We start from the raw sequence: 48217 nt of genomic DNA, 5'->3' as shown, positions 1-48217 counted from the left end.
TCCCCCGCGGCCGGGCCCGTGCGGCCGCCCTCGCCGCCGCGCGGGCCCGTGGAGGTCGAGTCCGAGCCCGAGAAGGAGAACCCCACGACCAGTGCGGCCGCCGACACGGCCCCCAGGGCCCCGACAGCGACAGCCAACCGCCGTGCCCGCGACGGCCCCTGCCGCCGACGGGAGCGGCGCCCGGGGCCGGGCCGGGCGTGGTCCGGCATGACCGGGAGTTCGCGAGTGTCGCCCGGGGAGGGGGTGGGGGGCATGCCCGGTGTGGGGGCTGTGCCGGGCGCAGCGGCCGCGCCAGACGTGGGGCCCATGCCGGGCACAGGGGCCGCGCCAGGCGCGGGAGAGGCCCCGGGCATGGGGGTTGTGCCGGGCATGGGGCCCGCTCCGGGCGAGGGATTCGCGCCGGGTACGGAGCCCACACCGGGGACCGAGCCCGCGCTGGGCACAGAGGCCGTGTCAGACGTGGGGTAGGCGCCGGGCATAGGAGCTGTGCCGGGCATCGGGCCCGCTCCGGGCGAGGGATTCGCACCGGGTACGGAGCCCACACCGGGGACCGAGCCCGCGCTGGGCACAGAGGCCGTGTCAGACGTGGGGTAGGCGCCGGGCATAGGAGCTGTGCCGGGTATCGGGCCCGCTCCGGGCATGGAATACGCGCCGGGCACGGGGGCCGAACCCGTGCCGGGCGTGGCATACGCGCCGGGTACGGGGGCCGAACCCGTGCCGGGCGGGGAATACGCGCCGGGGGCCGAGCCCGTGCCGGGTGCGGAGGCCGGGCCGGACGTGGGGTAGGCGCCGGGCAGGGGGCCCGTGCCGGGGGCGTGTCCCGGGCTGGGCGGGGCGTCCGCAGCGCGCTCGGCGCCGGCGCCGTACTCGCCACCCGCGCCGTACCCGGCGTCACGGGCGTTCTCGGCGTCACCGGCGCCGCCCCCGGCGCCATAGGGCTCCTGCCAGCCGTGGGCCGCCGCCGGGTCGGCGTACGCGTCGTACGCCGGGGGTGGGGCTGCCTGAGGCAGGTACACGTTCGGCGGTTCCTGCGGCTCGTCGCTCGTCGCCCCGTCGGCGTAGTCGGATGGCTTGGACATGGCGGCGCATTCTAGGTACTGAAGGGGCTGGTGGGACAGCGCACGGCGATATCCACCCAAACTGCCGCGTCTCACGTGGCGGAAAACACGACCCGCGAGGCATTACCGGGCCGTAAGCTCCCAGACATGCAGGTGATCCAGTCGACCAAGCTCGCCAACGTCTGTTACGAGATCCGGGGCCCGGTGCTCGAGGAGGCGATGCGGCTGGAGGCGGCCGGCCATCGGATCCTCAAGCTGAACACCGGCAACCCGGCCGCGTTCGGCTTCGAGTGTCCCCCCGAGATCCTGGAGGACGTCCTCCGGAACGTGTCCTCGGCGCATGGGTACGGCGACGCGAAGGGACTGCTGGCCGCGCGTCGGGCGGTCGTCATGCACAACCAGACCCTCGGCATCGAGACGGACGTCGAGCACGTCTTCATCGGCAACGGTGTCTCCGAGTTGATCGTGATGGCGATGCAGGGCCTGCTGGACGACGGGGACGAGGTGCTCGTGCCCGCCCCGGACTACCCGCTGTGGACCGCCGCCGTGTCCCTGTCCGGCGGCACCGCCGTGCACTACCGCTGCGACGAGCAGTCCGACTGGATGCCGGACCTCGCCGACGTCGAGCGCAAGGTCACCGACCGCACCAAGGCGCTCGTGATCATCAACCCGAACAACCCGACGGGCGCCGTCTACGACGAGGCGATGATCAAGGGCCTGACCGACATCGCCCGCCGCCACAACCTCCTCGTCTGCTCCGACGAGATCTACGACAAGATCCTCTACGACGAGGCCACGCACACCCCCACCGCCTCCGTCGCCCCCGACCTGCTGACCCTCACCTTCAACGGCATGTCGAAGGCGTACCGGGTGGCCGGCTACCGGGTGGGCTGGATGTCGATCTCCGGGCCGCGCGCGCACGCCGACTCCTACATCGAGGGTCTGACGATCCTGGCGAACATGCGGCTGTGCGCCAACATGCCGGGGCAGCACGGCGTCGTCGCCGCCCTCAGTGGACGGCAGACGATCAACGACCTGGTCCTGCCGGGCGGCAGGCTGCGCGAGCAGCGGGACGTCGCCTACGAGTTGCTGACCCAGATCCCGGGCGTGACCTGCGTGAAGCCGAAGGGCGCGCTGTACCTCTTCCCGCGCCTCGACCCGAAGGTCTTCAAGATCAAGGACGACCGGCGGATGGTCCTGGACCTGCTCCGGCGCGAGAAGATCATGGTCGTCCAGGGCACCGGCTTCAACTGGCCGGAGCCGGACCACTTCCGGGTCGTGACCCTGCCGACGGTCGGCGACCTGAGGGACGCGGTGGGCCGGATCGGGCACTTCCTGGACGGCTACAGCCAGACCTGACCACAAGACCGCACCGACTCGCTCACGCTACGTGTGCAGGCAGTCCGGTTTTGTGAACAACTCAACTTTAGACGAAATCTAAGCTAGGATGGCTTCCTGTAAGAACACAGGAGGCCCTCCCATGTACGAGCCGATCCGCGCCAAGTCGGTCCACAGCACGGTGGACGGCCCCGACCCCGACTTTCCCCACCGTTCCCGTGAGGAAGAGCTGGACATCCAGCTCGCGGGCCACCTCGCCGCCCTGCTCGCCGTCACGGACGAGCTGCGCGCGGCAGCGCCGTCGGCCGACATGGACGCCGCGGCGGAGCGGCTCGCGGAGCAGGTGGCGCGCCTGAGGGGCGGACGGACACCAGTTCGCGTGCTCGGCGGGCGGCGCGAGCGCGGTGCGGCGGCGCTGCACCGGCGGGCGCATGCCCTGGCGGGGCGTGCGCTGGTGGTGGCCGCGTCCCGTGCCGACACGGCGGCCGCGATCCTGGCCGCCGAGCAGATGGACGCGCACTCGGCGGCCCTGGAGCCGCGCGAGCTCGCGTCCCACTGAGCCCTCTTCGGGCTCCCTTCGACGGCCCCGGTCCGCGCGCACCCGCAGCGACGCGCGGACCGGGCGCCACAATCCACCGCGCACCGCCCTCCCCGACCAGTGCTCCACCTCGTGGGCTTCAGGAACCGTGGTACAGCCGTTGCAGGTCGACGAGGACCACCTCACCCCGGCTCTCGGCCGCCCGCAGCTCCGCGTCGAATCCGGCGCCGCTGTAGCAGGCCGGTCTGGCATGACGGGTGTCGACGCCCCTCGCCTCCAGCAACTCCAGGATGCGGCGCAGGCGTTGCAGGTGCCCGAGGTTCATGACCTTGTGCCACTTGGCCTCCCCCACGGACAGCAGGATGCCCTGGTCCTGGCCGATCGCCCCGTGCACCACGACGTCGGCCTCGAGAGCGGTCCGGTTGACCGGGTCGGCCACGGTCCCGGACGCGACCTGGATCGGCATGCCCCCGAACGTCGCGGGGTCCGCGTGCCACTCGACCCACTCACGGCACAGGCGCTCGAAGTGCGGACCTACGACCTTGCTGAGGAACGTCGCCCTGCTGTGCTCCCACATCCTGGCTGCTCCTCGACGGCGACTGAGCAGAGCCGTCTCGGGGCGGACGACGGCATGGTGGAAGGTGATCAGCGGCTCTGCGACGTGGTAGGTCGTGCGGTTGGCGCGGAAGGCGTCGGGCTCGACGGTGAGCAGGCCGCAGTTCTTCAGGACGGACAGCGGCAGTGAGATGTCCGTCGCCTTGCGGCCCACCGCACTCGCGATGCCGCCACTGGTGCGGTCGCCGCCCGCCACCGCGGCCAGGACCGAGTGGTACAGCGACCGGTTGCGCAGGTCCGGCTCGGCGGCCAGGAGGTAAGGAGCCTCGCCGTGGATGGGACGGGCCGGGTTGAGTACGGTCCGGCAGACCCAGGCGGGGAACGTGGGCGAACATCCACCGAGTCATCCCGGAGTGGTACTGATGCCCAGGACAGCGAAAGCGCGGTGGCTCATCGGCGTGGGCGTCGCCCTCTGCGTGGTCGTGGGCGCCGGGCTGGCGTTGCTGGACGCGCTGGCCGTGCGGTGGGGTGTGGAGCAGGAGGCCGCTCGTAAGACCGTGTGGTGCGAGCTGTACACCGAAACCGGCACCGACACCGACATCCCGAAAACGCCCGAGCGCCCCGGTCGACGTAGGCCGTCGGCCGGAGCGCTCGGTCATTCATCGGCACGTTCGTGAGCCCGCCTGGGGGCCGCGCCGAAGCGGGCGGAAGGGGCCGGTCGTCGCTGGTTTCCGTCGAGGCGGACGGAGGACGCGGTGACCGGCCCCGAACCCCGCACGCCGTTGTACGGGCCCCGCCGGTGTGTCCCGCGGCCGGCCGTGACGATGTTGCTGGTCAGGGCACTGTCGGTTCCGGCCGGCCGCGGAGTTCGGGGGTGGGCTCAGCCCAGGCGCCGCACCAGCGCGTGGTACTCGTCCCACAGCTCCTTCGGCGTGTGGTCGCCGAAGGTGTTGAGGTGGTCGGGGACCAGGGCGGCCTCCTCGCGCCAGACCTCCTTGTCGACCGTGAGCAGGAACTCCAGGTCGCCGTCGGACAGTTCCAGGCCGTTGGTGTCAAGGGCGTCCTTCGTCGGCAGGACGCCGATCGGGGTCTCGACGCCCTCGGCCGTGCCGTCCAGGCGTCCCACGATCCACTTCAGGACGCGGGAGTTCTCGCCGAAGCCGGGCCAGACGAACTTGCCGGCGTCGTCCTTGCGGAACCAGTTGACGTAGTAGATCTTCGGCAGCTTGGACTGGTCCTTGTCCTTGGCCACGTCGATCCAGTGGGCCATGTAGTCGCCCATGTTGTAGCCGCAGAACGGCAGCATCGCGAACGGGTCGCGGCGCAGCTCGCCGACCTTGCCCTCGGCGGCGGCGGTCTTCTCGGAGGCCACGTTGGCGCCGAGGAAGACGCCGTGGTTCCAGTCGAAGGACTCCGTCACCAGCGGTACGGCGGTGGCGCGGCGGCCACCGAAGAGGATCGCCGAGATCGGCACGCCCTTGGGGTCCTCCCACTCCGGCGCGATGATCGGGCACTGCGAGGCCGGCACGGTGAAGCGGGCGTTGGGGTGCGCGGCCGGGACGCCCGACTCGGGCGTCCAGTCGTTGCCCTTCCAGTCCGTCAGGTGGGCCGGAGTCTCCTCCGTCATGCCCTCCCACCAGATGTCGTTGTCGTCGGTGAGGGCGACGTTGGTGAAGACGGAGTTGCCCCACAGCGTCTTCATCGCGTTGGCGTTGGTGTGCTCGCCGGTGCCGGGGGCGACACCGAAGAAACCGGCCTCGGGGTTGATGGCGTAGAGCCGGCCGTCCTCGCCGAAGCGCATCCAGGCGATGTCGTCGCCGATGGTCTCGACCGTCCAGCCGGGCACGGTCGGCTCCAGCATGGCGAGGTTGGTCTTGCCGCAGGCGCTCGGGAAGGCCGCCGCGACGTACTTGGCCTCGCCGCGCGGCGGGGTCAGCTTGAGGACCAGCATGTGCTCGGCCAGCCAGCCCTCGTCACGCGCCATCACGGAGGCGATGCGCAGGGCGTAGCACTTCTTGCCGAGCAGGGCGTTGCCGCCGTAGCCGGAGCCGTAGGACCAGATCTCGCGGTCTTCAGGGAAGTGCGAGATGTACTTGGTCTGGTTGCAGGGCCAGGGGACGTCCTCCTGGCCGGGCTCCAGCGGGGCGCCCAGGGTGTGCACGGCCTTGACGAAGAACCCGTCGGAGCCGAGCTCGTCCAGGACGGGCTGTCCCATGCGGGTCATGGTGCGCATGGAGACGGCGACGTACGCGGAGTCGGTGATCTCCACGCCGAGCGCGGACAGCGGCGAACCGAGCGGGCCCATGCAGAACGGCACCACGTACATGGTCCGGCCGCGCATCGAGCCGCGGAACAGCCCGCCCTGACCCCCGGTCCCCTGGAAGATCTCCCGCATCTCGGCAGGGGCCTTCCAGTGGTTGGTCGGGCCGGCGTCCTGCTCCTTCTCGGAGCAGATGAACGTCCGGTCCTCGACGCGCGCGACGTCGGTGGGGTCGGAGGCGGCGTAGTAGGAGTGGGGGCGCTTGATCGGGTCGAGTTTCCGGAAGGTGCCCTTCTCGACGAGCTCCCCGCACAGTCGCTCGTACTCGGCCTCGGATCCGTCACACCAGACCACGTTGTCCGGCTGGGTCAGTTCGGCGATCTCGTTCACCCACGAAATCAGCCCCTGATGGGTGGTGGGGACGGTGGGAGCCGCGATGTCGCGCGCCACGATTGCTCCTAAATGAGGGATTTTTGGTGATGTGGAGGCCCCGTGGGGGCTGCGACCCGGATGCTTCACGGTTTAACTTGGCGCTCATCCGGTGCCGACCGCACTCATTTGATCATCCGACGAGTCCGCCCATCTGTCCAGAGGAGCGCACAGGTGAGCAACGTGAGGATCGCCACGGTTTCTCGCGCACGCTTTACGTGCACGTTGGGTTCACCAGACCGTCCGTTTGCGTAACCACCGGCCGGTCATGGTGAGAGGATGGCCACTCTTGGTCGGTCAATCCGCGCGACGGATGGGCCACTTACGGTTCCGTAGCTACCATTCGGCCATGACTGCGTTCGTCCCTGACGCGCCCACCGACAAGGACACGCCGGCCGACGGCCGCGGTCCGGTGGCGCTCTCCCTGCCGCATCCGGTGAAGCCCAAGCTGCGCGGCTGGCTGCACCTCGGCATGTTCCCGGCCGTCCTCGTCGCGGGTCTGGTGCTGACCGCCCTCGCCGACTCGACCAGAGGACGCATCGCCTGCAGCATCTACGCACTGACGGCGTGCCTGCTGTTCGGCGTGAGCGCGCTGTACCACCGGGGCAACTGGAGTCCGCGCATGGACGGCATCCTGCGCCGTCTGGACCACGCCAACATCTTCCTGATCATCGCGGGCACGTACACGCCGCTGACCATGCTGCTGCTGCCGGGCACCAAGGGCCAGTGGCTGCTGTGGGGCATCTGGGCCGCGGCGGCGGCCGGTATCGCGTTCCGCGTCTTCTGGGTCGGCGCCCCGCGCTGGCTGTACACGCCGTGCTACCTCGCGATGGGCTGGGCGGCCGTCTTCTATCTGCCGGACTTCATGCGGACCGGCGGCATCGCCGTCCTGGTCCTGGTCATCATCGGCGGCGTGCTCTACAGCGCGGGCGGCGTGGTCTACGGGATCAAGCGGCCCAACCCGTCACCGCGCTGGTTCGGCTTCCACGAGGTGTTCCACTCATTCACCTTGGCGGCCTTCATCACGCACTACGTGGGGATCTCGCTGGTGGCGTACCAGCACGGGTAACCCCCGCCCGCTCGACCTCTCCGGCCACGGCTCTCCAGCCGTGGCCGTTTTCGTTGCGCCGGGAGTGTCTACCGATTGACAGTAGCTACCTTTTGAGAGCTACTCTCATTTCATGGCTACTGTCACTAACGGGGTCGGGTACGACCCACGCCGCTGGTGGGCCCTCGGGGCCCTGGTCGCGAGCATGCTGACGCTCGGTTTCGACATGACGATCCTCAACGTCGCGCTGCCGACCATGGCGGAGGACCTGGGCGCGACGACCGGCGAGCAGCAGTGGATGGCGGACGCCTATGTCGTCGTCTTCGCCGCGCTGATGCTCCCGGCCGGGCTGCTGGGCGACCGGTTCGGGCGGCGGCTGATGCTGATCACCGGCCTCGGGATCTTCCTGGCCGGCTCGGTCGTGGGCGCCCTGGCCGGGGACGTGACCTGGGTCGTCGCCGCCCGTGCCGTGATGGGCGTCGGCGGCGCCCTGGTCATGCCGCTCGCCCTGTCGGTGCTGCCCTCGCTGTTCGGCCCGGACGAGCGCGCCAAGGCCATCGGCGTCATGTCGGCCGCCTCCGCGCTCGGCATGCCGCTCGGCCCGATCCTGGGCGGCTGGCTGCTCGACCACTACTGGTGGGGCTCGGTCTTCCTGATCAACGTCCCGATGGTCGGCATCGGCATCACGGCCTGCCTCTTCCTGCTCCCCGAGACCCGGGACCCGGCCTCCCCGAAGGTCGACACCGTCGCCACGGCACTCACCGTGACGGGCCTCGGCGCCCTCGTCTACGCCATCATCGAGGCGCCCACGCGCGGCTGGGGCGACCCCCTGGTGGCCGGGTTCCTCGGCGCGGCGGCGATCCTGCTGGCCGGGCTGGTGCTGCGCGAGCGCCGGGCGGCGCGGCCCATGCTCGACATGGAGCTGCTCGGCCACCGCGGCTTCCTCGTCAACACGATCACGGCGACCCTGGTCACCTTCGTCCTGGCGGGCCTGCTGTTCCTGCTGCCGCCCTACCTCCAGGCCGTCCTCGGCCACGACGCCCTCGGCACCGGGCTGCGGCTGCTGCCGATGATGGCCGGGCTGATGGTCGCCGCACGCGGTGCCCAGCCGGTCGTCGCCCGGTTCGGTCCCCGCGCCGTGGTCACCTGCGGCCTGGTGGTGCTGGCCTTCGCCGCGTTCCTCGGCAGCCGGACGACCTCCGACTCCGGCTACGGCTTCGCCGCGCTGTGGCTGACCGTCACCGGCCTCGGCTTCGGCTTCGCGGTGGTCCCGGCGATGGACGGGGCGCTGGCCGCGCTGCCCGCCGCCCGGGCCGGCAGCGGCTCCGGGCTCCTCATGACCCTGCGCCAGGTCGGCAGCGCGATCGGCATCGCCCTGCTCGGCAGCCTGCTCGCGGGCGTCTACCGGGACCGGCTCGACGTCACCAGACTGCCCGCCCGGGCCGCCGACACCGCCGGGGAGTCCGTGGTCGCCGCGCACCTCGTCGCCGAGCGCACGGGCACACCCGGCCTGGCCGCCTCCGCGAACAGCGCGTACGTGCACGGCATGGGCGTCGTCCTGGTGGTGAGCGGCGTCGCGGCCCTGGTCGCCGCACTGCTCGCCGGGGCGTTCCTGCCGCGTACCCGCCCCGCCTCGGACACGGGGAGCGAGACCCCGGCTATGGCCGAGCCCGAGGCCGATGCCCGACAATGACCTTCATGACGGCAGCACGCACCACCCCCGCCGACCGCCCTGCGATGGGACTCCGGGAGCGGAAGAAGATCAAGACCCGTCAGGCGATCCGCACCGCGACCTACGCGCTGATCGAGGAGCAGGGCTACGACGCCACGACGATCGAGCAGATCGCCGACCGCGCCGAGGTGTCGCCGTCGACCGTCTTCCGCTACTTCCCGACCAAGGAGGACATCGTCATCACCGACGAGTGGGACCCGGTGATGCTGGCGGAGGTGCGGGCCCGGCCCGAGGACGAGTCCTGGGCCGACGTCCTCAGGCACGTGATGCGCACGGCCCTCGACCTGAGCCTCGCCGAGGAACCCGAGGTGACCCGGCTGCGGACGAGGCTCGCGGTCGAGGTGCCCGCCGTCCGGGCCCGCATGATCGAGAGCATGTCCGCCACCGGCCGGCTGCTGCGCGAGGCCCTCGCCGAGCGCTCCGGGCTCGACCCCGACAGCCTGGAGCTACGGGTCTTCGCGATGTCGGTGATGGGCGGGCTGATGGAGGTCTCCCACTACTGGGCCGAGACCGGCCACCGGGACGACATCAGGGAACTCGTCGACCGTGCCCTGGACGTCCTGGAAAAGGGCCTGCCGACCCAGAAACCCTGAGGCGGCGGCCCGTCGCCGTGGCATCCTGATCCGGTGAACGGTCCCGAGATCCACGTCGAGTTCGCACCCGAACTGCACGTCTTCGTCCCCCGGGCCCGGCGGTCGGACACCGTACGGGCCGCCACCGACGGCGTCTCCAGCCTGGGCCATGTCATCGAGTCCCTCGGTGTGCCGCTGACCGAGGTGGGCGCGCTGCTCGTGGACGGCCAGGAGGTGCCCGTCTCGCACGTCCCGGTGGCCGGCGAGTCGGTGACCGTGCGGACCGTCGCCCGGCCCCAGCGGGTGCCGGGCGCTCCCCTGCGGTTCCTCCTCGACGTGCACCTCGGCACGCTGGCACGCCGGCTGCGGCTGCTCGGTGCGGACACGGCGTACGAATCGACCGACATCGGCGACCCCGCCCTCGCGGCACGATCGGCCGCCGAGCAGCGGGTCATGCTGAGCCGCGACCGGGGGTTGCTGCGCAGGCGTGAGCTGTGGGCGGGGGCGTTCGTGTACAGCACGCGTCCCGAGGAGCAGTTGTGGGACGTCCTGGGGCGGTTCGAGCCCGAGTTGCTTCCCTGGACGCGGTGCACCGCCTGTAACGGGGTGCTGCGCGAGGCGACGAAGGACGAGGTCGCCGATCAGCTGAAGCACGGGACGCATGCGACGTACGACGTGTTCGCGCAGTGCTCGGCGTGTGGGCGGGCGTATTGGCGGGGGGCGCATCACGAGCAGTTGGAGGCGATCGTGGAGCAGGCGGTCGCTTTCACCAGGAGCGCGGTTGAGGGTTGAGCGCCGTGGGGAACCGCGCCGCCGTCGTGGCTGGTCGCGGAGTTCCCCGCGCCCCTGAAGGGCGTGCAATTGCGGGCGATCGTGGCGCAGGCCAACGTGCTCCGGGCGGGCGCCGTTGAAGGTTGAACGCCCCGGGGAACCGCGCCGCCGTCGTGGCTGGTCGCGCGGTTCCCCGCGCCCCTGAAGGGCGTGCCCCTGGAGGGCGCTTCTAGCGCCCCGCTGTGTCGTCCTTGCCGCAGGCGGTTCCGTCCCTGTTTCGGTCCAGGCCCAGCGGGTCGTCCTTGCCGTTGATCTTCAGGCGGCCGTAGTCGTTCGCCTTGAGCCACGCACAGCGGGCCGCCGTCGTCTTCTTCACCTCCGCCGGGAAGTCCGTCGGCACGCAGACGTTGATCGAGCCATAGTGGCGGTCGCAGCCGGAGATCGTGGGGCTGACCTTCTGCGACGTCCGCTTCTTGCCGGGCTTGACCACCTTGCCCGTGGGCTGGTCCGCGAAGTCGTGGACATGGGCCGAGGCGTCCGACGCCTTGAGGGCCCGCGGGCCCTGGAGGTGCACCCACTTCGCCACCGAGGGCACGCCGTTCGCGTCGACCGCGAAGAGCATGTACCAGCCGGGCGGGGCCAGGTTGGGGTTGCTCGTCACGTTCAGGTCGACGTTGTCGCCATCGACCGACAGCGGCAGGTCCACGAACCGCTGGTTCGGGTCCGAGGAGTGCGTGACGGCGGCCGGGCGGATCAGCTCGGCCTTGGCGATGGGCCGGTCGACGGTGATCCGCTGGGTGTCCCCGTAGTTCCACTCGGTGTCGATGACGGAGGTGATCCGCGGGCGGGGGCCCTTGAAGAGGTACGGCGGGCTGTAGACCGACACGTCGTGGTTCCAGGTGCCGTTGCCCGGGTTGTCGCCGGTCGTCATCACACGGCCGTCGGGGAGCAGGAACGCCGAGGAGTGGTAGCCGCGCGCCTCGGGGTCGACGGCGACCGGGTCGAAGGTCTCCGACGCGGGGTCGAAGATCGACGTCTCGTAGACCGGGTCGGCGCGGTTGTGCAGCGCGCCGCCCGTCTCCAGCACCTTGCCGTCGGGCATCAGCACGGCGGAGACGTACATCTTGCCCTGGTTCCCGGTCTGCGGGACGGGCCCGTTGCCGAGGTCGACCGTGCCCTGCGGGATCGGCGGTCCCGCCACGTACGAGGGGTTCGGCTGCTTGAGATCGATGATGTCGGTCAGGCGGTTCGCCTCCGGGTTGGAGTCGATGTTGCCGCCGCCGAGGGTGAGGACCTTCTGGTCCTGGGCCGGGGGCAGCAGCACACTGGCCGACTGGTCGCGCTCGTCCTTCTTCTGGAGGCCCGGCACCTGGGTGACCGTGTTGGCGCCGTAGTCGTAGATCGCCGATCCCGTGCCCGGGATGTTGTTGCCGAAGACGTGGCTGCCCGAGTAGAAGAGGCGGCCGTCCTGCATGAGGATCATCGACGGGTACAGGCCCCAGTAGGACCAGGTCTGGTTGACCTTCCAGGTCGGCTGCCACCGCTGCTCGGCCTCGGAGAACAGCTCGGCGGTGACCGAGCCGGTGGAGTCCTCGCGCAGGCCGCCGAAGGAGATGACGTCACCGTTGCCGAGGATCGTCGCCGACGGGTACCAGTGGCCGTCGTTCATGTCGTTGGTCTTGGAGTAGGTCTCGGTCTCCGGGTCGAAGACGTACGAGTCCTTGTAGCCCTGGTAGCCGATACGCCCGTCCGCCGACGGAAAGCCCTTGTTGCCGCTCATCACCAGCACGCGCCCGTCCTGGAGCTGCACATGGCCCGCGCAGAACATGTCCTTCGGGGTGGGGATGATCTTGTACGAGCCGTTCTCCGGGTCGTACACGGCGCTGGTGAAGGTGCCCGCCTCGAACATCGACTCGTCGTTGCCGGAGCCGGCGATGAGCAGCACCTTGCCGCCCCGCAGGACGACCGAGTGCATGGAGCGGACCGGGTTCCGCGTGGGCAGCACGTCCCACTTCCCGTTCGCGCACTGCTCCGCGGTGCCCGTGCACTTCGGCGGCAGGACCGGGTCGGGGACCTGGTCCATCCGGTAGTCGTCGGTGGTGGCCGAGCCGGTGCCGTAGACGGAGACGCCCCAGGAGATGCGGTCGGTGCCGGCCGGGACCTCGGGCGTGCGGACCGTGGCCTCGGTCCAGTCGCCCGCCAGGTCCAGCGTCTTGAGGTCGGTCCAGTACTGCCAGCCGGCCGTGGCGTCGTGCCGGAACAGCGTGATCGCCGCGTCCGGGGTGGTCGTCTTGTACCAGAGGCCGAGGTCGTACTGCCTGCCCGGCGTCACGACGGGCGCGCACTCGGCGGACTCGGTGATCAGGGCCTTGCGGTCACCGTCGACGCGGCGCGTCAGCTCGACCTTCATGGCCTTGCCGCCGGTGCGCGCGTCGCTCGTGGTGGTGAAGGTGAAGTCGTTGTCGCCCCAGCCGGACTTCTCCCAGCAGTACGGCATGTCGCCGGGGCCGGCGGTCTCGAAGCCCGGGTTCCTGATGAGGTTGGCGGCGGAGGCGGGCTGGGGTGCGGTCATGAGCAGGCCCGAGGTGAGGCCCGCCACGGACAGGAGTGCGGTCGTTCTGCGACGAAGGTTCACGCGGCTCTCCTCGCGGTGCGGCTGTCGCGCGCGGGCTTCTCACGTCCCCGGCGCGGCAGGTAGACCAGCGCTTCGGTCCCGGCGAAGCGCAGGACGAACGTCGTCACCAGCGCCAGCGCGGTGGCGGACAGCACGCCCAGGTGGAACTGGTGCACGAACAGGGCGATGAGCGGGATGCGCAGCACCAGATCGGCGTTGGCGAGCAGCGCGAACCGGCCGGCCCGGTCCCACCAGCGGCGGTGCCGGCGCCGCTCACGGAACAGCAGGTGCTCGATGAGCACGAAGTTCCAGGCCACGCCGAGCTGGTTGGCGAGGATCTCCGCCGGCACGTAGTGCATGCCGAGCGTGTTCAGCGCCCACAGGCCGACCAGGTTCGGGAGGAAGCCGGTGAGCCCGATCAGGCCGAAGCCGATCATGCGCGCGACCGGTGAGGCGGTGCGCAGTCCGGCCAGGTGGCGCAGGAAGCGCAGGCCCTCCCGCGCGGTCGACTTGGACTCCCCGGCGAACCGGTCCTGGAAGACGAAGGGCACCTCGGTGACCGTGCGCGGACGGTTGCGGACGGCGAGTTCGAGGAGGATCTTGTAGCCGAGCGGCTGGAGGACCTCCGCGGTGACCGCGCTGCGGCGGATCGCGAAGAAGCCGCTCATCGGGTCGCTGATGCCCTTCAGCCGGCGGGGGAAGAGCGCCTTGGTCAGCCAGGTCGCCCCGCGTGAGACGAGCACGCGGTAGCTGCCCGCGAGTCCGGCCCGGCTGCCGCCCTTGATGTACCGGGAGGCGACGACCAGCCCGGCGTTCGCCCGCTCGCCGGTGGCGACCAGGTCGGGGACGAGCGACGGCGGGTGCTGGCAGTCGCCGTCCATGACGACGATCCAGTCCGACGTGGCCGCCTTCATGCCCTCGACGACCGCGCCGCCGAGCCCGCCCGCCGGCTCCTCGCGGTGCAGCACGGTCACCGGGAACGGGCAGTCCCGCGCCGCCTTCTCGATGACCTCGGGCGTGTCGTCGGTGGAGTCGTCCACGAAGACGACCTCGCAGGGCAGCCGGGCCGGGACGGCCTCGGTGATCTGGTGCAGCAACTGCCGTACGTTCGCCGACTCGTTGAAGGTCGGTACGACGATGGTGACGGCGCCCGGTTCGGGGATCTCGGTGGTCTCGACGACCTCGCCGGGGACGGTGGACTCCTGGCTCATCGGGTGCCTCCGGCGGTGGTCTGGATCTGGCGGATCTCGATACGGTCGGCGCCGGTGCCGAAGGTGGCGACCGGGTCCGAGTGCTCCATGGCGGCCTTGACGTTGGGCAGGTCGGCCGCGTCCCGCCGGACCGTCGGTGAGGCGACGACGTAGTCCAGGTCCTTCCAGCCGCGCGGCATCGTCTTCGTCACCGCCGGGTCGAGGTCGGCCTTGTAGAACCAGATGACGCCGAGTCCGGGCCGGTAGCCGTGGTGGACGAGGTCGAGCCAGAGCGCGTCGTCGACCAGCACCCGGGTGCGCTCCGGGTCCTCGACCTCGGTGGCCAGCCACTTGGAGGCGGCCTGGTACGGGGCGTTGGCGTCGGTGGTGACGGCGGTGCGGGCGCCGTCGTACCAGCGAGGTACGACGTAGGCACCGGCGGCGAGGGCCAGGACCGCGGCGAGCGCGTACCGTCCCACACTGACGTACCGTTTCTCCGCCTCGGAGCGCCAGCGGCTCAGCACGGCGTGCGCGACGGAGGCGGTGCCGCCGGCGAGCACGAGCGCGAGGAACGGCAGGGCCTGGATGACGTACATCGCGGGCAGGTAGCCGTTGGGGCGCAGGGCGAGCGCGGCGAAGATCGCGACGGCCAGGGCCGGTCCGGCCAGGGCCCGGGCGGTGACCGACCAGCGCCAGGTGACGAGCAGCAGCAGGGCGCCGGCGAGGCCGCCGAGGGGCAGGATCCGGTCGTAGTACAGCCACGACTGGAGCACGCCCCAGGAGCCGGAGCCCTGGTCGAGGATGAAGCCCGAACCGGGTCTGGTCATCTGGTACTTGACGCCGTCCCAGAGGGAGACGTGCCCGGCGCCCGGCAGCAACTCGCCCTTCAGCAGGGCGAACAGGGGGTACGAGAAGCCGATCAGCGCGCAGGCCGTGACAGCGCCGGTGAGGGCGAACTTGCGGGTGTCCCGGTGGCTGTGCCGCCACATGGTGAGGAACAGGGCGGGCAGGACGATGAGCATCGTCTCCTTGGTGAGGACGGCCGTGGCCGCCGCGATCCCCGCGCCGAAGTGGTGCCAGAGGTGGCGGCTCGGGGAGGCGGCCAGGGTGAAGGCCAGCAGCGTCCACATCACCGCGAGGTTGTCGAGGAAGATCTCCCGCTGGAGGACGACGGCCAGCGGGGAGAGCCCGAAGAACACCATGCCGAGCCCGGCCGCCCAGCGGGGCAGGGCCAGGCGGCGGCCCAGCACGTAGACCAGGACCGCGCTGACGCCGCTGATCACCAGCATGGCGGCGCGCATGGTGCCGACCGTCATCGACTCGGGGCTGATCAGCGCCGGGATCCAGGTCAGCAGGGCGATCTGGATCCAGCCGAGGGGCGGATGGTCGTACCAGTAGGTGTAGTGGGCGAGTCCGTCGCCCTGCTGGACCGACCACGCCTGGGCGAGGTAGGTGCCCTCGTCGTCGCTGAGGGCCGGGTAGTCGGCGATGTTCCAGCCCTGCACGACGAGGATCGCCACGAGGAGGACACCGCAGAGGACCAGGTCGGGGCGGGAGGAGCGCAGCCGGCTCGGCGGCTCCGGTGTCCGGTGCGCACCGGTCCGGGGCGCGGGCTGCCGCTGCGCGGGGACCTTCGGGGTGGTCGCCGCGGGGAGGGTGGAGGTCACGCGGGAACGTCCTCTCGGGTCACGGGCACGTGTCGCCGGGTCTCGTCGAGATGCGCGCCGACGTGTGTCGTCAGCTCCCAGTCGTTGCGTCCGCGCTGCTCACGCCACACGGCCCGTACGGCCGCGCCGGCGAGCAGGACCTGGTAGAAGGGGCCGCCCAGGACCAGCTTCAGGTAGTGCGCGAAGCGGACGCGCAGGCCGTACTGCCGGCCGAAGTCGTGCAGTCCGACGATCTCGAAGACGAAGGTGACCAGGGCGGTGACGGCCGGCAGGAAGGTGATGAAGGCGATGCCGACGGACACGTCCAGGAACAGCGCGATCGCCACGTTCAGCGGGATGATCAGGCCGGTGAAGGCCTGCATGAACGGCGTCATCAGGGTGTAGCGGGCGAGTAACCGCTGCCCGAGGGTGGGCAGTTGCTTCCAGTCCTTCTTCCGGTACACCTGGAGGAACCCCTGGTTCCAGCGGGTGCGCTGCTTCAGCAGGGACATGAGCGAGCCCGGGGTCTCCTCCCGGGTCACCATGTCGGAGTCGTAGGCGACGACGACCTTCTTGCCGACGCTGGAGAGCCGTACGCCCAGGTCGCAGTCCTCCGCGAGGCAGTCGGGATCCCAGCCGTCGGCTTCCTTCAAGACGTCCGTGCGGACGAAGACGGTGTTGCCGCCCAGCGGAATGAAACCTTTCTGCGCATGCAGGTGGAGCCGCGAGCGGAACCAGAAGAAGTACTCCAGGCAGTTGCGCAGGCTGTACCAGCTGGAGTGGAAGTTGATCAGCTGCACCCCGCCCTGGACGACGTCCGCGCCGGTGGTGCGGAAGGCGTGGTCGACGTGCGCGAGGAGTTCGGGGTGGACCTGGTCCTCCGCGTCGAAGACGCCGACGACGTCGCCGCGGCAGTGCGGCAGGGCCGTGTTCATGGCCTTCGGCTTGTTCTTCTTCGCGTGCGTGTCGACGACGACACGGACCCGCGGGTCACCCGCCGCGGCCTTCTCGGCCACGGCGGTGGTCTCCGGGTCGTCGTGCCCGACGATCACGATGATCTCGAAGTCGGTGTGGCTCGACTCCAGCAGCCGCTGGATCGTGTGGTCCAGCACCGCCTGTTCGTGCCGGGCGGGCAGCAGCAGCGAGAAGGAGACGTGCTCGTCCCCGTCCGGGCTGCTGAACCGCGTGGAGGCGAGCACTTCCGGCGTACGCCAGGCGTGCATCTGCCACCACAGGGTGAAGGCCGCCATCCAGAACAGGGCAAGCGAAACCGCGGCGATGAAAACAGACGTCAGCAAACAGATCCCCCCAGATCCCAGAACCCCCAGGCGTGACGGTGTGCCGGTGCGGCCCCGTCCGTCACGTCACCGTGCAGACATTAGGGGGGAACTGTGAAGCCCGGGGGCTGTTCAGATAAAGAGCGTGTTTCCCTTGATTCCCGACTTCAGTCGCTCAGCACCGCACGCAACCGGTCAACTTCCGTTGTCGGCACGTCACATGTGAAGTTACGGCAGACGTACGCGGCTGGTTCACCGCCGACCAGCGGACGGTCCGCGAGCAGCGGGAACTCCTCGCTGCCCGGGGTGCCGACGGCGACGACCGCGCCGGGCGCGGTACCGAGAAGTGCCGTGTGGTGCAGGGCCCTTGTGCCCTCGTGATCGAGGGACGGTCCCACGATCGCGACCTCGCGCGGCCCGTCCAGCGCGGCCTCCGCGGCGGCGAGCCCCCAGCCGATGAACCGGGGCACGCGCGGCCCGAGCGCCTTGACGACGCCGAGGGCCTTCCGGGCGGCGGTGCGGTGGGGCTCGGATCCGGTGTGCGCGGCGTAGCTCAGCAGGGCGCCCGCCGCCGCGGTCCAGCCGGACGGGGCGGCGTTGTCGGTCGGGTCCTGCGGGCGGCGGATCAGCCGCTCGGCGTCGGCGGCGGTGTCGAACAGGGCGCCCGACTCCGCGTCGGTGAAGCGCACCAGGACGTGGTCGAGGAGGAACCCGGCGAACTGCAGCCAGACGCCCTCGCCGGTGACGGACGCGAGCGCGAGGAAGCCCTCGGCCACGTCGGCGTAGTCCTCCAGCACGCCCGCGTTGGCACCGGCGTGGCCGTCCTTGCTGGTCCGGGTGAGCCGGGCCTGTTCGTCGAGGTGCAGCCGGACCAGGAGGTCGGCGGCGGCGACGGCCGCCTCGACGAGGTCGGGCCGGTCGAAGTAGGCGCCGGTCTCGGCCAGCGCGGCGATCGCGAGGCCGTTCCACGCGGCGACGACCTTGTCGTCCCGGCCGGGCGCGGGCCGCTCCGCCCGCTTCGCGAGCAGCCGCTCCCGGACGGAGGCGATCTTCCCCGCGTCGAACAGACTGTCCTGCTGCGGGAGTTGCAGCACCGACTGGCCGTGCTCGAAGGTGCCCTCCTCGGTCACGCCGAAGTACTGAGCGGCGAGCTCGGCGTCCTGTTCGCCGAGCACCTCACGCAACTGCCCGGGCGTCCACACGTAGTACGCGCCCTCGACGTGCTTGCCGGTCCCGTCGTCGCTGTCGGCGTCCAGCGCGGAGGCGAACCCACCCTCCGTGGTGCGCAGTTCGCGCACCATGAAGTCGGCCGTCTCCAGGGCGACCCGGCGGGCGAGCTCGCTGCCGGTGGCGCGCCAGAGGTGGGCGTAGACGCGGCACAGCAGGGCGTTGTCGTACAGCATCTTCTCGAAGTGCGGCACGATCCAGTCGCGGTCGACGGAGTAGCGGGCGAAGCCGCCGCCGAGCTGGTCGTAGATACCGCCCCGGGCCATGCGCTCGCAGGTGTCCCGGGCCATCTGCAGGGCGCCCTCGGCACCGGTGCGGGCGTGGTGGCGCAGCAGGAACTCCAGCGCCATGGACGGCGGGAACTTCGGCGCCCCGCCGAATCCGCCGCGCTGCGGGTCGTACTCGCGGGTGAGCGCGAGCAGCGCCTGCGCGAGCTCCTGCTCGCCGGGGGCCTGGTCGTCGCCGTAGGAGATCTCCCGCCCGGCCAGGTCCCGGACGATCTTCCCGGCGACCTCGGTCACCTCGTCCCGCCGCTCGTCCCACGCCTGCCGCACGCCCTCGAGGACCTGCCGGAAGGAGGGCATGCCCTGGCGGGGAGCGGGCGGGAAGTACGTGCCGAAGTAGAAGGGCTCGGCCTCCGGCGTGAGGAAGACGGTCATGGGCCAGCCGCCGTGCCCGGTCGCCGCCTGCACGGCCTCCATGTAGACGGCGTCGACGTCGGGGCGCTCTTCGCGGTCGACCTTCACGCTCACGTAGTGCTCGTTGAGGTACTCGGCGGTCTGCTGGTCCTCGAAGGACTCGTGGGCCATCACGTGACACCAGTGACAGCTGCTGTAACCGATGCTGAGCAACACGGGCACGTTCCGCTTGCGGGCCTCCTCGAAGGCCTCCGCCGACCAGGGCCACCAGTCGACGGGGTTGTCGGCGTGCTGAAGGAGGTAGGGGGACGTCTCGTGCGCCAGTCGGTTCGGCATGGTGTCCATCCTGCCGCAGTACCCCGCCCGGCACGCGTCAGGCGGTGCGCGGGCGCCGCTCCCGACGCCCGGCCGACGGGCGCGCCTCACCCCAACGCACCCGTCTCTTCACATCATCGGGCCGGGCACGCCCCCTCGCCCCGATGCGCCGTCCGCAGCACACTTGACCAAGGAAACGACTGAGGGACGACCAGGAATCGGTGTTTCGCCGGAGGGGGACGTGACATGCGGGACAGTCATCGGGCGGAGGCCGAGCGGCTGTTGGCACGGGCCGTGGAGGAAGAGGTGCGCCGGACGGGCGGGCGCACCGACGGAAAGGTGCTGCTCGCGCGGGCGCGCGGCGCGCTCGACGCGCTGGCGCAGAGCTCGGCCGAGGAGTACGAGGCCTATACGCGCGCCCTGGACGAGGCGGCGGCGGGACAGGTCACCTTCGGGCAGCGCTACGCCCGGGAGGGCGCCGGGACACCGCTGCTGGTGGCCGGGGTCGCGGCCCTGGCGGCCGTCGTCGCCGACCTGGCCCTCGGCACCGGTGCCGGGACGGCGGTGAGCGCGGGTGTGACCGTCGGGGTCGTGGGCGCCGCGGCGACCGTCGTCAAGGTGGTCGGCTCGCATCTGCCGGCCGCGCACCGCCGGGCCGGGGCCGTGAGCCAGCCGGGCGGGCCGGAGCAGTTGCGGTTGCAGTGGCTGACGGCGCTGGAGGTGCGGGGCATCCGGCCGTTCCTGGACCAGGAGCGGGTGCGCGCCGCCTCCACCGGGCCGAAGGCCACGGGGCCGCGGCTGCGGGGCGCGGACAAGAGCGCGGCGGCCCGCGGCCGCAACGTGCTGTCGCAGTCCTTCGGGCAGCTTCCGGAAGTCGCGGATCCGTTCGCGGGGCGGCGCGCCGAGCTGGCGCAGATCCGGCAGTGGGTGCAGGCGGCCCGGGCGAGCACGCAGACGCAGCCGACGGTGGTGGTCCTGCACGGCACGCCCGGCAGTGGCCGTACGACGCTCGCGGTGCAGGCCACGCACGGGCTGAAGGACTACTTCCGCGGCGCCTGTGTCGTGGACCTGCGCGCCGAGGGCCCGGGCGAGTCCCCGCTGTCCACCCGCAACGCCCTGCTGCACCTGCTGAACCGGCTCGGCGCGCCCCGCGAGCAGCTGCTGTTCCGCGAGCGCTCCTCCCCCGACCAGCAGGTCAAGCGGCTGAGCGAGCTGTACCACCAGCATCTGACGGGCCTGCCGGTCACGGTCGTCCTCGACGACGCCTCGGACGCCGAGCAGGTGCGTGCCCTGGTCCCGGAGCGGTCCGACAGCCTGGTGCTGGTGACCGCGCGGGGCCCGCTGGAGCTGGGCGACCTGCCCGCGCGGGTGCACCAGCTGGCGGTGGAGCCGCTGGACGCGGCGGGCGCGGAGGAACTGCTGGGCGCGGCGGCCCAGGACAGTTCCGGGCCGTACGACGCCGAGTCCGCCGACCGGGTGCGGGAGCTGTGCGGCGGGCTGCCGCTGGCGCTGCGCATCGTGGGGTCGTGCCTGGGCCCGCGTTCCCCGCGCGCGCTGGCCACGGACCTCGGCGCGTACGGCCCGGTCGAGCCGGTCGAGCGGGCCCTGTGGCTGCGCTACTCCGACCAGTCCGAGACCGTACGGCGGCTGCTGCGCAGGCTGGCCCTGGCCGGCCGGGCCTCGCTCGGGGCCGCCGCGGCCGCCGCGCTGCTGGCCACCGACGAGGCGGAGGCGAAGCGCCATCTCCAGGCCCTGACCCGCGCGGGGCTGATCGACCATGTCCGGGGCGACCGCTACCGGCTGCACGACCTGGTCCGCGCCTTCGCCCAGGCCCGGCTCCTCGACGAGGAGGAACCGGCCGAGCGCACGGCGGCGCAGGAGCGGCTGATCGTGAACTACGCCGAGCTGGCCGACTCGGTGCTGCGGATGGTCGACGGCAACATGTCGACCCGCACGAACCGCTTCAGCCCGTACGGCTTCACCTCCCTCGACGAGGCGCTGCGCTGGCTGGACGACGAGTCGAGCTTCATCACGGCGGCGCTGCGGCACGCCGAGGGCGTGAACCAGGCGGCGGTCCTGAACCTCCTGGGCGCCCTGTGCGACTACTGCCTGCTGCGCGGCGACCTCTACCGCCTGGGCGAGATCAGCGAACTCGCGCAGGCCGTCGACGAGGGGCTGCTGGTCCGCTCGGTGCAGTGGCGCACCGGCATCGCGGCGCGGCAGCTGGGTGAACTGGACAAGGCACGTACGACCCTCGCCTCGGTCGTCGACCTGTACCGGGAGGCCCATCACGACGCGGGCGCCGCCCGTGCCCTGTGCTCCCTCGGCATCACCCTGCACCACCAGGGCAACCTGACGGAGGCGTCGGGGAAGCTCCGCGAGGCCCTGGCGCTGCAGGCCTCTCCCGAGCTGGCGACGGACCGCGCCTGGACGATGCACGCCCTGGCGGCCGTCGAACGGGACCGGGCCCAGGTGGCTCAGGCGCTGGACCTGCTGACGGAGTCCCTGGTCCTGCACCGCCGGGGCGAGTCCGTGCACGGCCAGGCCTGGGCCCACTTCCAGCTCGGTCAGCTGGCTCTGCGCATGGGCGACGTCCCGCGCGCCGAGTCCGAGCTGCGCGCGGCCCTCGACCTGTACGGCCGGACCCGCGACGCCCGCGGCGAGGCCTGGGCCCTGACCCAGCTGGCCCGGGCCCGGCTGGTCGACGGGGACGCGTCACCGGCCGTGGAGGAACTGCGCGGGGCCGCCGCCCGGCACCGCGACAACGAGGACGCGCGGGGCGAGGCGTGGACGCTGTACTACCTGGGCCAGGCCCTGGAGGAGACGGGCAACCTCGACCAGGCGGTGCGTGAACTGGAACGCTCCCGCACGATGTTCTCCCGCATGCGTGACGTGTACGGCCTGGCCTGCGCCCGCCACCACTCGGCCCGCGTCACCCGCGACCAGCGCGCGGCCCAGACGGGCTCGCTGCGCAACTCGGGTTTCGCCCGGCAGCTCCTGGTGGACGCCCGCGCCGACTTCCAGCGCATCGGTGTCGCCCACGGCGAGGCCTGGACCTGTCTGGAGCTGGCGGTGGTGGACGCGGGCAACGCCCGGACCCAGCAGGCGCTGGCCCTGTGCGACGAGGCGCTGGACCTCTTCACCTCGTACGGCGACCGCCGGGGCGAGGACTGGGCCCGCTTCCTGCGCTGCACGCTGCTGCCGTACGCGGCACCCGGCGGCGCGGAGGTCGGCACGGCGGTGGCCCAGGAGGAACTGGCCCAGCTGTCCCGGGCGGGTCATCCGCTGCGCGACGAGAAGCTCGACGAGTACGCGGACGCCTGGGCGCTGCTGCTGGAACGGGGCGTGAGCCTGGAGGCCGGCTGGCAGGCCTGGGAGCTCGGGATGACGCCCAGCAGGCATGCGCGGGAGGTCATGGGCGTGCCCGTGGAGTCACAGGCGTAGGGCGCGCGGGGTGCGCCGGGTACCCGTCGGCGACGGACCGCCGCTGACGGGTACCGCCCCGGGAAGGGGCGTCAGCCTTGCTTCTTGCCCTGGCCGGAGGCCTCTGCCTCCGCCTCCGTGGCCGCGGACTTCGCCTCCGCCTCCGCCTGCTCGGCCTTGGGGTCCGGGACCTGCGTGAAGTCGACCCTGTTCATGTGCCGGCTCATGGACTTCATCAGGGCCCACACCGCCAGGGCCATCGCCGCGAAGACGATGAAGCCGAGGACGCCGGGGGTGACCTTGTCCTCGTCGACCTCCTTGGCGAAGGAGACGAGATGCGTCATTGCCAGGCTTGCGCTTGCGCTCATGTCAGGCATTGTCGCGGATGCCCGCAAAGAGGTCGTCCTCGGGGAGGGAGGTATCGACGAGGGACTTCGCCAGCTCGTACTCCTCCGTCGGCCAGACCTCCTTCTGGATCTCCATCGGCACCCGGAACCAGCCCCCGTCCGGGTCGATCTGCGTGGCGTGCGCGATCAGCGCCTTGTCACGGATCTCGAAGTAGTCGGCGCAGGGGATGTGCGTGGTGAGCGTGCGCTCGTTGCGGCCGAACTCGTCCCAGCGCTTGAGCCACTCCCCGTACGGCGACTCCATGCCCCGGTCCAGCAGCGCCTGGTGCAGCGCCTCGGTGCGGGGGCGGTTGAAGCCCTGGTTGTAGTACAGCTTCTGCGGCTGGTACACCGGCCCGTACTCCGCCTCCGGGTACTTCTCGGTGTCCGTCGCGCCCTCGAACGCCACCATCGAGATCTTGTGGGTCATGATGTGGTCGGGGTGCGGGTAGCCGCCGTTCTCGTCGTAGGTGGTGATCACCTGGGGACGGAAGGCGCGGATCTTCCGCACCAGCTCGCCGGCCGCGTGGTCGACGTCCTCCAGGGCGAAGCAGCCCTCCGGCAGCGGCGGCAGCGGGTCGCCCTCGGGCAGGCCCGAGTCGACGAAGCCGAGCCACTCCTGCTTGACGCCCAGGATCTCCCGGGCCTCGTCCATCTCCTTCTTGCGTACCTCGTGGATGTGCTCCTCGATGTACGCGTCCCCCTGGAGCTTCGGATTGAGGATGGAGCCTCGCTCCCCGCCCGTGCAGGTCACGACCAGCACGTCCACCCCCTCGGACACGTACTTCGCCATGGTCGCCGCGCCCTTGCTCGACTCGTCGTCGGGGTGGGCGTGGACAGCCATCAGTCGCAACTGGTCAGTCAAGACTCAATCCTCAGTAAGTCGGCGCCCTGTGTGCGTCGGCGCAATCGGCGGCTTCTATAGTGACCGAATCGGCGGGCGAATAATTCCGGGACCCGGTCCTGGAGGCCCTTCCGGGGCCTTCGTCCCGGCCCTGTCTGGAGGACGATCATGAGCACGGCGAGCACGCGACTGCCCGAGGGACGCTACGGCCGTACCTCGGACGAGCGCGCCGACCGCAAGCTCAAGATCATCGGCGCCGTGCTCGCGGCGGCGCTGCTGGGGCTCGTCGGCTGGTTCGGCTACTACTACGTCGGCCAGAACGAGATCAGCGCCGAGGTGATCAGCTTCGAGCTCGGCGAGAAGTCCGTGCAGGTGCATCTCCAGGTCCACAAGGACGCCGGTACCGACGGTTACTGCACCGTGCGTTCGCAGGCCGAGAGCGGCAAGGTCGTGGGGCGGGGCGAGTTCCACTTCGACGGTGACGCCACCAGCATCGACAAGGTCGTCACGCTGCGTACGACCTCTCCGGGGACGACGGCCGAGCTGCTGGGCTGCCACGCCGACTGACGACAACCGGCCACCCGGAATACGTAGGACCTGACCTGCGCTGACAGTAATCTAGTGGCTTATGTCCTCCCCCTTGCGCCCCTGAATTGTTAGGCTCGTGGTTTCGCCCATCCGTGGAGGAACATTCTTCTGGGTAGGGCGATGCTTTGTATTCCCAGTACCTACGAGGAGCACCTGTGACCCAGACCAGCGAGAACGTCACCTGGCTGACCCAGGAGGCGTACAACAAGCTCAAGGCTGAGCTTGAGTACCTTACTGGTCCCGCGCGGGCGGAGATCTCCGCGAAGATCGCCGCCGCGCGCGAGGAGGGCGACCTGCGTGAGAACGGCGGGTACCACGCGGCCAAGGAGGAGCAGGGCAAGCAGGAGCTCCGTGTGCGCCAGCTCACCCAGCTTCTCGAGAGCGCCAAGGTCGGTGAAGCGCCCGCGGCGGACGGTGCGGTGGCGCCCGGCATGGTCGTCACGATCGCGTTCGACGGTGACGAGGACGACACGCTGACGTTCCTGCTCGCCTCGCGCGAGTACGCGAGCGCCGACATCGAGACGTACTCCCCGCAGTCCCCGCTGGGTGCCGGCGTGATCGGCCACAAGGTCGGCGAGGACGCGGAGTACGAGCTGCCGAACGGCAAGAAGGCCTCGGTGAAGATCCTCAAGGCCGAGCCGTACGAGGGCTGACCGGCCACGAAGAAGCTTGACGTGCCCCCGGCGTCCTTCGGGCGCCGGGGTTTTGTCATGCCGTCGCGGAGCGGTACTTGCGCACCGCCAGCGTCCGGAAGACGACCAGGATCAGGATCGAGTAGATCAGCGAGGCCCAGACGGGGTGCTGCATGGGCCAGGCGTCGGACGGTGACTGGCCCGGGTTGGCGAACAGCACGCGGCAGGCCTGGACCGTGGCGCTGAAGGGGTTCCACTCGGCGATGTGGCGCAGCCACGGGGTCATGTGGCTGGTGTCCACGAACGCGTTCGATATGAAGGTGACCGGGAAGAGCCAGATCAGCCCGCTGGAGGTGGCGGCCTCGGGGGTCCGGACGGACATGCCGATCAGGGCACCGATCCAGGTGAACGCGTAACCGAGCAGGAGCAGCAGCCCGAAGGCCGCGAGGACCTTGACGGCGTTGGTGCTGCCGTCCGACCCGACGCGCCAGCCGACCAGGAGGGCGACCACCGCGAGGACGACCAGGGTGAGGGCTGTCTGCACGGAGTCGGCGAGGGTGCGCCCGGTGAGCACCGCGCCGCGGGCCATGGGCAGGGAGCGGAAGCGGTCGATGAGTCCCTTGTGCATGTCGTCGGCGATGCCGGCGCCGGAACTCGCGGTCGCGAAGGTGACGGTCTGCGCGAAGATGCCCGCCATCAGGAAGTTCTTGTAGTCGACGGCACTGGTGCTGCTGCCGATCTGCATGGAGCCGCCGAAGACGTAGGTGAACAGCACCACGAACATGATCGGCTGGATCAGCCCGTAGATGATCATCTCGGGGATCCGGGACATGCGGATCAGGTTCCGCTTGGCGACGACCATCGAGTCGCGGATCGACTGGCTCACCGGGTTCGCGGCCGGCGCGACCCGCACGGTGTCGGTGACGGCGCTCACTTCACGGCCTCCTTGTCGTTCTCCTCGGTCTTCGCCTCGGCCACGTGTCCCGTCAGGGAGAGGAAGACGTCGTCGAGGGTCGGCCGGCGCAGGCCGATGTCGTCGATCTCGATGCCGCGCGTGTCCAGTTCCCGGATGACCTCGGCGAGGAGTTTGGCGCCGCCGGTCACGGGCGCGGTGAGCTTGCGCATGTGCTCCTCGACCGTGGTGTCGCCCTTGCCGAAGCCGGCGAGGACCTCGGCGGCGGCCCGGATGTGCTCGCGCTCGTGGACCACGACCTCGACGCGCTCGCCGCCGGTGCGGGCCTTGAGCTGGTCGGAGGTGCCCTTGGCGATGACCCGGCCTTGGTCGACCACCGCGATGTCATGCGCGAGGTGGTCGGCCTCTTCCAGGTACTGCGTGGTCAGCAGCAGCGTCGTGCCGCCGGAGACCAGGTGCTTGATGACCTCCCACAACTGCTGGCGGTTGCGCGGGTCGAGGCCGGTCGTCGGCTCGTCCATGAACATCACGGGCGGCGAGACGACGAGGGCGGCGGCGAGGTCGAGCCGGCGGCGCATGCCCCCGGAGTAGGTCTTGGTGGGCCGGTCGGCGGCGTCCGCGAGGTGGAACTGCTCCAGCAGTTCGGCTGCGCGCTCCTTCGCCGCCTTCGCCCTCATCTGGTAGAGCTGCCCGACCATCTGGAGGTTCTCGCGGCCGGTCAGATACTCGTCGACGGCAGCGAACTGGCCGGACAGGCCGATGGAGCGGCGGACTGCGTCGGGCTGCTTCAGCACGTCGATGCCCGCGACGACCGCCCGTCCGCTGTCGGGCCGCAGCAGGGTGGTCAGGCAGCGGACGGTGGTCGTCTTGCCCGCCCCGTTCGGCCCGAGCAGGCCGAGGACCGTGCCCTCGGGCACGTCGAGGTCGACGCCGTCCAAGGCCCTTACGTCACCGAAGGTCTTGACCAGACCTTCGGCATAGATGGCGCCTGGCATATGAGTCTCCACGTCTTCGAAGATCGCCGGACAGGTGAGGGATGCATCGCACCGACACACCATAACGCGATGTATCGCGTCTCACAATCGGTTTTTCCGTGTCTCGTTTCCGGGGAGAAGAAGGGATCTTGACCGGCTCGCGCGCCGGCTCAGCCCATGACCGTGTAGCCCGCCTCGCGCAGCGCCTGACCCACCTCGGCGCAGTGCGCCGGGCCCTTCGTCTCCAGGTGCAGCTCGACCTCCGCCTCCGTGAGTCCGAGCCGTGGGTCGGTTCGTACGTGGCTCACATCGAGGACGTTAGCGTCAACCACTGACAACGCACCCAGAAGTGTGGCGAGAGCCCCCGGACGGTCCGTCAGCCGCAGCCGGACGGCGAGATAGCGGCCCTGTGCGGCCATGCCGTGCCGCAGCACCCGTTGCATCAGCACCGGGTCGACGTTGCCACCGGACAGCACGGCGACGACCGGCCCCTCGAAGGTGCCGGGCTCGCTGAGCAGCGCCGCGACCGGGCTCGCCCCGGCCGGCTCCACGACCAGCTTGGCCCTCTCCAGGCAGAGCAGCAGCGCGGCGGACAGCTCGTCCTCGCTGACCGTGCGCACCTCGTCGACCAGCTCGCCGACGATCCCGAACGGCACGTCGCCCGGTCGGCCGACCTTGATGCCGTCGGCCATCGTCGCCGGGTTCTCGACCGTGACCGGCCGTCCCTCCGCCAGCGAGGGCGGATACGCCGCCGCGCCCTCCGCCTGCACGCCCACGATCCGCAGGTCCGGACGCAGGGCCTTCACCGCCACGGCGATCCCGGCGGCCAGCCCGCCCCCGCCGATACCGACGACGACCGTGCGCGCCTCGGGGCACTGCTCCAGGATCTCCAGGCCCACCGTGCCCTGACCGGCGATGATGTCGGGGTGGTCGAACGGGTGGATGAACACAGCGCCCGTCTCGGCGGCGTACTCCTGGGCCGCGGCCAGTGTCTCGTCGACCACCTGGCCGTGCAGCCGCACCTCGGCCCCGTAGTCCCGGGTGGCGCTGACCTTGGGCAGCGGGGCGCCCTTCGGCATGAACACCGTGGAGCGCACGCCGAGCAGCGCCGAGGCCAGGGCGACGCCCTGCGCGTGGTTGCCGGCGCTCGCGGCGACGACACCGGCGGCACGCTCCTCGGGCAGCAGACCCGCGATCCGGACGTACGCGCCGCGCAGCTTGAACGAACCGGTCCGCTGGAGGTTCTCGCACTTGAGGTGCACCGGCGCGCCGACCGTCTGGGACAGGTACCTGCTGCTTTCCATCGCGGTCACCCGCGCCACGCCCGAGAGCATCTTCTGGGCTCCGCGCACGTCGTCGAGGGTGACGGGTCGCAAGGAGTCAGCCGTGCTGTAGCTCATGACTCCAGCATCGCAGTTCACGGGTGGAAACGACTGTTGTGACCAACCTCCGAGACCCGCTTTGCGCAGCGCCGGTACGGCCCGCCTTCCGGCCGCGTACCCTGTCCCCCAATCAGCCAGCCCTTCACGAAGTGAGCCCCCGGCCATGCCCACAACACCTGAAATGTCGATGGACATGACGACCGTCGGTGACACCGGTCTTCTCGACACGCTGCAGCACGAGGTGGCGCTGTTCGCCCGCCGTGCCGAACAGACCCGGCTCGGCGGAGTCGGGCAGGTGCGCAACTCCATGGACCGCGCCGCGTACCTGCTGCTCAACCGGCTCGACAAGGAAGGCCCGATGGGCGTCAAGGCACTCGCCGCGAGCATGGGCATCGACTCGTCGACGGTCACCCGGCAGGTGGCTCCGCTCGTCGACACCGGCCTGGTCAAGCGCACCTCGCACCCCGAGGACGGGCGGGCCGTGGTGCTCCAGCTCTCCCCCCGCGGGCAGGCGCGACTGGAGGAAGTGCGCTCGTCCCGACGGCAGTTGATGGCCGAACTGACCCACGACTGGGAGCCCGCGGAGCGCGAGGCGTTCTGCTCGCTGCTCACGCGCTTCAACAGCGCGCTGTCCGCCCGGATGGCGGTACCGGGGGTGCCGGGGCCGGAGGAGCAGTAGCAGTCCTGAGGCCGCGGGCCACCTGTCGTGATCGCCGGGGGCCGGTCTGAGGGCCGGGGGCCGGTCTGAGGGCCGGGGCCAGTTCTGAGGGCTTGGGGCCGGTTCTAAGGGCTTGGGGCCGGTCCTGCGGGCCGAAGGCCGGTTCGTCGCCGTTCCGGGGGGCCGTACGCCGTGGGTCCACCGCCCCGACCCGGTGCGCGGCTCTTGACCACGGGCCTGCCCCTGGCCTGATATGAGACCGGGGACCCGCCGTACGCGGGCGTCGCGTCCGTGCCCGAAACGGACAAAAACATCCTCAGGGTCGCCGGCAGGCGGGAGGCGCGGTGCGACAGCGGCATGCGTCCCAGGCAACCCGTCGGGCCCGCGAGTTCGAGGCGTTCGTCGCGGGCGCGGCCGGGCGGCTGCTGCACGCCGCCACGCTGCTCACCGCTGAGGCACCGGACGACAACCCGCGCGCCCGGCGCCTGCTGACACTGTCTTTGGCCCACACGTACGCGTGCTGGGACCGGCTGCGCGGCGAGGATCCGTACGACCGCACCCGCCAGTACCTGGCGGCCCGCTTCGCTCGCGGCGCGTGGCACCAGTACGGCGGATTCGGCCGCTCCCGCCCGCACCCCGCGAGCCCGCTGGCCCCGCTCACCCCGCAGGAGCGGCTGATCCTGGTGCTCAGGCTCTACGAAGGCGTCGGCGAGGAGCAGACGGCGGCGTTGCTGGGCCTGTCGGCGGAGCGCGTCCGGGCCGTCTGCCACCGGGCGACGACGACCCTGCTGCACCGGTCGCGGAACCCTGGCGCCGCCGCGCCGGCCGCGAAGGCGGGGCCGTCATGAGCTGCGCGCGTCACCGGAGCCGGGCATGAGGGGGAACGACCGTGAGGCCGCCGTGCGGCGGCTCATGGAGCAGACACCGCGGCCGGTGCCGCCCGAGATCCACACGGAGGCGGTGCGCCGGGGCGGCCGCATGCTGCGGCGCAGGGCGCTCACCCGCCGCGTGCTGTGGCTGCTGGCGTTCGCGGCGGTGGTGGCGTTCACGGTGTGGGCGCTGACGGTGCACCCGTGGGTGGAGCCGCCGTCGGACACGACTCCACCCCTCACCGGCTGGTGACCCCGCGCGGGGCCGGCTACCGGCCGAGCGCCTGCTGAAGGTCCTCCAGCAGGTCGTCGGCGTTCTCGATGCCGACGGACAGCCGCACGAGGTCGGCCGGGACCTCGAGGGCCGAACCGGCCACGGAGGCGTGCGTCATGCGGCCGGGGTGCTCGATCAGCGACTCGACGCCGCCCAGGGACTCGCCCAGCGTGAACACCTTGGCGCGGTTGCAGACCTCGACGGCCGCCTGCTCGCCGCCCTCGACACGGAACGAGACCATGCCGCCGAACGCCTTCATCTGCTTGGCGGCGACCTCGTGGCCGGGGTGCTCGGGCAGGCCCGGGTACAGGACGCCCGTCACGCGCGGGTGCCGGGTGAGCATGTCGGCGACCTTGGTGGCGTTCTCGCTGTGCCGGTCCATGCGCACGGAGAGGGTCTTGGTGCCGCGCAGCACCAGCCAGGAGTCGAAGGGGCCGGCGACGGCGCCCATCGCGTTCTGGTGGAAGGCCAGTTCCTCGCCCAGGTCGGCGTCGTCGGTGATCAGTGCGCCGCCGACGACGTCGGAGTGTCCGCCCATGTACTTGGTCAGCGAGTGCACGACGACGTCCGCGCCCAGGGAGAGGGGCTGCTGGAGGTAGGGCGTGGCGAAGGTGTTGTCGACGACGAGCCGGGCGCCGGCGTCCCGGGCGACCTGAGCGACGGCGGCGATGTCGGTGATGCCGAGCAGCGGGTTGGAGGGGGTCTCCACCCAGACGACCTTGGTCTTCGGGGTGAGGGCGGCCCGTACGGCGGCCGGGTCGCTGGTGTCGGCGACCGACCACTCCACGCCCCAGCGGGCCACGACCTTGGCGAAGAGCCGGAACGTGCCGCCGTAGGCGTCGTTGGGGATGACCACGTGGTCGCCCGGGCTGAGCAGCGTGCGCAGCAGGCAGTCCTCGGCCGCCAGTCCGGACGCGAACGCGAGACCGCGACGGCCGCCCTCCAGGGCGGCGAGGTTCTCCTCCAGCGCGGTCCTGGTCGGGTTGGCGCTGCGGCTGTACTCGTAGCCCCCGCGCAGGCCGCCGACGCCGTCCTGCTTGTAGGTGGACACCTGGTAGATCGGCGGGACGACCGCGCCCGTCAGGGGTCGGCGGTGTTGCCGCGTGATCGCGAGCGTCTCGAAGTGCTGACTGATGTGCCTGTCGCTCATGGGCACCGAGGGTAATGCGCCGAAGCGAGGAGCGCCGGGTAAGAAGCCGAACCGCGAGCCGGGGGTGGGGGTTCTTGGGGGGGGTGGGGGTTCTGGGGGGGGTGGGGGTTCTGGGGGCCGGGAGGCCCGGGAGGCCAGGGGAACCAGTGGTCCGGGAGGCCCCGGGAGGCTGGGGCCCGGGAAGCCGGGGCCCGGAAGCCGGGGCTGCGGGTGCCGCGTGGTCGGGTTTTCCACAGGTTCGGGGGCCCTGTTGGCCAATTGTCGGCGGGGTCTGGTTCGCTTGTTCCATGGAGATTCTCTGGGTCCTGATCGCACTGGTCTTGCTGGGCTTCGTGCTGCTTCCCTTCCTGCGGCGCAGGCGTGGTGCGATCGGCCTGGTCTCGCCCGACCACCCGGACGCCGCGGACCCGGCGAACTACGGCTTCGTCCGCGAGGAGGAGCTCGACATCCGCATGCCCGGCCCCGACCAGGACCTGCTGGACGTCCTGGACGTGGTGCAGCGCACGCAGGACTACCGCGCTGCCCAGCAGCTTCTCGCGGGCACCGAGACGGAGGGCGAGCAGCGCTGGCAGCGCGTGCAGGCCTTCGCGGGCGCGGCCTCGCTGGAGCTCCAGCGGCGGCCCGGCGGGGTGGGCGAGTCGCCCGGCGGGCAGTGGCTGCGGGTGTGGCGGGCCGAGGCGCCCAAGGACGCGGGCGGCGCGGCGGTGCACGCCGAGTTCCTGGTGCAGCAGGCGTGGCGGACGGCCTCACCGGGGACGGACGACTTCCGGATCATCATGGAGGAGGCGAAGGCGGCGTGCGGCGAGGCCGCTCTGCTGTCCCCCGGCGACCCCATCCCGTACATCGTCGAGCTGTCGGTGGCCCGCGGTCTCGGCTACTCCCAGAAGGACTTCGAGCAGCTCTGGCTGAAGATCCTGGACCGCGCTCCGGCCCACATGGGGGCGCACCTGGCCGCCCTGCACTACTGGTGCGAGAAGTGGCACGGCTCCCGTGACCTGGCGTACTCGTTCGCGGAGGCCGCGGCGGCCCGGGCGCCCAAGGGCTCCCTCCTCGCGGCGATGCCCCTCTTCGCGGTGTTCGAGCACCTGCCCGAGGTGACCCTGGTCAGCAGCTTCTGGCAGTCCGAGGTCGTCACGAAGGCGGTGCACGGCGCGCTGCACGCGGTGCACTCGGCCCGCCCCGACGACCCGATGCTGGCGCACGTGCGGCACATGCTGGTCCTCTTCCTGGTCCGCGGCGAGCGCTGGTCGGAGGCCATGAGCCAGCTGGTCCACATAGACGGCCATGTCGGCGCCCTGCCCTGGACGCTGTCCGCCGACCCGGCGGCGGAGTTCGCGGTGTACCGGGCGCTGGCGGTGGCGGGCTACGAGGCGAACGGCGGCAGCCCGGCGAGCCTGCCGCACTGACCCTCGGCCCCGGCCCCGGGCCCGCGCCTCGGTTCGTCACGCGGCGCATGGCCGGGAACAATGGGACTCCCGCGCCGTGTGAGGTGGTGGCGATGCCCGCTTGGCATCTGCGTGACTATCACGACGACGACCTCGACCAGGCCATCGAGATCTGGGACCAGAGCCGCCGGGCCGACGAGAACCGGGTGTTCGCGGTCTCCGAGGTCATGACGGCGGCCAAGGCGGGGCAGACGGCCGTCGTCGCGGTGGTCGGCGAGGAACTGGTCGGAGTGGCCGTCGCACAGGCGCAGGGCAAGCGGGCGTGGATCCTCCTGGTGGCGCTCGCCTCCCGCTGGCGCGAGCGGGGGATCGGGAGTGCTCTCCTCGCCGAACTCGAACGGCGCCTGCGGGCCCTGGGCGTGAGCCACGTCAGCGCGCTGCTGCCCGCCGGTGCCGCGGGGACGAAGGCTCTGGAGAACTCCGGCTACCGGTTCCGCGACGATCTCATCTACTACGAGAAGGTCGAACCCCCCGGAGCCGCCAACACGGAGGTCCTCACGGCACTGGGCGGCCGTATGCTGCCCGACGGTCTGTGGAACGCCATGGCCGGTATGGAGCGGGAGAAGGAGGTCGTCGATCACCGTGTCGTGCTCCCGTTGACGGAGCCGACGCTGGCAGAGCATTACGGCGTCGCCCCGCCCAAGGCGATCATCCTGTTCGGCCCGCCGGGTACCGGAAAGACCAGTTTCGCCAGAGCGGTCGCCTCGCGGCTCGGCTGGCCGTTCGTGGAACTCTTCCCGTCCCGGCTCGCGGCCGACACGAGCGAGGGCTTGGCCGTGGCCCTGCGGGAGGTCTTCGCGGACCTGGCAGAACTCGACTCGGTCCTGCTCTTCATCGACGAAGTCGAGGAGATCGCGGGCGCGCGCTCCGGAAAGGCGGTCGATCCCGGGCACGGAGTGACCAATGAACTGCTCAAGCTGATCCCCGGCTTCCGCGAGCACGACGCACGGCTGCTGGCCTGTGCCACCAACTCGATTCGCTCTCTCGACGCGGCGTTCCTGCGGCCGGGCCGGTTCGACTACGTCATCCCCATCGGCCCACCGGACGCATCCGCGCGGGCGGCGATCTGGACCCGCTACCTCACGACCTCCGCCGACGCGGTGGACATCGACCGGCTCGTCCAGGCGAGCGACCTGTTCACCCCGGCCGACATCGAGTTCGCGGCCCGCAAGGGGGCACAGGCGGCGTTCGAGCGCGAAGTCAGCCTTCGCCAGGGGCGACCGGCGACGACCGAGGACTACATGACCGCCATCGCCGACACGCGGCCGACGCTCACCGCACAGGCGATCGAAGAGTTCGCGGAAGACATCGACAAGTACAGCCGGCTCTGAGGCGCCCGCGCCCCGCCCACCCCATGGCTGGCACGGGCTCTCGCGGGGCGCCGCCGGGACCGCGGAGTCCGGCGCGGCCCGGCCGCGGAGACGTCACCGATCGGTCTCCGCCTTCGCCGGGCCGCCACGCGGTCAGCCCTCGGCGCGGGCGGGCAGCCGCCATCCCGGGCGCGGGAAGTGGCAGGTGTAGCCGTCCGGGTATCGCTGCAGGTAGTCCTGGTGCTCAGGCTCGGCCTCCCAGAAGGGGCCGACCGGCTCCACCTCGGTGACGACCTTGCCGGGCCACAGGCCGGAGGCGTCCACATCCGCGATCGTGTCCTCGGCGATCCGCTTCTGCTCGTCGTCCACGTAGTAGATCGCCGAGCGGTAGCTGAGGCCGATGTCGTTGCCCTGGCGGTTCTTCGTGCTCGGGTCGTGGATCTGGAAGAAGAACTCCAGGATCGTGCGGTAGTCCGTCTCCGCGGGGTCGAAGAGGATCTCGATGGCCTCCGCGTGCGTGCCGTGGTTACGGTACGTCGCGTTCGGTACGTCACCCCCGGTGTATCCCACCCGGGTCGCCGTCACGCCCGGAAGTCGGCGGATCAGCTCCTCCATCCCCCAGAAGCATCCGCCCGCCAGCACGGCCCTCTGCGTCTGCGCAGCCATCGCCGCCGCCCTCCAATGTCCGTCCGCTCGCTCACTCGGGCTGCTCGGCCGCACACCACCGGCATCCCCTGACCACCCTCTTCAACGCGCGAGGGCTCCGGGCGATTCCGAGCCCGTCCGACCTGTTCGCGGGAACCGGTCCCGCGCCGGGACGGCCCGTGCACGGTGGCACTAGGGTTCCCCCGTGACTGCCCCCTTGAGTTCCGCGAAAACCCGTGACGCGCTGCGCATATCCGCGCGGGTCTCCGGCGAGCTGCTGCTCGTCCTGGTGATGCTGGCCGTGTCTCTGTGGCTGCTGGGCCGGATGTGGTCGGTCGTGTGGCCGCTCGTCGTCGGGTTGCTGCTCACCACGCTCACCTGGCCCGTGGCCAGGTTCCTGCGGCGGCGCGGGTGGCCGCCGGCGCTTGCCGCGTCGGTGGTGACCGTGTTGTTCCTGCTGGTCGCGGCGGGGGTTGTGGCGTTGATCGCGGTACCGGTCGCGTCGCAGTCCGGTGAGTTGACCGACGGGGTGGTCGAGGGCATCCAGCGGCTGCGCGAGTGGGCCGCCGGGCCGCCGCTGAACATCGGTGACGCGCAGATCAACAAGGCCTTCGACTCCGCGGTCGCCCGCGCCCAGCAGGGCGTCGGCAGCATGGTCGGCACGGTCGTCACGGGCGTCAGCACCGTGGTGGGCGGTGTGGTCACGGCCGTTCTCGCGCTGTTCCTGATGTTCTTCTTCCTCAAGGACGGGCCGAAGTTCCTGCCGTGGCTGTCCCGGCAGCTGCCCGGGCGGCTCGCCGACGACGTCCCCATCGTCTTCGCGCGCGGCTGGGCCACGCTCGGCGCCTTCGTACGGTCCCAGGCGGCCGTCGGTCTGCTCGACGCCGTGCTGATCGGCCTGGGCCTGTGGATCCTGGGCATACCGCTGGTGCTGCCTCTGGCGGTGCTGACCTTCGTCTCCGCGTTCGTACCGATCATCGGTGCCCTGTTCGCGGGGTTCGTCGCCGTACTCATCGCGCTCGTCTCCAACGGCCTGACGGACGCGCTGATCGTGCTGGCCATCATCGTCGTGGTCCAGCAGCTGGAGGGGAACGTCTTCCAGCCCATGATCCAGAGCCGTGGGCTCGGCCTCCACGCGGCCGTGGTGCTGCTGGCGGTGACGCTGGGCGGCAGCCTGGCCGGCATCGTGGGCAGTCTGCTCGCCGTCCCCCTCGCCGCGCTGATCGCGGTGGTCTGGAACTACGTGCGGGAACAGCTCGGCGAGCCGCCCGAGGAGCCGGACGGCACCGACGAGCCGGACACCGCCGCCCCCGCCCTGCCGTAGCGGTCCCGGACGCCCTGCCGCCATAACGGTCCCGGACGCGCGAACGGCCCTTCCCGGGTCGCGGGGCTCCTCGTCGCTTGCGAGTCTGCAGGCGAAAGGAGTGCCGCGCCATGGTTGCTGTCGCCGCGTCGCCCGTACGTCTCGAGGCGTCTGTCGACGCCCGGCTGTCCCGATGGCTGTGGCTGGTGAAGTGGCTGCTCGCCATCCCGCACTACATCGTGCTGTTCTTCCTGTGGATCGCGTTCGTCGTCGTGAGCGTCATCGCGTTCTTCGCCATCCTGTTCACCGCCCAATACCCGCGGTCCCTCTTCGACTTCAACGTCGGCGTGCTGCGGTGGAACTGGCGGGTCGGCTACTACGCCCACACCGCGCTCGGCACCGACCGGTACCCGCCGTTCACGCTCGCCGACGTGCCCGACTACCCGGCCCGCTTCGACGTCGCCTACCCCGAGCGGCTGTCGCGCGGTCTGGTGCTGGTGAAGTGGTGGCTGCTGGCGATCCCCCAGTACATCGTCGTCGGCATGTTCCTGGGCGGCGGCTGGGGCTGGGGCGGGGAGCACGGCAACAGCTGGCGGGGCGGCGGGCTGATTCCCTTCCTCTCCCTGGTCGCGGTGGTCATCCTGCTCTTCACCGCCCGCTACCCGCGGCACCTCTTCGACTTCCTCCTCGGCCTCGCCCGCTGGTGTGCGCGAGTGGCCGCCTATGCCGCGCTGATGACGGACCAGTACCCGCCGTTCCGCCTCGACATGGGTGGGCGGGAGCCCTCTGACCAGGATCCCCAGCGACCCCGTCGAGTTCCGGCAGACCCGTGACTTCGGGGACGGCGCCCCCGTGCCGTGGTTCGACGCCGTGACCGCCGAGCGGGCGGGGCTCCGGCAGGTGTGGGCGGCGCGGCGGTGTGACAGGCGGATGCGCGAGCCGGGGTGTGCGGGAGATCAGCCGCCGCTGCCGTACGGCCGCGTGATGATCTCCAGGCGATGGCCGTCGGGGTCGTCGAAGTACGTGCCGCGGCCGCCGTCGTTGTGGTTGATCTCGCCGGGGCGGCTGTGGAACGGGTCCGCCCAGTACGTCAGACCGGCCTTCTGGATCCGGTCGAAGATCTGGTCGAACTCGTCCTCCGAGACGAGGAAGGCGTAGTGCTGCGGCGTGATGGCGCCGGGGCTGTCCATGTAGTCGAGCGTCACATCGTTGGAGATCTCGACCGGGAGGAACGGGCCGTAGGGCGGGCTCACCTCGAGTCCCAGGAGGTCGGCGAGGAACCGGGCCGAGGCGCGCTTGTCGTGGGCGACGACGATGGTGTGGTTCAGCTGCACAGTCATGGTGAACCTCCCCTCCCGAACCAGACTACTCCGGTGTGAACTGAGGCAAATATGACCTCAGTTCACACCGGAGCAGCTCACCTCACGCCGGAGCGGGGTATCAGATCGTCGCCGTGTCGATCACGAACCGGTAGCGCACGTCGCTGGCGACCACGCGGTCGTACGCCTCGTTGATCTGGTCACCGCGGATCAGCTCGATCTCGGCACCGAGGCCGTGCTCGGCGCAGAAGTCCAGCATCTCCTGGGTCTCCGCGATGCCGCCGATCATGGAACCGGCGAGCGACTTGCCGCCACCGATCACCGAGAACAGGCTGAGGGAGATCGGCTCCTCGGGGGCGCCGACGTTCGCCAGTGTGCCCTCGGGCTTCAGCAGCGCGAGGTAGGCGTTGAAGTCCAGCGGGGCCGACACCGTGGACACGATCAGGTCGAACGTGCCCGCCAACTCCTCGAAGGTCTTCGGGTCGCTGGTGGCGTAGTAGTGGTCGGCGCCCAGCCGCAGGCCGTCCGACTGCTTGCGCAGGGACTGCGACAGCACGGTCACCTCGGCACCGAGGGCGTGCGCGATCTTCACGCCCATGTGGCCGAGGCCGCCCAGGCCGACGATCGCGACCTTCTTGCCGGGGCCGGCACCGAAGCGCTTGAGCGGGGAGTAGAGGGTGATGCCGGCGCACAGCAGCGGCGCGGCGACGTCGAGGGAGAGGCCGTCGGGGATGCGGACGACGAAGTTCTCGTCGACGACGACCTTCTGCGAGTAGCCACCGTAGGTGGGCTCGCCGTCGCGGCCGATGCCGTTGTACGTCTGGACGTTGCCCTCGACGCAGTACTGCTCACGGCCGGCCTTGCAGTTCTCGCACTCGCGGCAGGAGTCGACCATGCAGCCGACGCCCACGCGGTCGCCGACGGCGAACTTGGTGACGCCCGGGCCGACCTCGGAGACGACGCCGGCGATCTCGTGGCCGGGGACCATCGGGAAGATCGCCTCGCCCCAGCCCTCCTGGGCCTGGTGGATGTCGGAGTGGCAGATACCGGCGAACTTGATGTCGATCAGAACATCGAACTCGCGGACCTCGCGGCGCTCGATGGTGGTGCGCTCCAGCGGAGCCTTCGGTGCGGGTGCGGCGTACGCGGCGACAGTGGTCATGCCGGGGTTCTCTCCTAGCAGGTTCCGTGCCCGGTTGCCTTCGGGATCTATCTGACCGGGCACGATCCCCAGCGTGCCTGAGCCGCGAGCGGCTACCCAGACCACGGTTTTGCGTACGCACAGCATGCGTACTACTGGCGGGGTCAGGCTCGTGTGCGTACGACCATGAATACTGGAGGGCATGGACGAACAGCCCGAACCCGTACAGGAGCCCGCACCGGAGGCCGGCGGGGGCCTGGACCGGCGTGCCGAGCTCAGTGAGTTCCTGCGCACCCGGCGTGCCCGGCTGAAGCCGGAGGACGTGGGTCTGCCCGACTTCGGGCGGCGCCGGGTCCCGGGGCTGCGCCGCGAGGAGCTGGCCCAGCTGGCCGGGGTGTCGGTGGCGTACTACATACGGCTGGAGCAGGGCAACGGGAACAACGTCTCGGCGGAGGTCCTGGACGCGATCGCCCGCGCCCTGCGGCTGAGCGACGCCGAGCACTCCCATCTGACGCACCTGGCGAAGCCGAAGCAGCACAAGAAGAAGCCGGTGGCGCGGACCCAGCAGGTGCGGCCGACGCTGCGGCATCTGCTGGACTCGATCGACAGCGTCCCTGCGTACGTCGTCGGCCGTCGCTCGGACGTCCTGGCCTGGAACCGGATGGCCGCGGCCCTCTTCGGCGACTGGGCGGAGCTGCCGCCGGCGGAGCGCAACTGGGCGCGGCTGGTGTTCCTGCGGCCCGACTACCGCGACCTCTTCGTCGAGTGGGACCAGAAGGCCAAGGACATGGTCGGCTACCTGCGCATGGACGCGGGCTGCCACCCGGACGACCCGCAGCTGTCGGCGCTCGTCGGCGAACTGTCCGTGAAGAGCGAGGACTTCCGCCGCCTGTGGGCCGCGCACGACGTCAAGGAGAAGAGCTACGGCGTCAAGCGCATGCGGCACCCGCTGGTCGGCGACCTGACCCTGTCCTTCGAGACGTTCCGCCTCGTCGACGACGCCGAACAGTCCCTGATCACCTACCACGCGGAACCGGGCACCCCGTCGGCGGAGGCCCTGCGCCTGCTGGCGAGCTGGGGCGCGGACGCGACGCGCTCCGGGACGAGGGCTTCGACCCCGTCGGAGTGAGTCCTCCCCGACCCCTTGCGCTCCTCGGACCATACGGCGGACCCGCCGGAAGCCGAGCTCCCGGCGGGCCGTCAACGCACCTGCCCTACGGCCTACTTGCCGTAGTAGGCGTTGTAGATCGAGATCGTCGACTTGTTGCCCTTCTTGTCGGCGATCTTGGCGTGGAAGGAGATGGCCTTCCCCTTCTCGGGGTTCTTGACGGTGACCTTGCCGTCCCTGACGGTGAGCTTCTTCCAGGTCTTGCCGTAGTCGTACGACACGTACACCGAAAGCGACTTCAGGTTGCCGCCCTTGGCCGCGCCCTCGACGGTGACCGGGACGGTGGCCGTCTTGCCGGCCGGGACCTTGCTGTCCAGGCCCGTGGCCGCGTTGAAGCGGGCCGTGGAGGCGGGCAGCTGCTTGAGGTCGGCGGTCTTCTTCGAGCGGAACGTCCAGCTGGCGTCGATGCGGGTGGAGGCCGCCGCGACCTTGACGCTGCGCTTGACCGACGTCGTCAGCTTGTACTCGGCGTCACCGGCCGGGACCTTGAACGCCTCACCGCCGGTCAGCGGGTCGTCGTTGCCGGCGACCTTGGTGCCGTTGCGGTAGAGGGTCGTGGTCGCCGAGGTGACCAGCGAAGCGCCCGGGTTGCCCTTGCCGTCGGCGAACAGCGGCAGGGAGCCGTGAATCCGGTCGCCCTCACGGAACAGACCGAACTCGGCGTTGAGACGCGGTCCGAAGACAGCCGTGTTGACGGTCTTCGAGTAGGTCTTGCCACCCTTGAACTTGAGGTTCTCGCCCAGCGTGTAGCGGGCCTCGAGCTCCTCCTCGGCGCCGCCGTACTGCTCGTAGTCCAGCTGCCACACCACGCCGCCCGGGGTGGACAGGTGCAGGGTCCGGGTGCCGGGCGCCGCCTGCGGGACGGTCATCGAGGAGGCGCTGCTGCTCCACGGCATCCAGCCGACGGCGGTGACCGCGCCCCGCTTGCCGCTCGCCGCCGCGCCGAGACCGACCTTCACCGTGGCGAGCTCGCTCGCCTTGTACTGCCGCTTGTACCCGGTGGCGACCTGCTTGGCCACGCCGCCGCCGGTGACGGCGTACTCCTCCTTGTCGCCCTTGACCCAGTGGCCGTCCCACTGCTGGGTCAGCGAGCCATCAGTGATCTGGGGACCGAGGTGGGCGGTCCGGAAGTTGTCGAACGATGACAGTCCCCAACCGAAGCCGTAGATGTCGTCGCCCGCCTGCACCGCGAAGTCGGCCGAGGCACCGTCCAGCTTGGCACCCGCGTCCGGCACGGTGATGTCCACCGGCTTGGCCGTGCGGGCGTCCAGCGTGATCGTCTGGTTCTTGGTGACGTTCAGCTTGGGCTGGGCGATCCAGTCGACGCCCGCGAACGTCTCCGGGTCGTCGCCCACGTAGAGGTTCGCGTTGAGGACGTACCCGCCCCTCGGCACCCGGATGGTGACGGTGCCGTCCTCCTCGTAGGGCGTGAACGACTTGTCCTTGCCCAGGCCGGAGACACCGGCCAGGTCGGCGCTGTAGTTCCTGGTCGCCTTGCCGTCACGGCCGAGGAACTTCAGTGTGACGTCGTAGGACTCGACCTCGCGCTGCACCGCGGCCGCCGTGCGGACACTCTGGCCGTCGCCCGTCGCCGTCACGTACGCCGAGTAGGCGCCGTCGACGGTGCCGCCCAGCTTGGTGTTCACGGTGACCGGGACGGAGGCCTTGCCGCCGGCCGGGACGGTCACCGAGGTGGCGCCGAGCTTGAAGAAGCCGGCCGGGGCGGCCTGGCCCTTCGGGTTGGTGGCGGTCGACGTCAGCTTCAGCGTGACGGCCTTCGTACCGAGGTTGCGGTACGTCAGCTCCTTGGTGACCGGCTTGTCGTCGGTGTGCGGCCACTGCTGGACACCGAAGCTCACCGATCCCGGCTCGGCGATCACGGACTGCTTGATGGCCTTGTCGACCTGGATACGGCCCGAACCCTGCTCGAACGGGGTGTACTTGCCGCCCTTGGTGGAGCCGGTGAGGGCGCCCTTCAGCTCGGCGTACTTCCACTGCGGGTGCTGCTGCTTGAGGATCGCCGCCGCGCCCGCCACGTGCGGGGTCGCCATCGACGTACCGGAGATCGTCATGTAGCCGGGCGGGTTCTCGCCGACCTCGCCGGCTATCTGGTTGCCCGGGGCGGAGGCCGCGGTGATGTCCACGCCGGGCGCGGTCACGTCCGGCTTGAGGGCTCCGTCCAGGCCGGGGCCGCGGCTCGAGAAGGGGGCCAGCTTGTCCTTGTCGTCGACCGCGCCGACGGTCAGGGCCGCGGCGGCGCTGCCCGGGGAGCCGATGGTCTGCTCGCCGAACTCGCCCTCGTTGCCGGCGGCGATGGCGAACAGGATGCCCTTCTCCTCGGACAGCTTGTTCACCGCCGCTTCCAGCGGGTCGATTGCGGGCGTGTCGCCCCCGCCCAGGCTCATGTTGACGACGTCGGCGCCCTCCGCGGCGGCCCACTCGATGCCGGCGAGGACCTCGGAGTCACTGCCGAATCCACCGTCGTCGAGCACCTTGCCGTTGAGGATCTTCGCGCCGGGCGCGACACCCTTGTACTTGCCGCCGGACTTGGCGCCGGTGCCGGCCGCGATGGAGGCGACGTGCGTGCCGTGGCCGACCTTGTCGGTGGTGTCGGGCGAGGTGGTGAAGTTCTTGGCACCGATCACCTGCCCCTTGAGGTCGTCGTGGGTGCCGTCGACGCCGGTGTCCAGGACGGCGATCTTCACGCCCTTGCCGTCGTAGCCGACGGACCACGCCTTGGGCGCGCCGATCTGCGGGACGGACTTGTCGAGGCTGGCCTTGCGGACGCCGTCGAGCCAGACGTGCGCGATGCCGGAGGCTGTCTTGTCGCCGTTGGTGACGGCGTCCCACAGCTCGGGCGTGTCCTCCTGCGGCGTCTGCACCGCGTCCGCGTTCAGGGACTTCAGGGAGTGACTGAGCCTGCCCGCGTCGCGGACGTCGGCCTTGGCGGCCCCGGCGCCACCCTTGTAGCCGACGATGACCTTCAGGCCCTTCTTCTGGGCCTTGCGGGTCGCGGACTTGTTGAGCTCGGTGACGTCGAAGAGCCGCTGGTCGAGCTTGCCGGTGGCGACCAGGCGGGCCGCGTCGGCCGGGATCACGAGGGTGCGGCCGTCGAGCTTGCGGAGCTGGACGGGTATGTCCTCACGGCCCTTGGCCCGCTCCAGGCCGACGACCCGGCCCTTGGCGTCCAGCACGACCCGGTCACCGGTGATCAGCGTGACGCGGGACTTCGCGGTGAAGGACGCCGACTTGGCGGTGGCGGCCGGCTGTTCTCCATTCGCCGACGCCGGGCTGGTCATACCCGCCGCCAGGGCTACGGCTGCCGCTGTGGCGACGGTGGCCGCGCACGCCTTTTTCACTTGTCTGCGCAAGTTTCCCCCTTGCAGAAGTACCAGGTGAATTCCCCGTTCACCCGGCCGGGGGTTGTCTCGCACGCATGCTCGTACGCCCCCCGGAATACGCAGTATGCCGGGGGGTGATCAGGTGCTCAATAGATGAGAAGAAGGTAAGAAAGCCGTCGGCTGACTGTTACACGGCCGCCGGAACTCCGTTACAGGCTCGTGTGGTTACGCGCGCCGACGCCGCGCGCCCGGCGCCACGCGTGACGCTTTGCCCTCCACGGCCGAGTCGCGAGTGACCATCACGAAAGCGCATAGGAAAGTGGCTGAGAAGAAAAGACTCAAGCCGCCGCCCGGCCCCTTTCCGGGGCGGGCGGCGGCTTGTCCGCGTGCTGCTTGTGGAAGCCTCAGACAGGCGTCGGACCGGCCGTCAGGCCGCCGAACCCGCCTTCCACTGGGCCCAATCCATGTTCCAGCCGTTGAGTCCGTTGTCCGGTGCGACGGTCTTGTCGCCGGTGTTCTGGACGACCACCACGTCACCGATCATCGAGTTCTTGAAGAACCACGCGCCCGGCGTGTTCGGGTCGTTGGCGCCCTTCGCGTCCTGGAGGCCGACACAGCCGTGGCTGGTGTTCACGCTGCCGAAGATGGACTTCGCGCCCCAGTAGTTGCCGTGGATGAAGGTGCCCGAGCTGGACAGGCGGATGGCGTGGGGCACGTCCTTGATGTCGTACTCACCCTTGCCGTCGTCGTCCGTGAAGCCCACGGTCGCGCCGTTCATGCGCGTCTCCTTGAACTTCTCGGACATCACCATGGTGCCCTCGTACGTCTTGTTGTCCGGCGACCCGGCGGAGATCGGGATCGTGCGGACGGTCTTGCCGTCCTGCGTGATCTTCATCTGCTTGGTCTTCGCGTCGACGTAGGAGACCTGGTTACGGCCGATCTTGAAGGTGACCGTCTTCTGCTGGACGCCGTAGACGCCCTTGGCGCCCTCGACACCGTCGAGCGCGAGCTTCAGCGTGACGGTGGAGCCTTCCTTCCAGTAGTCCTGGGGACGGCAGTCCATGCGGTTGGCGCTGAACCAGTGGCAGGCGACCTCCTGGCCGCTGGTCGTGCTGACCGTGATGCCCTTCTGGACGGCGGCCTTGTTGGTGATCGCCTTGTCGAAGTTGATCGAGACCGGCATGCCGACGCCGACGGTGGTGCCGTCGTCCGGCGTGAAGTTGCCGATGAAGCTGTTGGCCGGGGAGACCGTGGTGAACGAGGCGTTCTCGTGGGCGACGCGCCCGTCGGAGTCCTTCGCCTCCGCCGCCAGCTTGTAGGTGGTGGACCGCTCCAGCTGCGTGCTGGGCTTCCAGCTCTTCTTGTCGGCGGATATCTGGCCACCGACCTCGCTGCCGTCGGTCGTCGTCATCTTCACGTCCGTGAGCGTTCCCTTGCTCACGGTGACGCCGGCGGAGTTGTTGATGGAGGCGTTGTCGGAGCCGTCCTCCGGCGTGATCTTGATCTGCGCCTCGGAGGTCTTCTTGGCCGCGGCTTCGTCGACCTTCGACTGGGAGCTGCCGCCGTCGCCCCCGGAGGCGCTGTCGTCGCCGCCGGAACACGCTGAGAGCACCAGCACTCCGCCGAGCAGTGCGGACGCGACCGTCAGGCCCTTGCGCCGCTTACTGACCGTCATCACACGCTTCTCCATCGTTGCCGATTTCCCCAAAACCCCGAGTGTCCCCGTCAAGTCCAAGTGCCCCCGTCGGAACTCGTGAGTCCTCGCCGGAACCCGAGAGTCCTCGTCGAGAACCTTCAACGCTACGACCGGTTCGTCAGGTTCCCCATGTCGCGCAGGTGTGGGGATCACCACGTCCACGGCGTTCGGCGCGGACGGTGCGGGTGTGGTCGGTGCGCCGCTTGAGACGCGAGAACCCCGGACAGCGGTTGCCGTCCGGGGTCTTTTGATGCCCGAACAGCCTCAGCCGCCGTTGTCGTCCTCCGCCACATCATCCTCGTCGAGGTCCCACTCCGGCGAGTCGGGGTCGTACTCGATCCGCTCGCTGCTCCAGGATGCCTGCTGCAGTTCCACCCCGGGCACCTGGCTGACCAGGTCGAACGGGTCCACGAGGACCGAGAGGGCCTCGGCGGTGTCTTCCGTCACAGTGCTCTCGGCGTGGGCCAGCTCCGCCGCCGGCAGCCCCGCATCGTCGGCGAGCCGGCGCAGCGCGGACTTGGTGATCGCGTCCGCGTCCTCCACCTCGACGACGAGCTCCACCCGAAGCCGTACAAAACGTGATGTCTCTGGAGTGCTCATCCCGGGAGGGTAAGGCCAGAGGCTCCCGTGACTTTCCTGTGACCCGCGACTTTCACTAACATCGCCCCACACGGCCAATTCGCCAGCGCCACAAGGGGATCGATATTCCGTGTCATCCGCTCGCCGCCCGTTGCTGACCACCACCGCCGCAGCGACCCTGCTGGGCGCCCTGTGGTTCGTCCCGTCCGCCAACGCGACGTCGGACTCCCCGGTGAGAGACGCGGTCGCGGCGAGCCCGTCTCCGCAGGTCACGGAGCAGGCCCGGATCGCGACACGACCGCGGGCGACTCGGTCACGGCACCCGTCTCGCCGACACGGGCAGCTTCGACACACGCCGTACGTGGTCGGCGGCACCCTCTGCCTCACGCTGGGCGCGGGCTTCGTCGTGTACTCGGTCCGCCGGGAACGGCTCGGATTCTGACGTCACGCGCCGGGGCCCTGCCGGTCGGCGGGCCCCGGTCGCCACTCGCCCCCGCGCGAGTCCCTACCGCAGCGGCCCGGTGACCGTCTCCACGGCTGCGAGCAGCCGCCCGTCCCGCACGAAGGCGTCCGCGGCGGCCAGGTCCGGCGCCAGGAACCGGTCCGGGCCGGGACCCTGAACTCCCGCTTCCCGTACGGCCGTGATGACCGCCTGCGTCGCGGGCGCCGGGGTCAGCCCCTCGCGCAGCTCGATCGCGCGCGTGGCCGCGTACAGCTCGACGGCGAGGACGCGGGTGAGGTTGTCGACGGCCGTGCGCAGCTTGCGCGCCGCCGACCAGCCCATCGACACGTGGTCCTCCTGCATCGCGGAGGACGGGATCGAGTCGGCCGAGGCCGGTACGGCGAGCCGCTTCAGCTCACTCACCAGCGCGGCCTGCGTGTACTGAGCGATCATCAGGCCCGAGTCCACACCGGCGTCGTCGGCGAGGAACGGCGGCAGGCCGTGGCTGCGGTTCTTGTCGAGCAGCCGGTCGGTGCGGCGCTCGGCGATGGAGCCGAGGTCGGCGACGGCGACGGCGAGGAAGTCCAGGACGTAGGCGACGGGCGCCCCGTGGAAGTTGCCGTTGGACTCGACACGTCCGTCGGGCAGCACGACCGGATTGTCCACCGCCGCCGCCAGCTCGCGGTCGGCGACCAGCCGGGCGTGGGCCATGGTGTCCCGCCCGGCCCCGGCGACCTGCGGCGCGCAGCGCACCGAGTAGGCGTCCTGGACGCGCGGGGCGTCGTCCTGGTGATGCCCGGTCAGGCCCGAACCCTTCAGCACGGCCGCCATGTTGGCGGCACTGGCGGCCTGCCCCGGGTGCGGCCGGATGGCGTGCAGCTCGGGCGCGAGGACCTTGTCGGTGCCGAGCAGGGCCTCCAGCGACAGGGCGGCCGTGACGTCGGCGGACCGGTACAGCGTGTCCAGGTCGGCCAGCGCCATGACCAGCATGCCGAGCATGCCGTCCGTGCCGTTGAGGAGGGCGAGGCCTTCCTTCTCGCGGAGTTCGACCGGCTGGATGCCGTGCGCGGCGAGGAGTTCGGCGGCCGGGCGTACGGCACCGTCGGGGCCCTCGGCATCCCCCTCCCCCATGAGCGCGAGCGCGCAGTGGGACAGCGGGGCGAGGTCGCCCGAGCAGCCGAGGGAGCCGTACTCGTGCACGACCGGGGTGATGCCGGCGTTGAGGAGGTCGGCCATGGTCTGTGCGACCTCGGGGCGTACGCCGGTGTGCCCGGAGCAGACGGTCTTCAGCCGGAGGAACATCAGGGCGCGTACGACCTCGCGCTCCACCCTCGGCCCCATCCCCGCGGCGTGCGAGCGGACGATGTTGCGCTGGAGCTGTGCGCGCAGCTCCGGGCTGATGTGCCGGGTCGCCAAGGCGCCGAAGCCGGTGCTCACGCCGTACACGGGCTCCGGCTTGGCCGCCAGCGCGTCGACGATCTCGCGGGCCGCCGCGAGGGCGGCCACCGCCTCCTCCGAAAGCTGTACGCGGGCGCCGCCGCGCGCCACGGCGAGCACGTCGGACGCGGTCACGCCGGACGTCCCCACCACCACAGTGTGCATATCCATATTCAGGAGCGTACGCAGTGAATTCAACGATGTCACCACTGGGGACGGGCTGCGCCCCTTACCGATACGTCACACCGGCCCGGCCCGCTCCTTACGGCGCGTGCCGCCCGCGGAACCGCCGGCGCTCGCCGTCGGCCTCCCTGGACGGCTCGTCCGCGAGCCGCACGACCGGGTCGTCAGGCCCGGCCCGGCCGGCGACGACCGGCCGGGTGGCCCGCTCGGCCTTGGCCCGGTACTGGGCGGCGTCGGCGAGCCGGAACAGCCGGCGGGCGGACGGCACGGGCCCGATCGGATCCTCGGTGGAGGCGACGCCGCAGGCCACACCGTCCCCGAGCTCCAACTCGGCGGCCCGGCGGCACAGTTCCTCAGCCGCCTTCACGACCTGGTCCGCGGTCGGCCCCACCGCGAGCAGACAGAACTCGTCCCCGCCGAGCCGCGCCGCCAGGGCCCCCGGCAGCATGGCCCCGCACAGCGACAGAACCGATCCGAAACGCTCCAGCAGCCGGTCGCCGGCGGCGTGCCCGTGGGTGTCGTTGACCCGCTTGAGCCCGTTCAGGTCACACACCACGAGGCTGACGACGACCCCGTCCCTGCGATGCCGCTCGATCGCCCGCTCCAGGCGTACGTCCACGGCACGGCGGTTGGCGAGTCCCGTCAGCGCGTCGGTGTACGCGAGGCGCCGGGCCTCCTCCAGCCGCTCGGTCTGGGCGATGCCGGCGGCGACCACGGAGGCCAGGACGGTGGCGAAGTCGGCGTCGGCCCGCTCGAAGACGGGCTCGCCGGCCGGCCGGGCGACGTACAGCTCGCCCCAGGCCCGGCCGTGCAGCACGATGGGCGCGACCACGCAGCAGCCGCGGCCCCTGCGGCGCAGGGCGGCGACACGCTGGTGGCAGTGCCGCGGGGCGGCGCCCGGCCGCGG

At 70.8% G+C, this 48217-nt stretch carries 38 protein-coding genes and 2 pseudogenes; 19 read left to right on the top strand and 21 right to left on the bottom strand.

Annotation, left to right across the window (positions count from 1 at the left end; translation table 11 throughout):
- Positions 1 to 1205 precede the first annotated feature (1205 nt).
- Entirely contained in the window at positions 1206 to 2417 is a 1212-nt protein-coding gene (locus tag SSQG_RS25010) for a pyridoxal phosphate-dependent aminotransferase (protein ID WP_003992633.1), read from the top strand.
- A 121-nt stretch (positions 2418 to 2538) separates the two neighbouring features.
- Complete coding sequence (locus SSQG_RS25005; RefSeq protein WP_003992632.1) at positions 2539 to 2955, top strand: hypothetical protein; 417 nt, start codon at positions 2539 to 2541, stop codon at positions 2953 to 2955.
- 118 nt (positions 2956 to 3073) lie between these two features.
- Here SSQG_RS25005 and SSQG_RS25000 read toward each other — a convergent pair whose 3' ends face one another.
- Positions 3074 to 3745, bottom strand: coding sequence for a hypothetical protein (locus tag SSQG_RS25000; RefSeq protein WP_003992631.1), 672 nt, complete (start codon positions 3743 to 3745; stop codon positions 3074 to 3076).
- Positions 3746 to 3974: 229 nt separating this feature from the next.
- Here SSQG_RS25000 and SSQG_RS43010 point away from each other — a divergent pair.
- Positions 3975 to 4166: pseudogene (locus tag SSQG_RS43010) on the top strand (hypothetical protein); the annotation flags it as partial.
- A gap of 203 nt (positions 4167 to 4369) precedes the next feature.
- Here SSQG_RS43010 and SSQG_RS24990 read toward each other — a convergent pair.
- The gene (locus SSQG_RS24990) at positions 4370 to 6199 is read right to left on the bottom strand and encodes a phosphoenolpyruvate carboxykinase (GTP) (protein ID WP_003992629.1); all 1830 of its coding nucleotides are present in this window, start codon (positions 6197 to 6199) and stop codon (positions 4370 to 4372) included.
- A gap of 328 nt (positions 6200 to 6527) precedes the next feature.
- Between SSQG_RS24990 and trhA the strand changes: the two genes are divergently transcribed.
- The 4 genes from trhA (at position 6528) to SSQG_RS24970 (ending at position 10322) form a co-directional block, all read left to right on the top strand.
- Positions 6528 to 7247 carry a PAQR family membrane homeostasis protein TrhA gene (gene trhA, locus SSQG_RS24985; protein ID WP_003992628.1) on the top strand — a complete coding sequence of 240 codons (720 nt, stop codon included), beginning with the start codon at positions 6528 to 6530 and terminating at the stop codon, positions 7245 to 7247.
- Positions 7248 to 7359: 112 nt separating this feature from the next.
- Complete coding sequence (locus SSQG_RS24980) at positions 7360 to 8919, top strand: DHA2 family efflux MFS transporter permease subunit (protein WP_003992627.1); 1560 nt, start codon at positions 7360 to 7362, stop codon at positions 8917 to 8919.
- Between the two features lie 5 nt (positions 8920 to 8924).
- Positions 8925 to 9551: a TetR/AcrR family transcriptional regulator gene (locus tag SSQG_RS24975; RefSeq protein WP_039935410.1), complete on the top strand. Its 627-nt coding sequence runs from the start codon at positions 8925 to 8927 to the stop codon at positions 9549 to 9551.
- Positions 9552 to 9584: 33 nt separating this feature from the next.
- Positions 9585 to 10322 carry a Mut7-C RNAse domain-containing protein gene (locus SSQG_RS24970; protein WP_003992625.1) on the top strand — a complete coding sequence of 246 codons (738 nt, stop codon included), beginning with the start codon at positions 9585 to 9587 and terminating at the stop codon, positions 10320 to 10322.
- A gap of 208 nt (positions 10323 to 10530) precedes the next feature.
- Here the strand turns inward: SSQG_RS24970 and SSQG_RS24965 are convergent, their stop codons facing one another.
- From SSQG_RS24965 to SSQG_RS24945, 5 genes are all read right to left on the bottom strand, one after another.
- Entirely contained in the window at positions 10531 to 12873 is a 2343-nt protein-coding gene (locus SSQG_RS24965) for a galactose oxidase early set domain-containing protein (RefSeq protein ID WP_244299518.1), read from the bottom strand.
- A gap of 59 nt (positions 12874 to 12932) precedes the next feature.
- Positions 12933 to 14126, bottom strand: coding sequence for a glycosyltransferase (locus SSQG_RS24960; RefSeq protein WP_003992623.1), 1194 nt, complete (start codon positions 14124 to 14126; stop codon positions 12933 to 12935).
- On the bottom strand, positions 14123 to 15772 hold the full coding sequence (locus SSQG_RS24955) for an ArnT family glycosyltransferase (protein WP_003992622.1): 1650 nt from the start codon (positions 15770 to 15772) through the stop codon (positions 14123 to 14125). The genes SSQG_RS24960 and SSQG_RS24955 overlap by 4 nt, the downstream gene beginning before the upstream one ends.
- Complete coding sequence (locus tag SSQG_RS24950) at positions 15769 to 17049, bottom strand: glycosyltransferase (protein WP_039933563.1); 1281 nt, start codon at positions 17047 to 17049, stop codon at positions 15769 to 15771. Before SSQG_RS24950 ends, SSQG_RS24955 begins: the two co-directional genes overlap by 4 nt.
- Before the next feature lie 146 nt (positions 17050 to 17195).
- A complete protein-coding gene (locus SSQG_RS24945; protein ID WP_003992620.1) occupies positions 17196 to 19229 on the bottom strand; it encodes a thioredoxin domain-containing protein in 2034 nt (677 codons plus the stop codon).
- Positions 19230 to 19454: 225 nt separating this feature from the next.
- Between SSQG_RS24945 and SSQG_RS24940 the strand changes: the two genes are divergently transcribed.
- Positions 19455 to 22652, top strand: coding sequence for a tetratricopeptide repeat protein (locus tag SSQG_RS24940; RefSeq protein WP_003992619.1), 3198 nt, complete (start codon positions 19455 to 19457; stop codon positions 22650 to 22652).
- Between the two features lie 71 nt (positions 22653 to 22723).
- Here SSQG_RS24940 and SSQG_RS43005 read toward each other — a convergent pair whose 3' ends face one another.
- Together SSQG_RS43005 and mca are read right to left on the bottom strand one after the other, a co-directional pair.
- Positions 22724 to 23008 (bottom strand): hypothetical protein, encoded by a 285-nt coding sequence (locus SSQG_RS43005; protein WP_003992618.1) that lies wholly within the window; start codon positions 23006 to 23008, stop codon positions 22724 to 22726.
- A complete protein-coding gene (mca, locus tag SSQG_RS24930) occupies positions 23001 to 23861 on the bottom strand; it encodes a mycothiol conjugate amidase Mca (RefSeq protein ID WP_039933559.1) in 861 nt (286 codons plus the stop codon). The genes SSQG_RS43005 and mca overlap by 8 nt, the downstream gene beginning before the upstream one ends.
- 168 nt (positions 23862 to 24029) lie before the next feature.
- On the opposite strand from mca, the gene SSQG_RS24925 reads away from it, so the two are divergent.
- A complete protein-coding gene (locus tag SSQG_RS24925) occupies positions 24030 to 24428 on the top strand; it encodes a DUF4307 domain-containing protein (RefSeq protein ID WP_003992616.1) in 399 nt (132 codons plus the stop codon).
- A 176-nt stretch (positions 24429 to 24604) separates the two neighbouring features.
- A complete protein-coding gene (gene greA, locus SSQG_RS24920) occupies positions 24605 to 25102 on the top strand; it encodes a transcription elongation factor GreA (RefSeq protein ID WP_003992615.1) in 498 nt (165 codons plus the stop codon).
- Between the two features lie 55 nt (positions 25103 to 25157).
- On the opposite strand, the gene SSQG_RS24915 is transcribed toward greA, so the two are convergent.
- From SSQG_RS24915 to ilvA, 3 genes are all read right to left on the bottom strand, one after another.
- Entirely contained in the window at positions 25158 to 26015 is an 858-nt protein-coding gene (locus tag SSQG_RS24915; protein WP_003992614.1) for an ABC transporter permease, read from the bottom strand.
- Positions 26012 to 26989, bottom strand: a complete 978-nt coding sequence (locus SSQG_RS24910) for a daunorubicin resistance protein DrrA family ABC transporter ATP-binding protein (RefSeq protein ID WP_039933558.1) — start codon at positions 26987 to 26989, stop codon at positions 26012 to 26014. Before SSQG_RS24910 ends, SSQG_RS24915 begins: the two co-directional genes overlap by 4 nt.
- Positions 26990 to 27138: 149 nt before the next feature.
- Complete coding sequence (ilvA, locus tag SSQG_RS24905; RefSeq protein WP_003992612.1) at positions 27139 to 28368, bottom strand: threonine ammonia-lyase; 1230 nt, start codon at positions 28366 to 28368, stop codon at positions 27139 to 27141.
- 163 nt (positions 28369 to 28531) lie between these two features.
- On the opposite strand from ilvA, the gene SSQG_RS24900 reads away from it, so the two are divergent.
- From SSQG_RS24900 to SSQG_RS24890, 3 genes are all read left to right on the top strand, one after another.
- The gene (locus tag SSQG_RS24900; RefSeq protein ID WP_003992611.1) at positions 28532 to 29029 is read left to right on the top strand and encodes a MarR family winged helix-turn-helix transcriptional regulator; all 498 of its coding nucleotides are present in this window, start codon (positions 28532 to 28534) and stop codon (positions 29027 to 29029) included.
- A gap of 323 nt (positions 29030 to 29352) precedes the next feature.
- Positions 29353 to 29856, top strand: a complete 504-nt coding sequence (locus SSQG_RS24895; RefSeq protein ID WP_003992610.1) for a sigma factor-like helix-turn-helix DNA-binding protein — start codon at positions 29353 to 29355, stop codon at positions 29854 to 29856.
- 25 nt (positions 29857 to 29881) lie between these two features.
- A complete protein-coding gene (locus SSQG_RS24890) occupies positions 29882 to 30130 on the top strand; it encodes a hypothetical protein (protein WP_003992609.1) in 249 nt (82 codons plus the stop codon).
- A 16-nt stretch (positions 30131 to 30146) separates the two neighbouring features.
- Here SSQG_RS24890 and SSQG_RS24885 read toward each other — a convergent pair whose 3' ends face one another.
- Entirely contained in the window at positions 30147 to 31301 is a 1155-nt protein-coding gene (locus SSQG_RS24885) for a cystathionine gamma-synthase (protein ID WP_039933556.1), read from the bottom strand.
- 287 nt (positions 31302 to 31588) lie between these two features.
- Between SSQG_RS24885 and SSQG_RS24880 the strand changes: the two genes are divergently transcribed.
- On the top strand, positions 31589 to 32707 hold the full coding sequence (locus SSQG_RS24880) for a hypothetical protein (protein ID WP_003992607.1): 1119 nt from the start codon (positions 31589 to 31591) through the stop codon (positions 32705 to 32707).
- Between the two features lie 92 nt (positions 32708 to 32799).
- Entirely contained in the window at positions 32800 to 34077 is a 1278-nt protein-coding gene (locus tag SSQG_RS24875) for an ATP-binding protein (protein WP_039933555.1), read from the top strand.
- A 132-nt stretch (positions 34078 to 34209) separates the two neighbouring features.
- Here SSQG_RS24875 and msrA read toward each other — a convergent pair whose 3' ends face one another.
- Complete coding sequence (msrA, locus tag SSQG_RS24870; protein ID WP_003992605.1) at positions 34210 to 34722, bottom strand: peptide-methionine (S)-S-oxide reductase MsrA; 513 nt, start codon at positions 34720 to 34722, stop codon at positions 34210 to 34212.
- A gap of 184 nt (positions 34723 to 34906) precedes the next feature.
- Between msrA and SSQG_RS24865 the strand changes: the two genes are divergently transcribed.
- Positions 34907 to 36025: an AI-2E family transporter gene (locus SSQG_RS24865; protein ID WP_039933554.1), complete on the top strand. Its 1119-nt coding sequence runs from the start codon at positions 34907 to 34909 to the stop codon at positions 36023 to 36025.
- A gap of 110 nt (positions 36026 to 36135) precedes the next feature.
- Complete coding sequence (locus SSQG_RS24860; protein WP_003992603.1) at positions 36136 to 36837, top strand: DUF4389 domain-containing protein; 702 nt, start codon at positions 36136 to 36138, stop codon at positions 36835 to 36837.
- Between the two features lie 123 nt (positions 36838 to 36960).
- On the opposite strand, the gene SSQG_RS24855 is transcribed toward SSQG_RS24860, so the two are convergent.
- Complete coding sequence (locus SSQG_RS24855) at positions 36961 to 37344, bottom strand: VOC family protein (RefSeq protein ID WP_003992602.1); 384 nt, start codon at positions 37342 to 37344, stop codon at positions 36961 to 36963.
- 100 nt (positions 37345 to 37444) lie between these two features.
- A complete protein-coding gene (locus SSQG_RS24850) occupies positions 37445 to 38485 on the bottom strand; it encodes an NAD(P)-dependent alcohol dehydrogenase (RefSeq protein ID WP_003992601.1) in 1041 nt (346 codons plus the stop codon).
- Positions 38486 to 38666: 181 nt separating this feature from the next.
- Here SSQG_RS24850 and SSQG_RS24845 point away from each other — a divergent pair, with 181 nt between their 5' ends.
- Positions 38667 to 39593: a helix-turn-helix domain-containing protein gene (locus tag SSQG_RS24845; RefSeq protein WP_003992600.1), complete on the top strand. Its 927-nt coding sequence runs from the start codon at positions 38667 to 38669 to the stop codon at positions 39591 to 39593.
- Between the two features lie 92 nt (positions 39594 to 39685).
- Here the strand turns inward: SSQG_RS24845 and SSQG_RS24840 are convergent, their stop codons facing one another.
- The 3 genes from SSQG_RS24840 to SSQG_RS24830 form a co-directional block, all read right to left on the bottom strand.
- Positions 39686 to 43003: a S8 family peptidase gene (locus SSQG_RS24840; RefSeq protein WP_003992599.1), complete on the bottom strand. Its 3318-nt coding sequence runs from the start codon at positions 43001 to 43003 to the stop codon at positions 39686 to 39688.
- Between the two features lie 397 nt (positions 43004 to 43400).
- Positions 43401 to 44663, bottom strand: a complete 1263-nt coding sequence (locus SSQG_RS24835) for a L,D-transpeptidase (protein ID WP_208865665.1) — start codon at positions 44661 to 44663, stop codon at positions 43401 to 43403.
- A gap of 270 nt (positions 44664 to 44933) precedes the next feature.
- Positions 44934 to 45269: a hypothetical protein gene (locus SSQG_RS24830; protein ID WP_052310343.1), complete on the bottom strand. Its 336-nt coding sequence runs from the start codon at positions 45267 to 45269 to the stop codon at positions 44934 to 44936.
- A gap of 109 nt (positions 45270 to 45378) precedes the next feature.
- On the opposite strand from SSQG_RS24830, the pseudogene SSQG_RS24825 reads away from it, so the two are divergent.
- Positions 45379 to 45690: pseudogene (locus SSQG_RS24825) on the top strand (hypothetical protein).
- 63 nt (positions 45691 to 45753) lie between these two features.
- Here SSQG_RS24825 and hutH read toward each other — a convergent pair.
- Complete coding sequence (gene hutH / locus SSQG_RS24820) at positions 45754 to 47292, bottom strand: histidine ammonia-lyase (RefSeq protein ID WP_003992596.1); 1539 nt, start codon at positions 47290 to 47292, stop codon at positions 45754 to 45756.
- 97 nt (positions 47293 to 47389) lie between these two features.
- Positions 47390 to 48217, bottom strand: an 828-nt coding sequence (locus tag SSQG_RS24815) for a diguanylate cyclase domain-containing protein (protein WP_003992595.1), incomplete at its 5' end; no start/stop codon positions are given.

Source organism: Streptomyces viridochromogenes DSM 40736, from assembly GCF_000158955.1.
Lineage (GTDB): Bacteria > Actinomycetota > Actinomycetes > Streptomycetales > Streptomycetaceae > Streptomyces > Streptomyces venetus.
This window is presented reverse-complemented; position numbering and strand designations above follow the sequence as displayed.

Bases quoted from the DNA above. Each gene is read 5' to 3' on its own strand.
- SSQG_RS25010 (WP_003992633.1), top strand. From the start codon at position 1,206: ATGCAGGTGATCCAGTCGACCAAGCTCGCCAACGTCTGTTACGAGATC.
- SSQG_RS25005 (WP_003992632.1), top strand. From the start codon at position 2,539: ATGTACGAGCCGATCCGCGCCAAGTCGGTCCACAGCACGGTGGACGGC.
- trhA (WP_003992628.1), top strand. From the start codon at position 6,528: ATGACTGCGTTCGTCCCTGACGCGCCCACCGACAAGGACACGCCGGCC.
- SSQG_RS24980 (WP_003992627.1), top strand. From the start codon at position 7,360: ATGGCTACTGTCACTAACGGGGTCGGGTACGACCCACGCCGCTGGTGG.
- SSQG_RS24975 (WP_039935410.1), top strand. From the start codon at position 8,925: ATGACGGCAGCACGCACCACCCCCGCCGACCGCCCTGCGATGGGACTC.
- SSQG_RS24965 (WP_244299518.1), bottom strand. From the start codon at position 12,873: ATGACCGCACCCCAGCCCGCCTCCGCCGCCAACCTCATCAGGAACCCG.
- SSQG_RS24960 (WP_003992623.1), bottom strand. From the start codon at position 14,126: ATGAGCCAGGAGTCCACCGTCCCCGGCGAGGTCGTCGAGACCACCGAG.
- SSQG_RS24945 (WP_003992620.1), bottom strand. From the start codon at position 19,229: ATGCCGAACCGACTGGCGCACGAGACGTCCCCCTACCTCCTTCAGCAC.
- SSQG_RS24940 (WP_003992619.1), top strand. From the start codon at position 19,455: ATGCGGGACAGTCATCGGGCGGAGGCCGAGCGGCTGTTGGCACGGGCC.
- SSQG_RS43005 (WP_003992618.1), bottom strand. From the start codon at position 23,008: ATGCCTGACATGAGCGCAAGCGCAAGCCTGGCAATGACGCATCTCGTC.
- mca (WP_039933559.1), bottom strand. From the start codon at position 23,861: ATGGCTGTCCACGCCCACCCCGACGACGAGTCGAGCAAGGGCGCGGCG.
- SSQG_RS24925 (WP_003992616.1), top strand. From the start codon at position 24,030: ATGAGCACGGCGAGCACGCGACTGCCCGAGGGACGCTACGGCCGTACC.
- SSQG_RS24910 (WP_039933558.1), bottom strand. From the start codon at position 26,989: ATGCCAGGCGCCATCTATGCCGAAGGTCTGGTCAAGACCTTCGGTGAC.
- ilvA (WP_003992612.1), bottom strand. From the start codon at position 28,368: ATGAGCTACAGCACGGCTGACTCCTTGCGACCCGTCACCCTCGACGAC.
- SSQG_RS24900 (WP_003992611.1), top strand. From the start codon at position 28,532: ATGTCGATGGACATGACGACCGTCGGTGACACCGGTCTTCTCGACACG.
- SSQG_RS24890 (WP_003992609.1), top strand. From the start codon at position 29,882: ATGAGGGGGAACGACCGTGAGGCCGCCGTGCGGCGGCTCATGGAGCAG.
- SSQG_RS24885 (WP_039933556.1), bottom strand. From the start codon at position 31,301: ATGAGCGACAGGCACATCAGTCAGCACTTCGAGACGCTCGCGATCACG.
- SSQG_RS24880 (WP_003992607.1), top strand. From the start codon at position 31,589: ATGGAGATTCTCTGGGTCCTGATCGCACTGGTCTTGCTGGGCTTCGTG.
- SSQG_RS24875 (WP_039933555.1), top strand. From the start codon at position 32,800: ATGCCCGCTTGGCATCTGCGTGACTATCACGACGACGACCTCGACCAG.
- msrA (WP_003992605.1), bottom strand. From the start codon at position 34,722: ATGGCTGCGCAGACGCAGAGGGCCGTGCTGGCGGGCGGATGCTTCTGG.
- SSQG_RS24860 (WP_003992603.1), top strand. From the start codon at position 36,136: ATGGTTGCTGTCGCCGCGTCGCCCGTACGTCTCGAGGCGTCTGTCGAC.
- SSQG_RS24855 (WP_003992602.1), bottom strand. From the start codon at position 37,344: ATGACTGTGCAGCTGAACCACACCATCGTCGTCGCCCACGACAAGCGC.
- SSQG_RS24850 (WP_003992601.1), bottom strand. From the start codon at position 38,485: ATGACCACTGTCGCCGCGTACGCCGCACCCGCACCGAAGGCTCCGCTG.
- SSQG_RS24845 (WP_003992600.1), top strand. From the start codon at position 38,667: ATGGACGAACAGCCCGAACCCGTACAGGAGCCCGCACCGGAGGCCGGC.
- SSQG_RS24835 (WP_208865665.1), bottom strand. From the start codon at position 44,663: ATGGAGAAGCGTGTGATGACGGTCAGTAAGCGGCGCAAGGGCCTGACG.
- SSQG_RS24830 (WP_052310343.1), bottom strand. From the start codon at position 45,269: ATGAGCACTCCAGAGACATCACGTTTTGTACGGCTTCGGGTGGAGCTC.
- hutH (WP_003992596.1), bottom strand. From the start codon at position 47,292: ATGCACACTGTGGTGGTGGGGACGTCCGGCGTGACCGCGTCCGACGTG.